This is a genomic window from Moorena sp. SIO4E2, assembly GCF_010671945.1.
GTDB lineage: Bacteria > Cyanobacteriota > Cyanobacteriia > Cyanobacteriales > Coleofasciculaceae > Moorena > Moorena producens.
Map to the genome: position 1 here is coordinate 1 of NZ_JAAHIE010000003.1, position 44,292 is coordinate 44,292.

41 protein-coding genes, 1 tRNA gene and 4 pseudogenes are annotated in these 44,292 nt (G+C 43.2%); 28 read left to right on the top strand and 18 right to left on the bottom strand.

Annotation, left to right across the window (positions count from 1 at the left end; genetic code table 11):
• The first annotated feature begins 199 nt into the window (after window positions 1–199).
• The 3 genes from F6K37_RS00880 (at window position 200) to F6K37_RS00890 (ending at window position 3,648) form a co-directional block, all read left to right on the top strand.
• The gene (locus tag F6K37_RS00880; protein WP_287247561.1) at window positions 200–454 is read left to right on the top strand and encodes a hypothetical protein; all 255 of its coding nucleotides are present in this window, start codon (window positions 200–202) and stop codon (window positions 452–454) included.
• A gap of 1,161 nt (window positions 455–1,615) precedes the next feature.
• Complete coding sequence (locus F6K37_RS00885) at window positions 1,616–2,812, top strand: NAD(P)/FAD-dependent oxidoreductase (protein ID WP_008182007.1); 1,197 nt, start codon at window positions 1,616–1,618, stop codon at window positions 2,810–2,812.
• A 182-nt stretch (window positions 2,813–2,994) separates the two neighbouring features.
• Window positions 2,995–3,648 carry an HAD-IA family hydrolase gene (locus tag F6K37_RS00890; RefSeq protein ID WP_008182009.1) on the top strand — a complete coding sequence of 218 codons (654 nt, stop codon included), beginning with the start codon at window positions 2,995–2,997 and terminating at the stop codon, window positions 3,646–3,648.
• A 120-nt stretch (window positions 3,649–3,768) separates the two neighbouring features.
• On the opposite strand, the gene F6K37_RS00895 is transcribed toward F6K37_RS00890, so the two are convergent.
• Complete coding sequence (locus F6K37_RS00895) at window positions 3,769–4,368, bottom strand: MiaE family protein (protein WP_008182010.1); 600 nt, start codon at window positions 4,366–4,368, stop codon at window positions 3,769–3,771.
• Window positions 4,369–4,957: 589 nt separating this feature from the next.
• On the opposite strand from F6K37_RS00895, the gene F6K37_RS00900 reads away from it, so the two are divergent.
• Complete coding sequence (locus tag F6K37_RS00900) at window positions 4,958–5,704, top strand: metallophosphoesterase family protein (protein ID WP_008182011.1); 747 nt, start codon at window positions 4,958–4,960, stop codon at window positions 5,702–5,704.
• Here F6K37_RS00900 and F6K37_RS00905 read toward each other — a convergent pair.
• On the bottom strand, window positions 5,694–6,674 hold the full coding sequence (locus F6K37_RS00905; protein ID WP_081431826.1) for a M48 family metallopeptidase: 981 nt from the start codon (window positions 6,672–6,674) through the stop codon (window positions 5,694–5,696). The genes F6K37_RS00900 and F6K37_RS00905 overlap by 11 nt on opposite strands.
• A gap of 971 nt (window positions 6,675–7,645) precedes the next feature.
• Here F6K37_RS00905 and F6K37_RS00910 point away from each other — a divergent pair.
• On the top strand, window positions 7,646–8,167 hold the full coding sequence (locus F6K37_RS00910; RefSeq protein ID WP_008182013.1) for a DUF4330 domain-containing protein: 522 nt from the start codon (window positions 7,646–7,648) through the stop codon (window positions 8,165–8,167).
• 11 nt (window positions 8,168–8,178) lie between these two features.
• Here F6K37_RS00910 and F6K37_RS00915 read toward each other — a convergent pair whose 3' ends face one another.
• The 3 genes from F6K37_RS00915 to F6K37_RS00925 form a co-directional block, all read right to left on the bottom strand.
• Window positions 8,179–9,393 carry an RNA-guided endonuclease InsQ/TnpB family protein gene (locus F6K37_RS00915; protein ID WP_287247597.1) on the bottom strand — a complete coding sequence of 405 codons (1,215 nt, stop codon included), beginning with the start codon at window positions 9,391–9,393 and terminating at the stop codon, window positions 8,179–8,181.
• 37 nt (window positions 9,394–9,430) lie between these two features.
• The gene (locus F6K37_RS00920; protein WP_131826851.1) at window positions 9,431–9,616 is read right to left on the bottom strand and encodes a hypothetical protein; all 186 of its coding nucleotides are present in this window, start codon (window positions 9,614–9,616) and stop codon (window positions 9,431–9,433) included.
• Between the two features lie 168 nt (window positions 9,617–9,784).
• The gene (locus F6K37_RS00925; protein WP_287247570.1) at window positions 9,785–10,333 is read right to left on the bottom strand and encodes a hypothetical protein; all 549 of its coding nucleotides are present in this window, start codon (window positions 10,331–10,333) and stop codon (window positions 9,785–9,787) included.
• A gap of 26 nt (window positions 10,334–10,359) precedes the next feature.
• Between F6K37_RS00925 and F6K37_RS00930 the strand changes: the two genes are divergently transcribed.
• A complete protein-coding gene (locus tag F6K37_RS00930; RefSeq protein ID WP_287247572.1) occupies window positions 10,360–11,028 on the top strand; it encodes a polysaccharide deacetylase family protein in 669 nt (222 codons plus the stop codon).
• Between the two features lie 917 nt (window positions 11,029–11,945).
• Window positions 11,946–13,067, top strand: coding sequence for an RNA polymerase sigma factor RpoD (gene rpoD, locus F6K37_RS00935; RefSeq protein WP_008182019.1), 1,122 nt, complete (start codon window positions 11,946–11,948; stop codon window positions 13,065–13,067).
• A gap of 422 nt (window positions 13,068–13,489) precedes the next feature.
• Here rpoD and F6K37_RS00940 read toward each other — a convergent pair whose 3' ends face one another.
• Window positions 13,490–13,642 carry a CAB/ELIP/HLIP family chlorophyll-binding protein gene (locus F6K37_RS00940; RefSeq protein WP_008182021.1) on the bottom strand — a complete coding sequence of 51 codons (153 nt, stop codon included), beginning with the start codon at window positions 13,640–13,642 and terminating at the stop codon, window positions 13,490–13,492.
• A gap of 169 nt (window positions 13,643–13,811) precedes the next feature.
• Here F6K37_RS00940 and F6K37_RS00945 point away from each other — a divergent pair, with 169 nt between their 5' ends.
• Window positions 13,812–14,369 carry a peroxiredoxin gene (locus F6K37_RS00945; protein WP_008182023.1) on the top strand — a complete coding sequence of 186 codons (558 nt, stop codon included), beginning with the start codon at window positions 13,812–13,814 and terminating at the stop codon, window positions 14,367–14,369.
• A gap of 161 nt (window positions 14,370–14,530) precedes the next feature.
• On the opposite strand, the gene F6K37_RS00950 is transcribed toward F6K37_RS00945, so the two are convergent.
• The 3 genes from F6K37_RS00950 to F6K37_RS00960 all read right to left on the bottom strand — a co-directional run bounded on the left by F6K37_RS00950 (window position 14,531) and on the right by F6K37_RS00960 (window position 17,961).
• A complete protein-coding gene (locus F6K37_RS00950; RefSeq protein ID WP_008182024.1) occupies window positions 14,531–15,316 on the bottom strand; it encodes a hypothetical protein in 786 nt (261 codons plus the stop codon).
• A gap of 1,182 nt (window positions 15,317–16,498) precedes the next feature.
• A complete protein-coding gene (lpxD, locus tag F6K37_RS00955; RefSeq protein ID WP_008182027.1) occupies window positions 16,499–17,551 on the bottom strand; it encodes a UDP-3-O-(3-hydroxymyristoyl)glucosamine N-acyltransferase in 1,053 nt (350 codons plus the stop codon).
• Window positions 17,552–17,820: 269 nt separating this feature from the next.
• The gene (locus F6K37_RS00960) at window positions 17,821–17,961 is read right to left on the bottom strand and encodes a QAALIT motif small membrane protein (protein WP_154659741.1); all 141 of its coding nucleotides are present in this window, start codon (window positions 17,959–17,961) and stop codon (window positions 17,821–17,823) included.
• A 556-nt stretch (window positions 17,962–18,517) separates the two neighbouring features.
• Here F6K37_RS00960 and clpP point away from each other — a divergent pair.
• Window positions 18,518–19,120, top strand: coding sequence for an ATP-dependent Clp endopeptidase proteolytic subunit ClpP (gene clpP, locus F6K37_RS00965; protein WP_008182028.1), 603 nt, complete (start codon window positions 18,518–18,520; stop codon window positions 19,118–19,120).
• A 24-nt stretch (window positions 19,121–19,144) separates the two neighbouring features.
• On the top strand, window positions 19,145–19,303 hold the full coding sequence (locus F6K37_RS00970; protein ID WP_008182031.1) for a hypothetical protein: 159 nt from the start codon (window positions 19,145–19,147) through the stop codon (window positions 19,301–19,303).
• Between the two features lie 200 nt (window positions 19,304–19,503).
• On the opposite strand, the gene F6K37_RS00975 is transcribed toward F6K37_RS00970, so the two are convergent.
• The 3 genes from F6K37_RS00975 to F6K37_RS00985 form a co-directional block, all read right to left on the bottom strand.
• The gene (locus tag F6K37_RS00975; protein WP_287247577.1) at window positions 19,504–20,334 is read right to left on the bottom strand and encodes an ABC transporter permease; all 831 of its coding nucleotides are present in this window, start codon (window positions 20,332–20,334) and stop codon (window positions 19,504–19,506) included.
• A 53-nt stretch (window positions 20,335–20,387) separates the two neighbouring features.
• A complete protein-coding gene (locus tag F6K37_RS00980; protein WP_287247579.1) occupies window positions 20,388–21,146 on the bottom strand; it encodes an ABC transporter ATP-binding protein in 759 nt (252 codons plus the stop codon).
• Between the two features lie 314 nt (window positions 21,147–21,460).
• The gene (locus F6K37_RS00985; RefSeq protein WP_287247581.1) at window positions 21,461–22,507 is read right to left on the bottom strand and encodes an ABC transporter substrate-binding protein; all 1,047 of its coding nucleotides are present in this window, start codon (window positions 22,505–22,507) and stop codon (window positions 21,461–21,463) included.
• A 597-nt stretch (window positions 22,508–23,104) separates the two neighbouring features.
• Here F6K37_RS00985 and F6K37_RS45285 point away from each other — a divergent pair.
• The 3 genes from F6K37_RS45285 to F6K37_RS00995 all read left to right on the top strand — a co-directional run bounded on the left by F6K37_RS45285 (window position 23,105) and on the right by F6K37_RS00995 (window position 25,506).
• Entirely contained in the window at window positions 23,105–23,227 is a 123-nt protein-coding gene (locus F6K37_RS45285; protein WP_044492584.1) for a DUF8629 family protein, read from the top strand.
• 475 nt (window positions 23,228–23,702) lie between these two features.
• Complete coding sequence (locus F6K37_RS00990) at window positions 23,703–23,864, top strand: hypothetical protein (RefSeq protein WP_287247583.1); 162 nt, start codon at window positions 23,703–23,705, stop codon at window positions 23,862–23,864.
• A 10-nt stretch (window positions 23,865–23,874) separates the two neighbouring features.
• Window positions 23,875–25,506, top strand: a complete 1,632-nt coding sequence (locus F6K37_RS00995; RefSeq protein ID WP_287247585.1) for an MBL fold metallo-hydrolase — start codon at window positions 23,875–23,877, stop codon at window positions 25,504–25,506.
• Between the two features lie 371 nt (window positions 25,507–25,877).
• Here the strand turns inward: F6K37_RS00995 and F6K37_RS01000 are convergent, their stop codons facing one another.
• On the bottom strand, window positions 25,878–26,189 hold the full coding sequence (locus F6K37_RS01000) for a DUF6679 family protein (protein WP_008182036.1): 312 nt from the start codon (window positions 26,187–26,189) through the stop codon (window positions 25,878–25,880).
• A gap of 1,567 nt (window positions 26,190–27,756) precedes the next feature.
• Between F6K37_RS01000 and F6K37_RS01005 the strand changes: the two genes are divergently transcribed.
• The 3 genes from F6K37_RS01005 (at window position 27,757) to fba (ending at window position 30,386) form a co-directional block, all read left to right on the top strand.
• Window positions 27,757–28,626 (top strand): aldose epimerase family protein, encoded by an 870-nt coding sequence (locus tag F6K37_RS01005; protein ID WP_287247588.1) that lies wholly within the window; start codon window positions 27,757–27,759, stop codon window positions 28,624–28,626.
• A 66-nt stretch (window positions 28,627–28,692) separates the two neighbouring features.
• Window positions 28,693–28,764, top strand: a tRNA-Lys gene (locus F6K37_RS01010).
• Between the two features lie 542 nt (window positions 28,765–29,306).
• On the top strand, window positions 29,307–30,386 hold the full coding sequence (gene fba, locus F6K37_RS01015) for a class II fructose-bisphosphate aldolase (protein WP_008182039.1): 1,080 nt from the start codon (window positions 29,307–29,309) through the stop codon (window positions 30,384–30,386).
• Between the two features lie 136 nt (window positions 30,387–30,522).
• Here fba and F6K37_RS01020 read toward each other — a convergent pair whose 3' ends face one another.
• Together F6K37_RS01020 and F6K37_RS01025 are read right to left on the bottom strand one after the other, a co-directional pair.
• A complete protein-coding gene (locus F6K37_RS01020; RefSeq protein ID WP_008182040.1) occupies window positions 30,523–30,837 on the bottom strand; it encodes a DUF3181 family protein in 315 nt (104 codons plus the stop codon).
• A gap of 238 nt (window positions 30,838–31,075) precedes the next feature.
• A pseudogene (locus F6K37_RS01025) lies at window positions 31,076–31,285 on the bottom strand (2TM domain-containing protein); the annotation flags it as partial.
• A gap of 513 nt (window positions 31,286–31,798) precedes the next feature.
• On the opposite strand from F6K37_RS01025, the gene F6K37_RS01030 reads away from it, so the two are divergent.
• The 5 genes and pseudogenes from F6K37_RS01030 to F6K37_RS45295 form a co-directional block, all read left to right on the top strand.
• Window positions 31,799–31,963: a hypothetical protein gene (locus F6K37_RS01030; RefSeq protein WP_008180834.1), complete on the top strand. Its 165-nt coding sequence runs from the start codon at window positions 31,799–31,801 to the stop codon at window positions 31,961–31,963.
• A gap of 356 nt (window positions 31,964–32,319) precedes the next feature.
• Complete coding sequence (locus tag F6K37_RS01035; RefSeq protein ID WP_008180831.1) at window positions 32,320–34,152, top strand: mechanosensitive ion channel family protein; 1,833 nt, start codon at window positions 32,320–32,322, stop codon at window positions 34,150–34,152.
• Window positions 34,153–34,484: 332 nt separating this feature from the next.
• Window positions 34,485–34,904, top strand: a pseudogene (locus tag F6K37_RS45290) (hypothetical protein); the annotation flags it as partial.
• A 157-nt stretch (window positions 34,905–35,061) separates the two neighbouring features.
• A pseudogene (locus F6K37_RS01040) lies at window positions 35,062–35,361 on the top strand (IS701 family transposase); the annotation flags it as partial.
• A gap of 403 nt (window positions 35,362–35,764) precedes the next feature.
• Window positions 35,765–36,044: pseudogene (locus tag F6K37_RS45295) on the top strand (IS701 family transposase); the annotation flags it as partial.
• A 289-nt stretch (window positions 36,045–36,333) separates the two neighbouring features.
• Here F6K37_RS45295 and F6K37_RS01045 read toward each other — a convergent pair.
• Window positions 36,334–36,588 (bottom strand): hypothetical protein, encoded by a 255-nt coding sequence (locus tag F6K37_RS01045; protein ID WP_008180817.1) that lies wholly within the window; start codon window positions 36,586–36,588, stop codon window positions 36,334–36,336.
• Window positions 36,589–38,182: 1,594 nt separating this feature from the next.
• Between F6K37_RS01045 and F6K37_RS44435 the strand changes: the two genes are divergently transcribed.
• From F6K37_RS44435 to F6K37_RS44440, 5 genes are all read left to right on the top strand, one after another.
• Window positions 38,183–38,365, top strand: coding sequence for a transposase DNA-binding-containing protein (locus F6K37_RS44435; RefSeq protein WP_161603132.1), 183 nt, complete (start codon window positions 38,183–38,185; stop codon window positions 38,363–38,365).
• 138 nt (window positions 38,366–38,503) lie between these two features.
• Window positions 38,504–38,752, top strand: a complete 249-nt coding sequence (locus F6K37_RS01050; RefSeq protein WP_008180813.1) for a hypothetical protein — start codon at window positions 38,504–38,506, stop codon at window positions 38,750–38,752.
• Between the two features lie 134 nt (window positions 38,753–38,886).
• Window positions 38,887–39,210 carry a hypothetical protein gene (locus tag F6K37_RS01055; RefSeq protein ID WP_008180811.1) on the top strand — a complete coding sequence of 108 codons (324 nt, stop codon included), beginning with the start codon at window positions 38,887–38,889 and terminating at the stop codon, window positions 39,208–39,210.
• Entirely contained in the window at window positions 39,210–39,413 is a 204-nt protein-coding gene (locus F6K37_RS01060; RefSeq protein WP_008180808.1) for a hypothetical protein, read from the top strand. The genes F6K37_RS01055 and F6K37_RS01060 overlap by 1 nt, the downstream gene beginning before the upstream one ends.
• Window positions 39,410–39,517, top strand: coding sequence for a hypothetical protein (locus F6K37_RS44440; protein ID WP_353737160.1), 108 nt, complete (start codon window positions 39,410–39,412; stop codon window positions 39,515–39,517). The genes F6K37_RS01060 and F6K37_RS44440 overlap by 4 nt, the downstream gene beginning before the upstream one ends.
• Window positions 39,518–39,909: 392 nt before the next feature.
• Here the strand turns inward: F6K37_RS44440 and F6K37_RS01065 are convergent, their stop codons facing one another.
• Both F6K37_RS01065 and F6K37_RS01070 read right to left on the bottom strand, forming a co-directional pair.
• Window positions 39,910–40,098 (bottom strand): CAB/ELIP/HLIP family chlorophyll-binding protein, encoded by a 189-nt coding sequence (locus F6K37_RS01065; RefSeq protein ID WP_008180807.1) that lies wholly within the window; start codon window positions 40,096–40,098, stop codon window positions 39,910–39,912.
• Window positions 40,095–41,096 (bottom strand): succinate dehydrogenase/fumarate reductase iron-sulfur subunit, encoded by a 1,002-nt coding sequence (locus F6K37_RS01070; RefSeq protein ID WP_044492440.1) that lies wholly within the window; start codon window positions 41,094–41,096, stop codon window positions 40,095–40,097. Before F6K37_RS01070 ends, F6K37_RS01065 begins: the two co-directional genes overlap by 4 nt.
• 408 nt (window positions 41,097–41,504) lie before the next feature.
• Between F6K37_RS01070 and F6K37_RS01075 the strand changes: the two genes are divergently transcribed.
• Window positions 41,505–41,924 (top strand): AbrB family transcriptional regulator, encoded by a 420-nt coding sequence (locus F6K37_RS01075; RefSeq protein WP_008180804.1) that lies wholly within the window; start codon window positions 41,505–41,507, stop codon window positions 41,922–41,924.
• A 1,164-nt stretch (window positions 41,925–43,088) separates the two neighbouring features.
• Window positions 43,089–43,949: a CPBP family intramembrane glutamic endopeptidase gene (locus F6K37_RS01080; protein ID WP_008180802.1), complete on the top strand. Its 861-nt coding sequence runs from the start codon at window positions 43,089–43,091 to the stop codon at window positions 43,947–43,949.
• Window positions 43,950–44,292: the final 343 nt, after the last annotated feature.

Consider the following 44,292-nt stretch of genomic DNA (forward strand, 5'->3'; position numbering starts at 1 on the left):
GGGAACGCTAACTAATATTTACGATTTTCCCTGTTCCCTGTTCCCTGTTGCCTGTTGCCTTTAAAAAAACGCGATCGCATTCCTTAATCCGTACATTTTCTTTCAATTACCCTTCTCAAAAAAAAATCTAAAAACCCTTGACAAGTTAACTTATAATCGTTATGATTATATTTGTAATCCTTAAAACGTTTTTTTTACTATGTCTGACAACTTCCGCCCTAACCCAGAAAACAATCCTGATGAGATTACTCCTAGTAATACTCCTCAGGAACCTTCCCCAAAAAAATACCCCATTAAGCACATTTTGAAAGGCTCCCGCCGGGCAATAACCAACACCATGCATACCCTTTATGCACGGGGTTACGCCCAAATTGACGAGTGGAGCCCCCTTCAGCCGACTGACATTCCTGGCGAATTCATCACGGTAATGACGAAGTATTTAATTCTGGATTAAGGGCTTAAATTTCAGGGGGCTTTGCCCCCTGGCCAAAGCATCAGGTCTGATGTCAGCGGTCAGCGGTCAGTGGTCAGCGGTCAGTGGTCAGTGGTCAGCGTTTGGCCTTTGGCTTATAGCTAATAGCTGAAAACTGTTCGTGTAGCGCATAAACTGATAGCTGATAGCTGATAGCTGATAGCTGATAGCTGATAGCTGATAGCTTACGGTCTAATCACATCGGATCACATCTGGATGGGTTTACAACGTTGAGACATAAGTAAAAATTCCTAGCCGTGGAAATGATTTCTGCGGCTATTTTTTTTTGGGGTTATCAGGTTGAAAGTTATCAGGTTGAAGGTTAGTAAGTTGAAGGTTAGTAAGTTGAAGATTATGAGGTTGAAAGTTGAACGCGATGGACGCGCGTCCCGCTTTCAGCGATCGCGTGGCCTTTTGGCCAAGGTTAGTAAGTTGAAGGTTTAAGGTTAGTAAGTTGAAGGTTAGTAAACAGCTAGAGAAAATGTCGCAGAGTCTACCAAAAACTCTGATTATTTGTTAAACTTAAATTACGGTAACACCGACAGGGATTATTATGTAACTTAAATTAAAGCCGAAAACCAAGGGTTTAGTAGTTGCGCTCTCTATCCCGGTGTTAGACTTTTTTGACATTTTTATGGCGCTCGCGGGATATTCCGTCAGAGAAGCGCGGAGATACCCCCTGGATGCTATTGCATCTGGCATTGGCGAGCCAGAATTTGCCTTTGGTAGGTTTTGGTAGCTAAAAAGTATCGGTTAAACCCAGCTATCCTGTTGTAATAGCCTTGCTATCGTGACATACTCCTACACTGAGTCTTAGAGTTCAGTGTAGGCTTCTTGCCAACTCCACCCAACGGTTAGGATACAAGGCCGTAGGCCACGCGGGGCGCGTTCGGCAAGCTTTATTAACGACACGGGATGCCCCGACCCACCGGAACAATACAACTCGTTCTATTTTTTAGGCACGCAGGTGGCGGTTAGCTCTTAATTTGTTTTCCCTGCTATCTTCATTATAGATGAAAATAAAAAAACAAAGTTCCGCCTCCGCCATTCATCCCACGCCCACCTTTGGTACGGATATGGGGCATAAGCGCGGATCAAGCTAAAAGAAGTTCCCCTAATAGGACATCCCCGATTCAATCAACCATGACTAAACAACCAGCCCGAATCTGCATTCTCGGTGGAGGCTTTGGGGGTCTCTATACAGCCCTACGCTTAAGCCAGCTGCCTTGGGAAAAGCCCCAACAACCAGAAATTGTCTTGGTTGATCAAAATGATCGGTTCTTATTCTCACCGCTGTTGTATGAACTGATCACCAGCGAACTACAAACCTGGGAAATTGCTCCACCCTATGAAGAACTGTTAGCAAACACAGGTGTACGGTTTACTCAGGCAGCGGTAGCAGGCATTGATGTAGAACAGCAGCAGGTACAGTTAGAGACTGGATCGGAATTTCAGTATGATCGCCTGGTGTTAGCCCTAGGTGGAGAAACCCCTCTAGAGCAGTTGCCTGGGGTGGCTGAGTATGCTATCCCGTTCCGAACTATTACTGATGCCTATCACCTGGAAGAACGCTTACGGATTTTGGAAGAATCCGATACAGATAAAATCCGGATCGCTATAGTTGGTGCAGGTTACTCTGGTGTGGAACTAGCTTGCCATCTAGCCGAACGGTTGGGAGAGCGCGGAAGGTTGCGGTTGATTGAACTCGGTGATGTGATTTTAAGAACATCAACGGACTTTAACCGAGAAGCAGCACGCAAAGCTTTGAATGAACAGAAAGTCTGGATTGATTTGGAAACCAGTGTTGAGTCCATTGGACCTGACACCATTTCTCTGTTGTATAAAGGACAGGTGGATACTATTCCCGTAGATTTGGTGCTGTGGACAGTAGGAACAAGAGTGACACCAGTTGTGCGATCGCTTCCGCTCAAACAAAACCACCGTGGTCAGCTGACTACCACCCACAGGTTACAAGCGGTTGACCATCCCGAAATTTTTGCCCTAGGTGATCTAGCCGATTGCCGAGATGCTGATAATCAACCAGTTCCCAATACAGCTCAATCCGCTTTTCAGCAAGCCGATTATGTGGGTTGGAATGTCTGGGCTTCTTTAACTGGGCGTCCCCTGCTGCCCTTCCGTTACCAGCAGTTGGGAGAGATGATGACTTTGGGGAAAGACAATGCAACTCTGAGTGGTTTAGGTCTGAAGCTGGATGGTCCTTTAGCCCACATAGTACGCCGACTTGCCTATCTTTATCGGATGCCAACTATAGAGCACCAACTGAAAGTGGGCATGAACTGGATTACTCGACCATTAACTGATATTCTGTCTGGAACATAAAGGCATATAGCAGTCCTAAATGATTCGTGAAATATATTGGCCAAAGCAATTGCTATAACCCTTTACCAGCAACGATTCCAGATTTTTATCATTTTACAAATGATTTAGGATTGCTATAGATACAGGAAAATGGAAAATTGAAATTAAATGAACAATTAACCATTAACAATTAACCATTAACCATGGAAAAACCGCGAGTAATTTTTCTAGATGCTGTCGGTACCCTATTTGGTGTTCAAGGGAGTGTAGGGGAAGTTTATAGTGCGATCGCTAATCAATTTGGGGTTACAGTACCTGCTTCAGCTTTGGACAAAGCCTTTGTCAAAGCCTTCGCCTCAGCAGAACCAGCGGTTTTTCCAGAAACAGATCCTGAAGAAATTCCCCAGCGAGAATTTGAATGGTGGTGGGTGATTGCCTCCCGCACCTTTGAACAAGTTGGTGTACTTGACCAGTTCACCGATTTCATTGATTTTTTTGACGAACTGTATGGCCACTTTGCCACTGCTCAACCTTGGTTCATTTATCCCGATGTTATCCCAGCGCTGAAAGCATGGCAGCATATTGGTATTGAGTTGGGTGTCGTCTCAAATTTTGATTCCCGTCTCCATCTTGTCTTAAAAGCCCTAAAATTAGAAGAATTTTTCTCCTCCATCACAATTTCTACCCAAACTGGCTTTGCCAAGCCTGATCCACAGATTTTTGCTGCTGCTTTACAAAAACATCACTGTACTGCTCAGGAGGCTTTTCATATTGGTGATAGTTTTCAAGAAGACTATCAGGGCGCTCAGGCAGCTCGGTTGAGAGCATTTTTGATCAAGCGCAAACCAATCACTTAACCATTACGCGATGCTCCTAGGTCGCCGCTACGCGAACGCATCTATTGGTTGCCACACCAGTGTCTGCTTGATAGCCGCTGCTCTGGTATAATTTGACTATTTCTTTGAGGAGACTGGCTGCTAACTGTGAATTCTTGGTTCTGGGTAAAGGCTAACCAGCAACTCACTTTCTTTAACTGCTAACTCATCCAACCGCTGATCTACTAGTACTCGCTCAAAATAGGTATCAGCCAGTACCCAGTAAACACCATAGTGACGAGCCTCAGATGCCATCAAGCTATGATAAAATTTTGCTAAAGATGGATCACAACAGTGAGTTGCTAGTAATCCCAAACGTTCGTGAGAACGAGCCTCGATCAGTCCAGCAACTAGTAAAGAATCCAACAACCGTTCTGGTTCGTTTCGGCGAATCTGAGCTTTCAATCCAGCTCCATAGGGTGGTGAAGAAAGGGGACCTAAGGGAATGCTACGTCTTTCTAGCCACTGGTTAACTTGCTCGAAGTGTTCTAGTTCCTCACGGGCAATGACCGTCAGTTGACGCACCAGTTTACTGTAGGATGGGTAGCGAAACATTAAATTCAGTGCTACTCCAGCCGCTTTACGTTCACAATGGGAATGGTCGAGTAAAATAACATCAAGGTTTGCAAGGGCTTGCTCGATCCAAGCCTGGCTAGTAGGGTGTTTCAGGGTATTAATCAAAGGCAGAGCAGAAGAAGACACGGTTTTTGTTCAAATCAAACAAATCAAAGTAGTTGGCTTGTTCATTGCAAACAGGCTTTGGGATCGGTAGGCGATGCTATTAATTTTAACTGAATCGTGTCAATCCTCGTCTTGTTAAGGCGCAGGTGTAATCCCGTCAAAAACTGGGTTCAATACCCGCTTTTGTAGCAACAAGTTGGGTCGTAAACCCCGACTTAACCGTAGCAAATCCGGGTAGTTCATGATAAATTTACATAGACACTACACATAAATACTTATAAGACAAGTTAAACTAGCTACTTGAGCCTATTCCTCAAAACTATTACACTTAACGACTCTATTCAGGAATAGGAAATATCTTAAAAGGAAGACCACTCTCACAGAATCGGTGCATATATCTACAAATAGGTATGAGGCTAATGGTATTAGGTATTAGCTACAACAAAAGCAGTTGATAGCCTCTGTGCTTGAGGAGGGCTGCTTCATACGCTGGTCAGAACCCGCTTAGCCATTTAACCTAGAAATCTGATGCCTAAAGCCATTAACCTTAAATTTTATATGAAGGGATCTACCTGATATTTAACGAAATTAGATTTGGATAAGTAAAGTAATGACCCACCGTCGTATTGTTATCGGTGACGTTCATGGTCACTATAATCCTCTTATGACCTTATTGGATGCGATCGCACCCACTAGTGACGACACCGTTTATTTTCTCGGAGACTTGATTGATCGAGGACCGATGAGTGCTCAGGTTGTGGAATTTGTCAAGCAAAATGCTCACCCCTGTTTATTAGGTAATCATGAGCTGATGTTACTAGAAATTATCGGTAACAATTCAGTACCTAACTCAACACGACAAGCCTGGCTCTATAGTGGTGGTGAAACTACTATCAACAGCTATGGTGGAAAAGTCTGCCAAGATCACCTAGATTGGATCAAAACACTGCCAACCTACATTGATTTAGGAGATACCTGGCTAGTTCATGCCGGGGTTAATCCTCGCATGACCATTGAGGAGCAAACCGTTGAGCAATTTTGTTGGATTCGGGATGAATTTCACAGTATGCGTGAACCTTACTTTCTCGACAAGCTGATCATCACCGGTCACACCATGACTTTCACCTTACCAGGAGTGGCTCCCGGTACAATAGCCCAAGGTTGTGGTTGGCTAGATATAGACACTGGTGCTTATCATCCCAAAAGTGGTTGGATGACAGGTCTAGACATTACCAATAATCTTGTTTATCAAGTTAACGTCTTTCGGGGTTATGTTCGCCAATTCCCCTTGGAAGAAGCCGTGACCAAGATAGAACCTAGTAAAATATGCCGACGTCAAGTGTTGATTACCTCCTGACGGTTCTAGAGGTTAACAAAAAAACTATTGGGCAAGCTTGCGGCTCTTGAGCTAGCTGTGCTGATCTGAGCACTCGCCCTCTACGACCTGTTGTCCTTTTGAGGGCAGCTTTTTTCTGGTTGCGGACTGCACGAGTTTTGTTTTTGTAAGCCCGATTGTTTAATCCATCACCAACATAGGCACGATTTGAATCGATAGACTGCTCCAAGGAATCAATTCGGTCTGCTGTTGACGGATGAGTACTCAAAAACCCTGGAATAAAGCCTCTTTGCTTGAGTAGTTTTTTCATAAAGTCTACTGATCCTATCGGAGCATAGCCTGCTTGTTTTAAGTTCTTGATACCTAGTTCATCCGCTTGAAATTCATGCTGACGACTGTTGGGACGACGTAGTGCTAATTCCACGCCCAGATTAACCATCGTGTTGCTATCAACTCCAGCCGCTTCTGCTAAACCTCTAGCGATCGCGGCTTGCTTAATTTGCTGGATACTATGACGACCTACGATATGACCAATCTCATGAGCCATTACACTTGCCAGTTGAGCTTCATTGTCTGCTGCTGCGATTAAACCCGTGTTAATATAAACAAATCCTCCCATGGTAGCGAAGGCATTAATATTACCATCATCGACCACCTGGAATGTATAGTTAATGTTTGGACGTTCGCTCCTTTTAGCTAGTCGCTGACCAATTTGATCAACATAGCGATTAATTTCCCGATTGCGATAGAGCTTAAATTGCTTTCCAACAAGTTGCTGATTAATTTGCTGACCAATTTGGACTTCCTGTTGATCAGACATATTAGATAACTGGATAATCTGAATACCACGCAATAGCAGCTCTAACCAAGGAACCCCTTGGGCGATCTGGGCTGTTCCCACCACCAGACTCAGGGATAGAAGCATGCTGATTAACGGATATAACAAATGACGTCGATAACGGGAGTAAATCGATAATATATTGCTGAACATAGCAAAATTATGAATTATTAAATCGAAAAGAGATTATTTTAGCTATTATCCCTTTTTCCACTGGAAAAAGGGTTTGCAGCCATGGCTTGCTGTAGAGGAGCCTTGTCTTTAACATCATAAGTCAACTCTCTACTAGGAGTTGTCTGCCATAATTACTGACCAGTAGCATTCCTCGTTATGGTTGAACCCCAAATAGGGTAATATGTTCCACAGACGAACCTGGTGTTTGTTATTCTCACTCACCAGTTATGGATAACTCTAATTATAGGTATTAGGTAGATCAAAAGCAGTTAACAGCCGATATCCTTTAATAGGAGCCCTTCATAACTAGGTTATAAACCCCTTAGCCATTCAACCTAGAGCCAGGGAACCTTAAGGAGTTATCTTTACACTATACAATTTTCACAAAAACAGAGAAGATAATAAACGAGAGTTAGCCACCTAATTTATTGGGTGGCCAGCGAACGCGCCCCGCGTGGCCAAAGGCCAGCGCCCCGGGATTTATCCCGGCTACCGTGTTAGAATAGAAGGACGAGTAAGAACAAGGTTGGTTACGTTGATTTTTTGCGCTTTTCGGTGAGATTCCGACCAGTAAGAGACGGGGTTAATCCTACTCCTCAAGGAACAGGTAAGTAACGCAGCAAAAAGTAGTGACTTATTGCCCTAATTTGTTTGGTACAACCACTCCGAAAGTTTTTTTAAATCAAAAGTAAATCCACAGGTTAACTTTTTTGTTAATCCGTTCGCGTAGCGTGGCCTACGGCCAGGGAGGTAGGGCATCTTTGAGTGTGCCGCAACGATACAGGTAGGTTCTCCTAGTCGGTATCGTAAGCGTCGTGGAGAGGCGCGACCCAAGGCGAATCAGATTCGCCATTGGAAAGCGCGCCAAGCGCGGTTTTAATCCGCGTAACGACATCAACTTAGAATCCCCGTCTTTTCAAAGCGGGGAGAACTCAAACCTAAGCAAGTTTATGGCTATTGTAGATTCTAAAGGACGTTTGTTTGGCAAGGTGAGCATTATCGACTTCGGTGCTGCCTTGGTGATTTTGTTGGTAGTTGTAGGAATCTTCTTCTTTCCTGGTGAGTCTGGTTCCGTTGCCCAACTCAATAGCACCAAACCAGTAGAAGTAGATGTTATTGTCCGGGGGTTAAGCTTGCTTGAACCAGATGTGTTGGTCAATCAGTTGGAGGAGACCAAGAAGACTAATATTGTGATTCGTAAGCAACCCTATGGTCAGGTTGACGTCAAATCCGTCAAAATTCTGCGTAGAAGTGTCCTGGTGCCACAACCAGATGGCTCTATCAAAGAACTACCAGATCCCAGACCTAGCTTTTATGGAATTAATATGTTACTCACCTTAGGTGGTAAAGCAACAATCACCAAAGATGGAGTAGTCCTAGGCAATAGCAAGATTAAAATTGGTACCCCAGTAGAGTTAGAAGGTAGAGATTATAACTTCAACGCCAGTGTTATTAATGTCAGAGTAAATTGACACTCCTCTGCCTAAAGGCGAGAGGATTCTTGCTTCAATGGGATTCCAACGAATTTACCCTCAGCAAGCATCTTCACCGTATGCCCTACGGCTGTTAATCCTCTAATTGCCACTACCTGAGCTGCTGCTATATCTCTATTCGTTGTATAGCCACAGGCAGAGCAAATGTGAGTACGTTGTGAAAGCTCTTTCTTTCCCGTTTCTGTCAAACAATTAGGACAAATCTGGCTGGTTTTACGTGCATCTACTTTCTGGAAATACACCCCACGCTTAAAACAAGTTTGTGCCAATATCTTGAAAAATTGGCCAAACCCAGCATCTAAGCAGTGTTTCCCTAATATTCCACGGGATAGCCCCACCAGATTCAAATCTTCTACAAATATCATCCCTGCATGATCGCACAGATGATGGCAAAGCTTCCTGTGCCAATCTTTACGGCAATTGGCTACATACTCGTGTAGTTTTGCTACCTTTTTTTGTGCGCGCCTCCAATTCTTCGAGCCTATAGGTTTCCTGGAAACACGCTTTTGCAGCAATTTCAGCTTGCGTTCGGCATCACCCAGGAACCTCGGACGCTTGATTAAAAGACCGCTAGAAGTAGCAACAAAACTAGTTAATCCTACATCAATTCCTACTGCTTCACCATGGGGTATTGGTTGAGGTAAATCAACATTCCATTGAATGGTTAGCATGACGTACCAACCGGAAACCCGTTTAACTATACGAGCTTGCTTGATTTGAGCATCATTAGGAATTTCTCGTGACTGACGGAATTTTACCCAACCAATTACAGGCAATTTCACTAACCCATGTTCTAATCTTTTCCCTTTCATTTGAGGAAAAACAAAAGACCTCATTCTGCCTTTTTTCTTGAATCGGGGGAATCCAGCGTTACGCTCCCACATGTTGGTGAAAGCTGTTTCAACTCTTTTTAAAGTTTGCTGCAACACTTGAGATTGGATCTTTTTGAGTTCAAGGTTCTGTTTTTTGGCAGCCGTCAAAGATTTACACTGACTTGCATAGGTAGGACGCGGTGTGTCAGCGGGAATGATGTAGCAACTACGGAGGCGGCAAGAATTAATCTGACAACTACGAGATTTGTACCAATCCTTCCTTTCCGCTAAAGCGTAGTTGTATACCAAGCGAGTTATCTCAAGCCACTCATCAAAGATTTTTGATTGTTGTTTGGTAGGTTTGAGCTTGAACTCGTAGGTGAGATTAAACATTTGCTTTTCCTCCTTGCCTTCTATAATAGCCATTATATTATCTACCGTCAATACGAAAGATAACAAAACCCCGTTGTTCGCGTTCGCCTTTGGCGTGGCCTACGGCCAAGCGTCGCCTTTGGCGATAGTTACCGTAAGATAGTGGAGCCTTTAGAGTCGGCAGGCTATGCATAAAAGAGGTGCGACCCGTGGCGAATTTAATAATTAGATGCGGAAAGCGCACCTTTGGTTAAAACTTATTGATTAAGGCTCCACTATATAAGGTTTCTATCCAGCGAAGGACGGGGCTTTAAACCCAAAATTTTTGGGAATCACGAGTGATGGGGTGAATTGAACTAATCATTTATCCCATACACCCCACCATCGGGCAGCCGCAAGGGAGAGCTTTAGCTCATTTAGTATCAGCTTTTTCCACCGAAGCATCATTGATTCCCAGGGTAAGCCTTAGAGGTTTCCGGTAAGGATAGGCTCTAGCAACTTGCCGGTAAACGTCATAATTAGTAGGTAGTGTCACTGTCTGTGCCCCCTCTTTATAGGTGATATCGTATTTAACTGTACGCAACAGCTCTGGCTTGCTAGGCTTATGATGAAGTGGCTGACGCTGTTCTACCTCATCAATGGTTGGTTTTGGTGGGACAACTGGCCACCATAACCCCTTGTCATCAGGTCCTGTTACAGCACCTTCTGGTTTCTCACCATTGCGGTTGACTACGGACTTGGAAGCAAACTCCTCAACATCGGGATCTCTATCAGTTGTTGAATTAAGAGAATACTCAACTCGCCAGGTTAAGGTGGTTAGTGCTGTAGCTTCATACTCAGTAATAATCACAGTGTTACAACTGCTAAGCGCTACTGCTACACAAAAGCCGATCAACATCAAAATAATCTGGCGACGCCGCAAAATGCGATCAAGTAGGACATGGAAACTAGTCAAATTCACTCCACCCCATCCAAACTTACGACTAAATGCAATTTGCTCCCCTATACCCTATTCTGTACCAAATTCTCAAACCTGCCTTTCCCAATTGCCTGTGGTCAGGAGCAACGAATTCACCTGCGATCGCACTCACCTTCGATGATGGACCCCATCCACAGTACACTCCCAAGTTACTGCAAGTCTTAGACCGCTACCAAGTCAGAGCCAGTTTTTTCTGGTTGGGCGTTTGCGTACACCAAGCCCCCAGTGTCGCTAGAGAGGTTTACCAACAAGGTCACTGGTTAGGACTTCATGGATATTACCATCAGTCTTTTCCCTTTTTAAAACGGGATGCCCTTCAGCAGAGTTTGCTCCTTACCCAAGACGCGATCGCTCAAGCTTGTCAGATTCACCCAGACAAGGTAAAAGACGTTCGTCCCCCTAACGGATTATTTACACCCCGAACCTTGAATATACTGCACCAGTGGAACTATAGATCAGTAATGTGGAGTGTTGTTCCAGAAGACTGGAAACGTCCTGGTGTCAGTATAATCGTGGAGAGAGTCCTAAAGCAGGTTCAAAACGGTTCCCTGATCGTCCTACATGATGGTTATTATGGAGGACAAGATGTGGTTGAAACTACGGCTGAGTTAATTCCTCAGCTATTGAACCAAGGTTACAAATTTGTTAGCATTGACCAGCTATGGCAGGAAAATTAGTAGTTTTGTTAATTGAGTTAGGCTTTTCTGACTCACCGCACCGTAAACTCCTAGAAAAACTGCTTTGCTAGACGCTTCCGGTTTTCCATCTCATTACTCCTGTAGTGAACTACTTAATCCAATTACCTACTCTATATACTTCATATAGAGTATACTATCCATTTTAACGCTATATGTAGTGCTCAGCTAATCTGATAAATTTTCAAAAAAATGAGCAAACTGTAAAAATTAAAATTAGAAATTAAAATAATGATCAACCGAAAGCTCCATCGGACGAGGAGACTTGCTTCCCCTACGCAATGTTCCCATCGTCTTTCTCTAGATTATTTCCGATGCCCTGATTCACCATTCCCTTACGCAGGAATACCGAATTAGGAGCTGGTTAAATCAACTTACTTGGCAGTACTTTCACTTAGCGTGTTACTACATTGGCTAGGAAAATGTATTACAAAAGTAATACTAAATAATCATTACCTAGACCCATAGCTTGTCAATGGTTATCATACAGGACAAGTTAATTAACCTAGTGAAGTTCAACTGTCGGGTTTTATAGAACATTAGTACTAAACTAGTGACTATATTCTAGGCATAAAGGAAAGTGGGTACTTATTGCTACACTTTCTCAAAGCTTTTGACCAGATAAATAAGCTAAATTTTTCAGATAAACACTAGAGCAAAATTTTGTAAATAAGGCTACAATCAAAAAGTCTTCCCAAAATTCAGTATTAACACTTAAATGGATAGTAGATTCACTGCAAGTTAAGTCCAAGGAAATAGAGTCGATCTAATTCCTACGGCTGAAGCGATTCGACCCACCATAGGGTGCAACAAACAAGGTTCTCACTGACTAAGCCATCTTAAGTAGATCAACGGACATCATCTACTGGTCTGAAACTGAAGGAGCATGAGGAAAAAACATGACCCAGGCAAATGAATTACTCGCAACAATCGCTCAACCTCAGAGCGATTTAGAAGTCTTGATTGAGGATGACGTGAACCGAGATGATTTGGTGGACGCTCAACCTGACGAGGAAAATAGTAAGCCTGGTAAGGGGCGATCTAACCGTCGCCGAACCCAAAGCAAAAAGAAGCACTATACAGAAGATTCAATTCGCCTCTATTTGCAGGAAATTGGCAGGATTCGTCTACTCAGAGCTGATGAAGAAATTGAATTAGCCCGTAAAATTGCTGATTTGTTGGAATTAGAACGAGTGCGGGAGCGCTTGTCTGAGCAGTTAGAGCGGGAACCTGGAGATCGGGAATGGGCAACAGAGGTCGATATGGAGCTGCCAGCTTTCCGTTACCGCTTACACGTCGGTCGGCGGGCTAAGGAAAAAATGGTGCAGTCTAACCTCCGTTTGGTGGTTTCCATCGCCAAGAAATACATGAATCGAGGACTCTCATTCCAAGACTTGATTCAAGAAGGTTCTCTAGGTTTAATCCGGGCTGCGGAAAAATTTGACCACGAAAAAGGCTACAAGTTTTCTACCTATGCTACCTGGTGGATTCGTCAAGCTATTACTCGTGCTATTGCTGACCAGTCCCGGACTATCCGCTTACCCGTTCACCTTTATGAAACCATCTCGCGGATCAAGAAAACCACTAAACTTCTTTCTCAAGAAATGGGTCGCAAGCCCACAGAAGAGGAAATTGCAGATCGGATGGAAATGACCATCGAGAAGTTGCGATTCATTGCCAAATCAGCTCAACTTCCCATCTCCTTAGAAACGCCTATTGGTAAAGAAGAAGACTCCCGCTTGGGAGACTTTATTGAAGCCGATGGTGAAACCCCAGAAGATCAGGTTTCCAAAAATCTACTCCGGGAAGACCTAGAAAGTGTCCTTGATACCCTTAGTCCCCGGGAACGTGACGTACTGCGTCTACGCTATGGATTAGATGATGGACGGATGAAGACTTTGGAAGAAATCGGCCAAATCTTCAACGTCACGCGGGAACGGATTCGACAAATTGAAGCCAAAGCCCTTCGCAAACTACGCCATCCAAATCGCAATAGCATTCTCAAGGAATATATCCGATAGAAAACCCTGCTGCTTGATAGCAATCAGGGTTTTCTGTTATCGTTCAATTTACTTCGTGGGGAATAGGGAGTCAGTATGAAGTCTGGTTAATCACATATAATACGGTTGGTACCATGGATGTTAATTGTCAATTGACTCCTAACAATTGTTAATTTTCAATTTTCCATTGGCTATCAACCAAACATGATAAGTATTCAAACAGACATTATATCACATTCCTTACCCCAATTCCTACCCAGAAATTAGTTCCGGTGCGCTTTCCTATGGCGAATTAAATTACGGGGTCGCACCGTTTTCATATTTTAGCTGACATTCCGTAGAACAAACTATGGAATCAGCTAAAAACACATAAGAAAGCTGGAGTTCAACACTAGAACTCCAGCTATTTATTGAGATTGACAAATTTAACTAACTATTGGGAACTACATTAATCCCAAGAAGTGTAGTACACCTTGACCAGTAATATATTCTGTGACTAAAGCAGCGATGAAGCCGATCATAGCTAGACGACCATTTAAGTTTTCTGCTTTAGGGGTGAAACCGAACTTGGCTTCGTTAGACTCTTGATTGGACATGGTTCTTTGCTCCGCTAATTTACTCTGTGTAGCCCGTTTATATTAATAAATGTAACAAATTATTGGCTAAATGTCAATTATCTGCATAGGCAAGCGGGATGAATTGTGTATAAAGTCTTAGTTGATCAATGATGTAAACTTATGTGAAGTATAATTTGCTGTTTTCATCATGATCTCTCGTCGCGCATTTATCAGCAGTCTGTTGGCTAGCTTGATCGTTTTACTGGCTTGGATAAATTTTGCCAACCCTGCCCATGCTCTCGGTGGCAAACAACCTCCTATTAATGAACCCGCACCCGAGTTCACCCTACCGACCAATACTGGTAAGGGTTCGGTGTCCCTCTCCGATTATCACGGTAAGTGGGTCGTACTCTATTTCTACCCCAAAGACTTTACTAGTGGTTGCACCTTGGAAGCTCAGCGATTTCAGCAAGATTTGGCCAAATATATGGAGATAAATGCGCAGATCCTAGGGGTGAGCGTGGATCATGTCGATTCTCACGCGGAGTTTTGTGAATCAGAAGGTTTACAGTTCCCACTTTTAGCTGACACCGATGGCTCTGTCAGCAAGGCTTATGGTTCTTGGCTAGGTATTATGTCCCTACGCCATACCTATATCATTGATCCAGAAGGCATTCTACGGGAAATATTCCTTGGTGTGATACCAGCAATTCATAGCACCGAAGTACTGGCTCGCCTGGATGAGTTAATGTCTACTTCTTTCTGAGTTGATTTCCCACTAAGGATTAAGCTTTAACAAGATTTATGCCCTGAGGAGGTCTAATCTCTGGTCTAATATATCTGCTCTAATCTCTATAGATAGAGTTTAACCAAATCAACTCATTTCTAGATATAGCTCTACATATAGCTTGAGTGCCTAAGTCCTATTTAAGCATCCTTGAAGGAGGCTACTGAAAGTAGGCTGAGTACTGAAGCCGGATCATCAACAGTAGCGCTGGTTAGCTTAACATTGTCAATGATGAGCCCAGACTGAGTTTGATGACTCAATTCATTCACAACACCAAAGCCTAGGCTGTAAGTTCCAGCAGTAGTGAAGGTATGAGTAAATCCTTGAAATCCGGTTTGGTTGTAAAAGTTTTTCGGTGCTTGACTAAAGACCCCTAGGATTGGGTTAGCTAGTTCATAGACAATTTGGGACTTGGGAGAACTAAGGCAGAAGAAAGCGAAGTCGGCAACAATAGCCTCATCTCCCACGTCTTCATTGGTGAGAAAATTCCAATCAAAGGTTAAGGTATCACCAACACAAGGGGTAATCATTTGTTGGATAGCAGCACCTCTGACTACCTTGCTAGAAGTACCACATATGCCAACGGTGTCTAAAATTTTCTGGGCAATACAATCAAGAGTTCCTGTGGACAGGTATAAAAACTCCTCCAGTTTAGAGGCTGATGGGGCTTTTGGCTGACCTGTTCTGGTGACTTCGGTATTGCTAGTTCTTAGTAAAAGCTGCTTTTCTCCCTCGGTTGGAGTAATGCCAAAACTAGCTCTTTTGATCCCGCCTGGTCCTAGCTTTTGCCAGCCTTTGAGTCCTTCTTCAAAGCCACCATTAACTAATTTAACTGGTTCCTCACCACTAGAAAAACTAGACGAGTCAACCAGATAGTTGATTTCTTTTCTTAAGGTGGACTGTTTTGGAATTTGAGACGTGGACATAAAATTAATTTTTCTAGAACGCTAAAGGTTGAAACGACGACGATGATTCCAGAAAAATCAGAGGCAATCTTAACTTTTGATATGAGCACCAACCGTATTAACACCCTGATTAATCTGATCAGTTTGATGATCGTCTAATGACTAATGGTAAGTATTCAGCTGTCAGCTATCAGCTAATGCGCTACTTGAGGTGCTGTCTTGATGCAAAGCGCGAGTGGGGGAAACCACGGCAAAGCGCGAGTGGGGGGAACCCCCTTTGGCGGCGCTGCCTCCCCTGTTCCGAAGCTGCATCGCTACTTGAGGTGCTAGCAGGCGGTTTAACTGCAGGGGGTTGGATGAGTAAAACAAGCAGGGATTTTCAAGCAGCCATATCAGCACCCTCAGCTTGTTTACTACCTCCCGTTGATTAGCTGACGACTGACGGCTGATAGCTGAATGCTTACGACTAATGAACGTATTGTGTAAATTTTTACAGGTTTTTTTTATTAAAAGTCAATGTATCTAGGTAATCTTTACAAACTATTTATACTTTGAGATTTATTTATTAAGTTTCCGAGAAGAAACGATTAACTATAACCTTAAAAAATTATTAAAATTAGAGTTTTTATTTCTCACTAAGCTTCCAATATGAAGATTTTGTCAAGAAATCTGTTCAAGTCAGCTTAATTCCTTAATGTTCCAAAATCATAGCAAAAGAAACAGCAAAAATTGTTCAGTTGTTGGCTCTCCTAGAGTGGCTAGGATAAATTAGTACAAAATAATCGCCATAGTCCTTGCTTAGTAAGCTCTTGAGTAATTTAAAAATGCAATTTTAATAAAAGCGATGCAGCTTCGGAACAGGGGAGGCAGCGCCGCCAAAGGGGGTTCCCCCCATGAGCGACTGCCGTGGTTTTCCCCGGAGACGAAACCTTAGACAGGGGAGCCTTTATGGTTGGTAGGCTATGCAGATGCATGGTTAAAACTTATTGATTAAGGCGAGCCTGTCTTACGGTAACTATCGCCAAAGGCGACGCTTGGCCGTAGGCCACGCCAAAGGCGAACGCGAACAAACCATGAGCGACTGCATCAAGACAATGTATTTTTAGTTTATTGAATCCCTTGCTCTTTAAGGGTTTAAGCTCATTTAAACTACTAATTTACTATAATCAGTCTAGGAGAGCCCAGTTGTTTAACTTTTTATATTTATTTTTTATCTTTAAAGTTTCGTTCAAGTTGTTTCAAGATTTTATACATTTCTGGAAGCCGATTGTAGATGGCAGATATTTTTAGCCAGAGTTTGTTGGAAATAGCAGGATAGCCAGAAACTATACTTCCGGGTTCTACATCTTTGTGGATTCCCGATTTAGCGGTCACAATTGCTCCATCCCCAACTTTCACTTGATTCGCAATTCCTACCTGACCCGCCAGCAACACTTGATTACCTACTTTGACTCCTCCAGATAATCCAACTTGGGCTGCCAAGGCACAGTTTTGTCCCACCTCGGAGCCATGACCAATATGTACCAAATTATCTAATTTAGTGTTACGTCCAATCCGGGTTTCCCCAACCGCTGGACGGTCAATGGTGCTGTTACAGCCAACTTCGACCCCATCTTCTAAGACCGTGTAGCCAGATTGTTGCATTTTATACCACCCTTGGGGGGTTGGCACAAAGCCAAACCCTTCAGCACCAATGACTGCACCACTATGAATCACACAATCGTTACCAATGCGGCTCCGTTCATGAATAGTGCAGTTGGCATGTAGAACAGTGCGATCGCCTATTTCTACTTCAGGATATAGTACTACATTAGGATGAATACAGACCTGATTGCCAATCTTTACCCCTGCTGAAATTATGACGAAAGGTCCAATATAGACATCTGTTCCTAACTGAGCATCTGGGTCAATCACTGCAGTGGGATGGATGACTGGTGCTGGTTGAAAGGGTTGATAGAAACATGCGATCGCATGAGCAAATAGTAATCTCGGTTCAGATGTCCCTACCCAAGCAATACCTCTTTCTGTCGCTTTTGCCTGTAATGCTTCATCCAGGGACAAAATTAATGCACTCGCCTGGGTTTTTTCTACCATGTGGGCAAACTTGGGTCCTTCAATATAACTGAGAGTGCCTGGGGTGGCTTGATCGATGGGAGCAACTCCGGTAATTTCAGGGTTAAGCTCTGTATCGCTATTCAGGCTATGGCACAAAGACGCTGTACTACCCAGGTGTTCTATTAAAAGACTAAATTTCATGGCTCGGCAATGGGTGGGTGTGGAATTGGACATCTGGAATGATAGGATAAATTGGTGACTAACCGCCATTGCTATTGAGTTAGTTAAATGGGATTCACAATTCCTTAGTTATCTTGGGTGTTCCTAGCCCTTAACTTATTCCATCACTCCGATTGCCCTTGGATGATTGAGTCATTAGTCTACAAGTCTGTTAGTTCCATCCATAGATGGAACCAATTAAGACATCGAAGGTTTAATGACTAACGACTAATCAATCATGTCTGGTGGTGCTACCGTAAACTTAAGAACACTTTTGGGGTTGACCGTGACGGCGGTACAGCATCAGACTGTTGAGGATCTGGTGGACTAATATAGACTAGTAAGTTGAGCAATATTGTAATGGTAAATGCCTGAAAAACTTTCTTAAACACGAGCCACACTCCTCATTCCTAATATATAGTCTTGGTGAAACAATCGAAAGCGATGCTACTTGACTGAGATACGAACTTTATAAAAATTGATACACCCGTGAAGGTAATTAACTCTACCAGTTTATTTAAGCAACCATATAAGTGCCAAGTTATATGTTCCGCCTCAGTGACTGGCACAGTGCAAAGGGTTGCTCCTAAGTCATTCTGTGTAATTTAATAGATTAGGGGTAGCCGAGATTAGAACCAAAGCAAGAGTTTGCTAGTCGCTACAATGTAAAGGAAAACCAATCTACCAGCCACCTTAAGTCAGCACCCCACTCTTGTCTAGACAGGACTCCCTAGCCTAGTCATGCAACATAGCTGACCAACCGATAACAAGCCGCGAGGCAAACATGAGGTTATGCTTCGATAGGGGCTTGAGGCTGTTAACAGGAACGGGTATGAACTGCATCTGTTCTCCCCACATTGATCTAAGACGGTTTTAACCGCCCTTTTCCTTTGTTTTTCCTCCCCAGTCGCCCATACACGGGGTTTGCAAATTTCACGCTTATTTTTTATGATTCCTACAGTTATCGAGCAATCCGGTCGTGGCGAACGTGCCTTTGATATTTACTCTCGTTTGTTGCGAGAGCGCATTGTATTCCTCGGACAACAGGTTGATTCTGACTTAGCTAACTTAGTGGTTGCCCAATTACTCTTTCTAGAAGCCGATGACCAGGAAAAAGATATTTACCTGTACATCAACTCTCCCGGCGGTTCAGTGACTGCGGGCATGGGCATTTTCGATACGATGAATCAAGTTGCTCCGGACGTCTGCACTATCTGTGTTGGACTAGCAGCTAGTATGGGGGCTTTCTTACTCAGTGCTGGTGCTAAGGGTAAACGCATGAGCTTGCCCCACTCCCGGATTATGATTCATCAGCCACTGGGAGGAGCACAGGGACAGGCAAGCGATATAGAAATCCAAGCAAAAGAAATCCTGTACCACAAGCAGCAGCTAAACAATTATTTAGCAGAACATACCGGTCAGCCACTGGAAAAGATTCAGGAGGATACCGAGCGGGATTTCTTTATGTCAGCGACTGAGGCTAAGGACTATGGTTTAATCGACCAGGTCATTGAGCGACGTCCCATAGCAACCCCTTTACCAACAAACTAATGTCTTAGTTGACACTCCCCGTCTATGCGCGAGCAGGGAGTGTCAACTAAGACGTTAGTTTGGGGAGATGCTAAAGCGATCGCTAACCAGGTCCCGACTATTGCTGAAGTGGCTCCGGAAATTAACAATCGGCAGTTAATCACAGGAGTTAAGCAATTACAATACATCAATAACTATATATAGTTATTTATTACAAGTAACAATAAAATCAATCACCAAAAGGTAACTTCAGCTATAGGAAATGAAAACGGATATCGGATTTCCTAGTTAGCGTGAGGTACATCTAGATTTTTTTCCTGATCTTGATTGAGACTTTCGCTTATATCGAAATCGAATCATATAAAAAATTAATCTTAAGAGCTGCTTTACTATTAATTATCAAATCAATTATCTCTGGTGAGAGAACTTTCATGCCATTGCCCCAGAACCAAGTTGGATAAGGTGGTCAAGAGTACAAAAATCAAGATACCTAGACTACTAATCATAAACAAAGCAGCAAACATCCGGGGAATTTCGAGATTGTAGCCAGCAATTAGCATTTGATAAGCAATTCCTGAATTAGCACCGCCTGTACCGGCAACAAACTCAGCTACTATTGCTCCGATTAAGGCTAATCCACCACTAATACGTAATGCAGCTAAAAAATAGGGTAAAGCACTTGGTAATCGCAGATACAGCATTGTCTGCCAGCGAGATGCTTTGTAAAGCCGGAACAGGTCACTTAAGTTGGAATCGATGCTATTTAAACCAAACGTCGTATTAGAAATAATCGGGAAGAATGCTACAATCCAAGCACAAAGTACCAAAGCAGCGAAGGTATTGTTCCTCAGCCAAATAATAATTAAAGGCGCGATCGCAGCAATAGGCATTGTTTGCAAAACTACTGCATAGGGATATAAGCTTTTTTCAATCCACTTACTCTGAGCCATTAACATGGCAATTAGCAATCCTGAAATTGCTGCTGTTATAAAAGCAGCTACAGTGATTTTTATGGTGATCAGCAATGGCTGAAATAAACTGTTCCAGTCCCTAATTAATACCTTGATAATCAGCAAAGGACCTGGTAATATATAGGAGGGCGTACTAGTCACTCGAACAGAGATATCCCACACCATCAACACCAGGATTCCCACTGCCAAAGGGGCTATAATATCGATAGATAGCAAACGTTTCAATTTTAGCTTTGCCAGAACGAAGGCTTTGGTTTTTTCCATAAAATTTTTAGATCGCGTTTAATATAGCTGTAATATTTCTATTCATAATATTTCTATTCATAATTCATCCCTTTTGACAACTGCTCAGCCACCTTGCGACAATATTTTGTATAAACTAATGATGTACGAAACTGTTCCTTACGTGGTAATGGTTCATCAATAGTTATATCCGCCACTACTCGACCTGGACGAGCTGCCATTACTACCACGCGATTGGATAGATATACGGCTTCATAAATATTGTGAGTCACAAAAACGACAGTCCAGTGTTTCTTACTCCACAAATCAAGTAACTCCAGGTTAAGCTTAGTACGAGTGATATCATCCAAGGCTCCAAAGGGCTCATCCATCAGCAATACCTTGGGAGAAGTAACAAGAGCTCTGGCAATAGAGACTCGCATTTTCATGCCACCGGAGAGTTGACGGGGATAGGATCGGGCAAAACTTTCTAGTCCAACTAATTGGAGCGCTTCTTTAATAGCATTATCAGCCACTTTTTTAGATACCCTTGCTAATTTAAGAGGCAAACGAACATTTACCATTACCGTTGCCCAAGGCATTAGTGCTGCTTCTTGGAAGACAAAAGCTATCTCGTTTTGGTGGCCGCGATCGCTCCATTCTATGTTTCCCGAACTCATAGTGCTTAGTCCAGCAATGATGCGTAGCAGGGTACTCTTGCCACATCCCGATGGTCCTACCAGACTGATGAATTCAGACTTATTGATGTTGAGATTTAGGTCTTTTAGCGCTACAGTACCATTGTCAAAAGTTTTGTTGACATGGGTAAGAGAAATAGCTGGTTTTTGGTTCATCTATTGTCAGTTAGTAGCAATAGACTTCTTGCAGAAGTCGGTAACAGGTAGCAGCGGAAAAAAATTTATAAAAACAGTATCATAAAACTACTTTTGCAAGAGCTCTAATCAGTGATTAGCAATCCGTTAATAGTTTAAATTATTATCAATCACTAGATAGAAATTAATGTCTAATAACAATATCTAATAAATTTGATGTTAACATGTCTATAAATAATATATTCGGCATTTTACTTTTTTTTTAATAAGCTGTTATTTCGGTACTTAATTAAAGTAACTAAAAAGTAACTAATAAACTAAAATGTTAACTAACTTTATGTATAAAAATTTACTCCTTTATTGACAAATGCTAAGGTGTAGGCTTGTTTGTAATCAGTCTTGGCATCAAGTACCCCAACGGTAACTAACTCATTGAACAAACTTTCCCAGCGTTCATCGGTCATTGCCCCAATGCCAAGTTTTTCAGCATCGCCAGAAATGATAATACCATACTCTTTAAGCTTATCCAGACCATAGGCGATCAGGTCATCGTTCATCTCTGGATTATCTTTTTTTATCAGCTGATTGCCTGGTTCGGGATTCTCTAGATAGCTATACCATCCTTTGATTGACGCATCAACAAATCGCTGAACCAGGTCGGGGTTAGTTTCAACGAGTTTCTTGGTGGTTTCGATGGTGAAAGCATAGGGATTATAACCAGCATCTGCTAAGGATAATATATTGGGCTTAAAGCCTCCTTGCTTTTCTATAAGGTAAGGTTCAGAAGTCAAAATTCCCTGTTGAGCTGAATTTTTATCTACTAAAAAAGGGCTAACATTAAAGTTGTAGGGGCGTTTCTGGTCATCTGTAAAACCGTATTTTGCCTTGAGTAGGGGCCAATAGGTGGTGATGGCTCCAGGAGAAATAAAAATCGGTTTACCTTTTAATTGTCCCAGAGAGTCATTGCCTACCCCTGGATGAGCCAAGAGAATTCGTATTTCTTTTTGGAAGATACTTGCTAAAGTAATTTTGGGAATACCTTGTTGCACTGCTTTAATAGCATCAACAGCCTGTCCCATAGTTAAATCAACTACTCCTCCCATTAATAATTGGGTGGTATTGCTCTGAGGACCTGTTGGTTGTATGGTAACATCTAGGTCATAGTTTTGATAAATTCCAGTAGCGACAGCCTGATAAAAACCACCGTACTCTGCTTCAGCTTTCCAGCCCAGAGCAAATTTTATTTTATCTAATTTACCTTTTTTTTCTGTCGTTAATGGTGTAGAGCTTTGATTATTACAAGCTGCCAAAACACTACTACCAAGAGTCACGGAGCTAAGTTTAATGAATTGGCGACGCTTAATTTTATAGATTTCTTTCATCTAAAACTTCAACCGGCTATAGCAATCATTTAGATTATTTGGTTGTGGTGGTTTAAAATTCCGCAGTTTTAGGGTAACTAGAACGGTCTGGCAGGGTAAAACCTTAAGTTTGGTTTACGTTCCCGATTAGCAGCTTCTAAAATAGTGCGTAATTTACCTAAGTTACTACCGATAGCGTTCGCACTAAGCTGGTACTCCCTAAGCTGTACTCCCTAAGCTGGTACTTTGTAGTTGCCATTTTTTATAAGCTCACTATCACTTTGGCGTTTAAACCCCAACAAACACACTGATATAAATAATACCATACTCGCTCTAATTAAAAAATTAAGAATATATAATCATAGAGAAATAGAAAAATATTACAGTAGCTATGACTTTGAAGCTAACACGGACAGATCTACATTGAATCTGTTCATCTTATGAAACAAACCGTGAAACCCTATCCCCACCTCCATTTCCCCATCTCCCCATCAGCCTCAACCCAAAAATTAAGTGGGTGACAGCTTAGGCAGGGGATTGAGGCAGGTTCTGGACGAAACAGGGAGTTACAATGAACGTGACGCTTTTTTCTCACAGCCATGAGGAGTTATTAAGAAAATGGAAGTAAAACTGGTTTTAGTGGTACTAACAATTGCATTTACTGCTTTGTGCCTGTTTTTTGGGACTAAGAATGGATTTTATGATTCAGACGATTATCACGGCAACGGCTCTGCACACTAAGCTTCCAGTATTTACTTTAGCTGTCAGCTGCTGAGCTTTCAAAAAGCATTCATGGTTTAGTCTTGGAAAAACCCACGCCTCTGCTATTACAGCAGAGGCTAAAGGCTAGAAGCTGACCGAAGTGTGGGGAGTGTAAGGGGGCTCACGAGGGTTTTCCCAAGCCCCTTCCTTCTAGGTAGGCATGGGTAGTGTCAAAAAATTGAAATCGTCACTTAGAGGTTAGAGGGACTTCACCAGTCCCTCCCTAGTTAACTCCCTACTGTGGTGATGTTGTTGCCAGTCTTTATACCCTCTTGACTCTGACCTCGAAAGGAGGGAAACTAGGTGAGAACTCCCCACACCCACCCTAAGGGGTAGGGTGTGGGGTTCTTGTGGACTCCAGAGTGACCTATAGGGTATATCGAGCATACAAACCCCTCTAAATTGGTATGGAGTGACAAATCTACCACGTTTGTTTTGACTGGGGAAGAATCTGTTGAATTTTCCGTTCAAGGAAGATGCAGCCTTAGTAAAAATAGTTCCACCTTATTTTCCGTTGGCGATCGCCGATTCTGTCTGCCTCTTCCAAGGCTTAATCATTCACCCTTCCCTGATTAGTAAGACGTGGGTTAACGGAGCCGGATTAGCTAAAATTTAAGTTGAAGCTCATGAGCAATCAACGCCCAGTAGCATCCTCTGATCAGGATGACCGATTAACCTGCTTTCCTTACGGTGTTGGTCATGGTGCAGAAGGGGTTTGTTTGTTGGTGCAGATGGGGCCACACCGCATTCTGCTGGATTGTGGATTAGAAGACATTTCCCCCCTACAGACCGATGGGATACCACCAGCAGATTTAGTCCTGTGTAGCCACGCTCACTCAGACCATAGTCAGGGATTGCTGGCTCTTCACCAAACTTTTCCACAATTACCAATCTACGCTAGTGAGGTAACGACTCAACTATTACTACTCAACTGGCCGGAACTGCCTCCTGAGGATATTCTCCCATTTTGTCAAGCTCTCCCGTGGGCTACCCCTGTAGAATTCTGTGAGGGACTCACTGCTCAATTGTTCCCAGCTGGACACTTGCCAGGAGCAGCAGCATTTTTACTCACTTACACCACTCGCCATCGAACTTACCGACTGCTTTACACCGGTGACTTTTTCCTGTCGAACTCACGGCTGGTGGAGGGATTATCCCTTGAATCACTCAGGGGTACACAGCCGGATGTGGTAATTGTAGAAGGTAGTTATGGCACTGCTCGACATCCCCATCGGCGGCAACAAGAAAATCAACTAGTAGAGCGTATTGAGCAGGCAATTGCTACCAATAACTCAGTTCTGTTACCAGTGCCTACCTTAGGTCTAGGTCAAGAAATCCTCATGCTCCTGCGCTCTCATCACCACTTTACAGGGCGCGACCTAGATATTTGGGTCAATGGAACGGTGGCTGCTGGTTGTAATGCTTACTTAGAACTACTGTCTCACTTTCCCACCTCAGTACAAAATTTTGCCCGACATCAAGCCTTGTTTTGGGATGAGCGGGTACGTCCTCGGGTGCGGCGGTTAGATCCCCAGCACCGAGATGCTATCGGTAAATCTCCCTGTATTATCCTCACTGACTTAAACATGGATTGGAGGGAGTACTGGCAGCAAGAGAACCGTTCTTGGGTTGTCCTGCAACCGGAACATCTTAAATCTTTGGTACCAATGGATGACTACGGATCTCTTAAGGTTGAAACTTATCTGCTGGCTCAACATGGAGATTGTCTGGGAACCACCCAGTTGATTCATAATCTTCGACCTCAACATGTGATTTTTGTTCACGGCTCTCCTACCTACCTAGCTGATCTTGCTGGTTTGGAAGAATTACAAAATCGATATCATCTCCATACGCCAGCAGCAGGAACACTCGTAGAACTTCCCATCGGTGATACCTTTATCAGACCTGCTCTACCAACGGAAACGAACTATGAAGGAGAGTTGAATGAATTAGATACACTTGTCTATATAACTCTTTCAAGGGCGATCGCAACGGATCCTCGTTGGCAAAATTTCGCTGATACTGGTTTAGTAGAAGCCCGCTGGCAAGGAGAAGAACTGGTCTTGCGGGGATTGTCACAACGAGAACTACTCAAACAAGGGGGCAGAGCCAAGATACCAATTAATATCGAGTGTTGTGGTAATTGTTTGTACCAAAGAGGGCAGCGCTGCTGGAATCCAGCCTCAGCTCTCTATGGTTTTAAAGTAACACTGGAGGGGTACTGTCCAGTTTTTGAACGGATAGAACCCCTTGAGTAACGAATAGTTAAGGGAAAATTGCTAGCTAATTGTGAGTTATCAATTTTCCGATACTTTTTAGCTACCAAAGTCTACCAAGATAGACCAAAGTCCGCCAATGCAAGATGCTTTCGCATCCAGGGGGTATCTCCCAAAGCTCTCAGGAATATCCCGCGAGCGCCATAAAAATGTCAAAAAAGTTATAACACCGGGATCTAAGCGCAACTATTAAACCCTTGGTTTTCGGCTTTAATTTAAGTTACATAATAATCGCTTTCGGTGTTACCTAATTTAAGTCTAACAAATAATAAGAGTTTTTGGTAGACTCTGCGACATTTTCGATTAGTTTTTACTCACCCTTAACGGTTGGTTGTCCATTAACAATGAATAATCTAGTCCTGATTTAAGTCTTGGGAGCGGGGGTGAATTTGTTCAGCCTCCGGACAATCATCAGAGACTATCGGATCAACATTACCTCGGAAAACAGAAGCTAGCTTGTGACTGACAGAGCCTATGCTTTCCAAGCGGACCATTTCTTCCCAGGAACTGATCTCATCCTCTTCGTCTGTTTCATAACGAATTGTGACTAAATCTCCCTCGATATCAACAATGCGGGCGTGTTCAATCCAACGTTGCTGATCCCGCAAGAAAACGCAGACCTCACGACCATCGCAGCAGAGTTGATAAATCTTGCGGTGTAGCATATTGGGCTTCTCCTGTTGCAGATAACTCTTGGTTTTACTGGTGAAGTAAGCGGTTGCGTTTCTCTAGAAACAACTTTATTTTGACATACTTCCCACGAATATAATTGGCGGGATTCTCTCCATCATTGGGATGATGAGAGAAAATCGAAGGCTAAAATAAACCTGAGCCACCAGAGTAGGAATACTCCAGATCCTTTTTTTGTTGGCTCTGGCGACTAAAATACCATTTACTTGAGTAGTCGAGCCGCCATGATCAGCAAAAATAGATTCCAAGAATTAAAAGGATTAGCCATGATTGTAGCTCACTCCTCGTATCCCCAGCCCTAAAGGGTAGGGGTTGGCTTGAAATCATTTTTGGTTAACTTAACATGGAATTAAGCGGGTTTGTCTATTCCTTGTTAAAGATTAAAATAGCTTAATAGTCTTTTATGTTCATTGCTTGAGAGTGTAGCTTGCATTAGATGCGAGCTTGAGTTTGAGTTGATCAATGCTGCTCGTGTCATTGATTACTTTTTTTATGCATTGTTTTTATGCATTGTCTTGATGCAGAGCGCGAGTTGGGGAAACCCCCTCAGGTCGGCGCTACATCCCTTAATTCAGCAAACTATACCGCCCTAACCCATTTCTCCTGTTTGCCAGCAATGGTGCTGTAGTCTTTCAGAGATGGTGTTTGGGGGTATGGTTACTCTATAGTTATTTGGAAACTTAGATTCCACTAGCATTCCTATCCAGACAATGGAGTAAGAATTTGAAAACTCCCCCAAGTTGAAACATAGGGGATTATGAGCGGATGTTGCTCAAGCGGTTAAAAACCGGCTAATAGTAACGTTCACAGTAGGATTTGACTCATACTGCTGTGGTGGTTTAAACACACTATAAACGACCTCAGCTCAAAAAGAGCTGTGCCGTTACCTTTAGTCTTGTTACCTGTTAGGTTTGTCACCGACTTGGCTATTTATAGGATACAACAGGATAAATCCTACTGCTTATTAACATCGGCCTGGATAAAGCCTTCTGGTCTAAGAAGCCAACATTTTGCTAGGTGTATAGAGGTTTCAAATACCAATCATTGTGACATAGTGACAGCTCCTAGAATGATTCTTGAGAATTAGTGTAGGATTCGCAACCAATCCGGCTATTGCTTAGGAGGCGTTGCGCTTTAAGAACGGACTGCCCTGCCGCTCTGTTTTTGTTTGTCTTTATTTGAAAATTGTTCTACTAACAAACCAGCATTCTCGGCTTTGCTTGCTATTAAATACAATATAACATTTTTAAAAAGACCCTGTGCAAAATTCATCCCACGAGAAAGCGCGAACCCGCACCCGTGGCCATTACCGTAGCGTGGGCATTCCCATCGCGTGACCAAGGGTCGCCGATTTGGGGCTTCTTTTGCCGGAAGCTAATCCCTGTCATTGATTGGCACTAAGCATCAATTTTGTGCCAATCTGCCTACCTGCCATCGGTCGCAGTCAGAGTCACTCAAAAATAGGCTTTTGCTGTGACCAAAAGCGGTTAGGCACTCAATAGACTGATCAATCTGATTTTAAATCGTAAGGGAGAAAAGCCAGTGTTTGAGATCCTACGCACTCAAGACCAATACGAAACTTACATTCTCACTGACCACAATGCCCAGTCTCGATTAGAAGTGGTTCCTGAACGGGGTGGCATTGTCACTCGGTGGAATATCCAAGGTCAGGAGATTTTTTATCTTGATGCGGAACGCTTTAAAGATCCCAATCTGAGTGTACGGGGTGGCATTCCCATCCTCTTCCCCATCTGTGGAAACTTAGTTAATGATACTTATACATACCTTGGCAAAGACTATACTCTCAAACAACACGGCTTTGCCCGTAATTTGCCTTGGGAGGTGACTGATAGTGCAACGAATGACATGGCAGTGTTGACTCTCACCCTCAAGAGTAATGACCAAACTCGCTCTGTCTATCCCTTTGACTTCGAAGTTACCTTTACCTATCGATTACAGGGCAACACGTTAGACATTGACCAGCGCTATACTAATCATTCCGCTGAACCGATGCCCTTTTCCACAGGTTTCCATCCCTACTTCTTGACGTCTGACAAAACTAAACTGGAGTTTGATATTCCTGCATCGGAGTATCAGGAGAAGCAAACTCAAGCAGTACATCCTTTCACTGGCAGTTTTGATTTTAGCTGTGATGAAATTGATGTAGCGTTTGGGCAACTGAGTAATAATACGGCCAGTGTTACTGATGCGGAAAGGGGATTAGCGATCGCATTGACCTACACTGATGCTTACTCGACCTTGGTATTTTGGACAGTTCAAGGCAAGGACTTTTATTGCCTTGAACCTTGGAGTGCTCCCCGTAACGCTCTTAACACTGGGGAAAATTTAACTAACTTAGCTCCCGGAGAGAGTAGTGAGACATCGGTGAGGCTAACGGCAAAATTTTTCTAAATTTCCCTAGACATTTCCTTATCAATGTGATATTCTTAGTAAAGGTATGTTTGATAAAAGCTTACCGGGTCGCTAACTCAATGGTAGAGTACTCGGCTTTTAACCGATTAGTTCCGGGTTCGAGTCCCGGGCGACCCATTTTGACCTAACTTTTAGATAGCCGTATATCTCTATCGATACAAATTCTAGGTACTAGGTACAAGATAAACAGTTGACCACCTCTGTGGTTTAAGAGGGATACTTCCTGGGCTTGTCAGAACCCGCACTCGCCAACGAAGCTTAAATTATTGTTCCAATCAGAAAGGTTAGGAGCTATTATCAAAAATAATAGCAAAACTACCTATACTTTACTGTTTATCCAGATTTTACCCAGGGGTGGTTGGGGATTATTTTCTATATTTGGGGATTTTTGTCAAGTTTTATAGATTCAGCTTTCTCTAGATGATCTAATTAAGAAATTTGAATAAAAGCTGCAAAATATCTTAAGATTATCTAAAGAATTAACCTGTCTTGATGCAGTCGCTCATGGGGGTTTCCCCCAAGACCTCGCTGCATCGCTGTCTAGAAGCAACTAGATTTACATGTCTGGACTGGCGATTCTGTTCACGAGTCACTAGGGAGTGTCAGACGTGAGGCTTCTCGCCGGAATAGCTAACAAACAAAGTTAGGAGGAATATAATATGGCACTTGTACCCATGCGGCTACTGTTGGATCACGCAGCTGAGAACGGCTACGGGATTCCAGCATACAACGTTAACAACATGGAACAAATCCTGTCTATCATGCAGGCTGCTGAAGAAGCGGATAGTCCGGTAATCTTACAAGCTTCTCGTGGTGCCCGCAAATATGCAGGTGAGAACTTCCTCCGCCATCTGGTCACAGCAGCGGTGGAATCCTACCCTCATATTCCCATTGCCATGCACCAAGACCATGGCAATAGCCCAGCCACCTGCTATTCGGCAATTCGTAATGGCTTCACCAGTGTGATGATGGATGGCTCCTTGGAAGCTGATGCTAAGACTCCAGCCAGCTTCGATTACAACGTCAGTGTTACTGCCGAAGTAGTAAAAGTTGCCCATGCTATCGGTGTTAGTGTTGAAGGGGAACTGGGTTGCCTAGGTTCACTGGAAACCGGTAAAGGTGACAAAGAAGATGGTCACGGATTTGAAGGAACTCTGACTCGCGACCAACTATTGACCGACCCCGACGAAGCAGTTGAATTTGTTGAGCGCACCCAAGTTGATGCTCTAGCTGTAGCTATTGGTACTAGCCACGGTGCTTACAAGTTCACCCGCAAGCCGACTGGAGAAATTCTTGCCATTAGTCGCATTGAAGAAATTCATAACCGTCTGCCTAACACTCACTTGGTGATGCACGGTTCCTCATCTGTGCCTCAAGAGTGGCTTGACATGATCAACCAGTACGGTGGTTCTATTCCTGAAACCTATGGTGTACCCCTTGAAGAAATTCAAAAGGGTATTAAGAGCGGTGTCCGTAAGGTTAACATCGACACCGACAACCGCTTGGCTATTACTGCTGCTATCCGGGAAGCTGCTGCCAAAGATCCTTCTAACTTTGACCCCCGTCACTTCCTCAAGCCTTCTATCAAGTATATGAAGCAGGTTTGCTTGAAGCGTTACGAAGCCTTTGGTACTGCTGGTAATGCTAGCAAGATCAAGCAAGCGACTATCGATGTTTTTGCAACTAAGTATGCCAACGGTGAGTTAAGTGCTGTGGCGAAAAAAGCTGTAACTGCCTAGTTTTTCACGCTTCACAGGAAAACCTTTGCTGTTTTGGTGAACCAAGAACAAGCAGAATTATTTGGGTAGCTGTTCAAGTTACCCAATTTTTTGTTATTAGTGATTAGTTATTTTAAAATTGCCTATTTTCAGACACTTACAGCTGTCTTTGATACTCTTCGAGAATATCGATTAGATCCATCTGACACTGCATGGGTAGCAAATCTGCTAGGGGAACTTGCCGTTTACCACCACCTAGCTTCACCTGAATGCTTTGCAGGATTGGCATCATCTGGTCTTCTGTGATTGTATTAGTGTTACCGATTAATAGGGGATAAAATTGTTCAGCCAAAGTGGTATGTAGATGGGCATCCCTGAGGTAAAGATGCCACTTGGCTACATCAATATATACCTTGTCGCCAATTTCAGCAGCGAGAGTTTCGATTGCTTCTGTAGAAGTTGGATTAGCCATGGTAATTAGCTGTTTCTAATTAATTGCATGTTGGGATATCTAAGGAAGGTTTAAAGTTGAAGGTTTAAAGTTAAAGGTTTAAAGTTTAAATTTTCCCTCAAAACAGTTGGCTCATCACCTTGAATTAAAAGAGCCGAGTTTATTTGCTGGCTTTCAGTTAACCGTCAACAGTTAACCGTCAACCGTTAACCGTCAACAGTCAACCGAAAATCAATTACTACAATTATCTTGGGTGATTTCATCCTTGAGGGGATTCGGTTGGAGGTTCTTGAGTAGGCAGGGGGGTATAGTTTGCGATCGCAAATATATAAACCCCATGCCCTACTAAAATCAATCCCCACAGACCAGTAAACCAGTATGCCCAAGTCCATTGAGCATACTGTATAGTTTTGAAGAACCACACTCCGGAATTACAAGCAGCAAAAATTGCCACATGTACAGCAAAGTTAAACTCGCTGTAATCCTTGTAGGATAAGGCTTGCGCTCAAATAGAACAATTGAACTATTTAATACCCAAAAGACAATCATAGCAAGGCTTTCAGACTTCTTAAGATTTACTTTACAAATCAGCTCTAATAAGCGATTTGGCTATCACTACTTATTTAGACAGCTTACACCCTGTTAAATCCTCAATACATAATCTTGGTCATTTGTCAAAAAAAATTAGATGCGTTTGCCCTGGCCATCACTACATGTTTATCACTACCTCCGGATAATTGCCCACACTTACGATATCCAGACAAAATCTTTCTCCCCCTGCTCTCCTGCTGCCCTGCTCCCCCTGCTCTCCTGACCAGGAAGTAGGTTATTCAACCGGATTTGATAGTATTCTGTTTCTCTAGGAGCATTCAACGAATTGTTAAGAATACAGCCCAGTAAAAATAAATGGTTTTACCGAGTTTTACAGAAGCAGATTATACCAAATACGGCTGGTAAATCTACCATTACCGATAAATAAGCTATGGATGATGGCAGCCATGAAAAATTAATGATCAGCCAGGGAAATAAAGATGTGATAAAAGCGGAGTCGGTATTCAGCAAAGATTTTGCAAAATTTTTGTTCAAGATGTTTATTGATGGAAAATATTGGGCAACAATAAGGACATGGCTCGATTTGAACCAATAAAAGGCTATCTATACCTTGTTGACTGTTGAGTGTTTACTGTTAAACGTTAACTATTGACTGCCCTCGAGATCGTCATTTCTTCGTTAAATACAGAGAATTAGAATCTGTCAAAACCGAATATTTGCGGAAAATTCGGTTCCCCTGCTCTGCTGCTCTGCCCCCCTCAGTCTAAATCAAGAATCAAACAGCTCTGCCGATCTTCGGGGGTAATGGGGGGAGCAACTGTTGACAGTCAACGGTTAAAACTCAACAGTGAACCAAACTATACAGGTTACATCTTCATTGGTTAACACTCAACAGTCAAGCAAACTATACAGGTTACATCTTCATTAACGTCTTATTAACACGAAAAACCAATGATTCGTTACCGACATAAGAAAATTAGCATTTTATTTGGCAGTCTCTTAATGGTTGGGGCATGGTGGTTACCTGCTCAAGCTAAACAGACCACTAATTCAGTCTTAGAGAAAGCAATTACAACTGAGGATCCAACTATTCCGATTGAGGAGCTAGAGCTAATGCTCAAGCCCTTGACATTAGATGAGCTGGAGGGTGAAGCTAAAGCGTGGATGTTCTTGCTTAAAACTAAAGTTAAAGAACTTAGCGATGCTGAAATTGCTGTCAAGCGCAAAAATCGAGAGCTTCAACAAACTAAAGAAGCTGTTGATGCCCTAGAAGATGCCAAAGAGGCTCTTGAGGAAGCGACAGACACTAAGGAAAAAATAGAGACTGAGGGATCGGCTGAGGATCGCCTTAAAGCTTTAAAAGCTGCTGAAGAGGCACAGGAAGCTCTCGAAAAAGCTCAAGAGTCAGTAGAAGAAGCAGTTAAAGAAGAGGAAAAGACCCAGCATGATAAAACCTTGCAAGGGGCAATTGATAAAGCAGTTGAAAGTACTGAAAAGGAAAAAGATAAAGCAAAAACTTCAAACGAGGATGTTGCTAAGGTTCAAGAAAAGATTGGGACAATTAGCAACAAAATCGTTACTGATGAACAAGAGCAGAAAAAGACTGAACAGGGACTTGACAAAGCCAAACAAGACCTAGAAGAAGCGGTGGAAGCGAAGACCGAAGTTAAAAAGCAAGTTCTGGTCAACATGACCACACTGCGAGAGGAACGCACTGCTTTAAGCGATCGCTTTGAGGTGGTACTTGAAGAGCTGGAAACTAAAGGCGGTGATGTCGAGTTGTACAACAAATACATCGATGCAATCAGTGGGATTAAGGTTGACGTAACCGACACTCAAGGAACCTGGATTACCATCGTCGGCTGGCTCCAGTCTAAAGAAGGAGGTCTGCGCTGGGCGAATAACATTGGCAAATTTTTAGGAATTGTCGCTGGCTTTAGCATCCTCTCCCTGATTGTAGGGACAGTCCTCGAGAAATCTTTGTGGATGTTCCCGAATATGTCAGCTATGCTCCGTCAGTTCGTGGTTAGGATAACCCGTCAAGGATTATTTGTGGTGGGTATTATTTTAGGTATCACTGCCCTAGAGGTCAGTATTGGTCCACTGATGGCTATGATTGGAGCTGCTGGTTTTGTGGTAGCGTTTGCGTTCCAAAATACCCTCGGTAACTTTGCCAATGGGTTAATGATCTTGCTCTATAAACCTTTCGACGTGGGCGATATGATTGAAGTAGCTGGGGTAAAAGGTACGGTTAAGGATGTCAACTTAGTTTGCACCACAATCAAGACTTATGAAAATAAAATCATTATTATCCCGAACAACTCAATCTGGGGTAACGTTATTGAGAACGAAACCAGTAGCCCCGTCCGCGCTATGTTCCTCACGGTAAGGATCAGCTACAGCAATAGTATTACTCAAGCGATCCAAGTTCTTAAGGATATTGCCAACTCTCATCCTTTAGTATTGGAAGACCCTGCACCTTGGATCGACACTGGGGAATTGGCTGAATATGCTGTTAACATTTGGTTTATGGCCTATACTAAGAAACAGGATTACTGGACAGCCTATTGTGAGATCAGCCGAATTATAAAAGAAAGATTTGAACAAGAGGGGATTGTGATCCCACTGCCGAAGCAGGAAATATACATCAACGAAGCTATCGCTAAGCAAGAGGGGAGTGGGGCAAAAACCTTTAAAGGCAATGACCTTACCCTAGACGGAAGTCATGGCCAGATAGCAACTTCAAAGCCCCATAGCTCTTTCCCCAACGGTAAGACAGCTTGAATCTGTAGACTAATCTGTAGAGGGTGATAGAATGCTTGCGCTCTCAATCAGGCGTCCAACATCCTAATTGGCGTTGCGTCAGTCTTCGAATGAATAGGAGTAGAGTGGGCATCCTGCCCGCCCGAAAAGATCCGGTGCGCTTTCCGCATCTAATTATTACAGGACTTACGCAACTGGCACAGTGGGTAGCTTAAATATAGTACTAATGTACTATATTTAAGCTACCTCTGTCATCAGCCCTTTTTCAGATTAGTAATAATAATTAATGGTCGTTCGTTTTTTCAATTTTCTGATCAAATCAGAGGATGGTGCCTTAAAAAATTCAGTTATTGATGAAATTTACTAAACTTAACTATTGTCAATACTTATTAAGTAGCCACCTCAATTATACTCTCACCAATTTAGCCTAACATTTAGGGCAGATTAGCCATGATCAAATCAACGGTTATCTAAAAAATGATAAGTTGACCCCACGCTTACTGTGGGATAATGTCAAATACTTAATTGAAATAAATGAGCAAGCCGATCTAGTTTTTGATGACACAGTAATTGAGAAACTATACTCTATAAAAATCGATATAATTAAACGACAATATAGTGGTAATTTCCAGGGTATAATCGAGGCGCGACCCAAGGGCAGTTTACCTGCCCATTGGAATGCGCGCCTCCAAGTAATTTGATTAATAAATTGCCTATAGGTCAATCACGAAACCCAAAAGTTTTGGGTAGTATACTATCGGATTTATGACCCATAACGCTGAAGTTACCGTAAGAATAGGGTCGCCTTAATCAATGGAGGCGCGCTTTCCTATGGCGAATTAAATTACGGGGTCGCGCCTCAAGTTTTAACCCTTCTATGCATAGCTTGTCAACCATAAAGGCGACCCTATTCTAAGGTTTCGTCTCTAGGATGGTAAGACAAAAATAGAACAGGTTTTGGATAGGCTCCAAAACCTTGTCTATTCTAAGGAGTTGCCATTTAGAACTGTATTGATGGACAGTTGGTATGCCAAAAATAAATTAATGTTATATATCGATGGTTTGGGAAAATATTATTATTGTCCTCTCAAACGGAATCGACTTGTGGATGAGACTGGCAATCAAAAAGATTATCAAAGAATTGAATCATTAGTTTGGGATGAAAAAGAGTTAAAATCCGGTAAATTAGTAAAAATTAACAAATTTACCTGCTCCAAAAAAGTGAAACTTTGACCGGTAAGTGTCTCCACCGACAAAACGGATTTTATCGCTGTCTTGATGCAGTCGCTCATGGTTTGAATTTACCGTAAGATAGGGTTGCCTTGTCTTGATGCAATAGCGAGTGGGGGAAACCACGGCAGTCGCTCATGGGGGAGACCCCCAAGACCGCGCTGCCTCCCCAAGACCGCGCTGCATCGCTATTAAAAAATATTTAACCCTTTTCTGCATAACCTGCTAACTATAAAGGCGACCCTATCTAAGGTTTTGTCTCCGGGGGAAACCACGGCAGTCGCTCATGGGGGAGACCCCCAAGACCGCGCTGCCTCCCCAAGACCGCGCTGCATCGCTACAAACGATTTATCTCAGAATTATGAGGCGCGACCCAAGGGCAGTTTACCTGCCCATTGGAATGCGCGCCTCCAGGGACGTTGTACAAAAAGAGTGTAAGGTTCGATGTCAGGTTGAGGAGTTTCATCTTAAATTAAAACAATTGACTGGTATTGAATCATGTCAAGGTCGCAAGGGTCGTATTCAAAGAAACCATATTGCTTGTGCTATTTTAGTTTGGCTCTTTCCTTAAAAATTTGGCTTATAAAAGTGGTCAAACAATTTATCAAATTAAGCATGGGCTCAAATCCAATTACTTAATTAACCAACTAAAACGTCCCGACATTACTATGTCTATAGTTTAGTTATTAGACTCTCGCCGTGGTCTAGCCCCCTGGTTGACTGACAAAACTCAACAAGCATAGTCAAAAGACCTTACTGTAAACTAAGCGCCGATACCTCTTCTGCTCGTCCTGTTTTCGGGAAGCCATCGCTGGTGATGGGTCGGGTTTCCCACTTAAAATTAGGGTTTCAAACAACTCCCAACCAAGAGTAGCGTGCAGTCAATACCCATGCCCAACCAATGCATGAGATAACTGTTACCGCGCGCACCAGTGAGGGTCTACAAAACGGCGTAATCCTCGGGCTACGACCTTAGTTCCTTGGGCAGTGAGATAAAGAGTAGCGTACCCCAAGACGAAACACAATCGCGATCAGGCGCTTTGCATTCCGAATCTCACAGCTTTCCAACTCAAAACCATTGGACTTGTCATCAAGAAAGCTCTCTTCAATATCAAAGCGTAAGCCATATTCCCGAAATGTCAGCAAGGGTGGTCGGTTCGTCGCTGACGATGTACCAAAGTTCTCCGCTAATTCCATCATTTGCCAGACCCAGATTAACTGCACCATGCATATTCGGTTTTGTGAATCCAGACATTTTGGAGTAAAAGAGCTTCACCCCGTAGAACATGAAAATCTCGTACTTGAGACCAACCTAACCCATGTCGCCAGAGCCAGAAATCACAGACCAATGCGGATGCGATAATGCGTTCCCCAGTTCAGCCAAGGCATACAACATTCACCTGAGTATTGATGAATCCTCTGTCTGCTAGCAGTACAACTTGAACTCTATCTGGGATTAATCGCGACACTGTCAAGAGCTTTGTCATTATAGCTGCCTATCAAGACGCTGCATTAAGAATGCTCCAGTACTCGCGCTCGCCACTGGCACTGCTCTTCCTCGATATACCACAGCTACCCTAATCAGACAATATTGATTCCACAGCATGGAAGTATCCAAGCGAAGGATACAATAGTTCATTTTCCCATCTATTCTTCGCTTCCTGAATCAGTGGGCTATATAACCGTTGTGGATTAATCCGGGGACCGAAGCAACCATCGACTGAATCGACGTTGCGTGACTGTCGCAAACACAGCACTTGAGTGGATGTACATAGTCCATTTTGTCAGATTTACGCTACCTGAGTGAATTAGTCCAACTACCATCCAGACGCCTTGTATGTAGATGCCTGATATCAGCCCATTGTTTGGATTGACCCAATAACGTAACTTCGGCATTATAGAGACGGGAGGTGTTTTCGCTTGTCATCCTGTCTGAGTTTAGTCACCCAGTCAGAATATGGCATTTGTAGCCAATTTGAGAAGGTAACACCTTCCATCACTGGGAAAGGATGAGTCTTCCGTTGGGTAGCGCGCCGCTACACCGATTGCTGCACCGATCGCGCTATGTGAACTTTTGTCAGTCAACCAGGTCTAGCCCCACCATTAGTTGTGCCAGTTGCGTAAGTCCTATATTAAATTCGCTCAAGGTGCGCGCCTCCTAGGGCGAGTAAATCGCCCTTGGGTCGCACCTTCGGGTCGCACCGCCAGGAACGGGCAAGATGCCCATTCCACCTCACTCTTAAAATCATTCCATTATTAAGCAATGCCATCTAATTGGCACAACTGATCCCCAATCCGGGTGCAATACTCCGGTTTAATTCAGTCCCCAGAGGCTTGTAAAGACCTAGCATGCTAGGTCTTTACATTTGTGTAGCCGCAACAATCACCTCGTCAGGGCAAAGAGGAAATACCAGGCAGAGGTAGTATATAGCGCTACGGGCAAGGCCAGAGGAATCCCCCCTACCTTAATACTATCCATTAGGCAAAAGTAGTCGAAACAGTGATAGAGACGTTTGATGTAGGCAAGGATGGGGAGAGGAGTGGTGAGCGTAATTATTAACTGGAGTATAGACTAACAGGGGTTTCCCAAGACTGTGATCGCTAATCTTGAAGTGCGATCGCTAATCTTGAAGTGCGATCGCTAATCTTGAAGTGCGATCGCGCTTAATTCGGTGCAGCAAAGCTGGAGTGGACAGTGAGGCGGAGGTTGTGAGAGTATGAAAGGAAAAAGCCAATCAGGGGATGAAGAGGAACAAATGAAGGATTGGATAAGCCAGGAGATAAATCCGAAATTTTTCAGGACATACGCCACGCAAAAAGATTGAGAAAGACACTTCTGGTCTTAAGTGAGCATCCAGGAGAAACAGTACCAAAAGCGAGTGGAAATGCCAGCGAGAGTCAAAGTATCTACAGATTTTGGTCAAATAAGACAGTGAAAGGGACCGACTTATTGGCTTCACACAGGGAAGGCGTAGTGAGGAGGTGTGTCGGTCGCCGTGAGTAGTGCTGGCAATACAGGACACGACCGACTTGGAGTATAGGACACATCAAGCCACGAAGGGTTTGGGATATATCAATCAGACCAAGCAACTTCGAATCAAAGTTCATAGCTGTATAGCGGTGAGTGCGCGCTTGAGAGCCATTGGGACTGCTACATCAGCAGAGTTGGACAAGAAAGCACAGGAGTGGAAAGAAAAAAGAACGCAAGAAAAAAGCGATTCAAGAAAAAGAAAGCTATCGATGGTTAGAGACTCTTACAGGAGCCGAGGAAGGACTAGCCGAAAAAGCGAAGCTCATACATGTTGCTGATCGCGAGGCCGATATCTTTGAGTTGTTCGCCCAAAAGCGCTCTGCCAAAGCGCGAATTACTGATTCTTCGAGAGCAGTATAACCCCAGGGTGAAAGAGGAGATGGGATATCTTTTGCCGACGATTGAACAAAGGCCAATCTTAGGTAAAATGACCATCAACTTAGAGCGTAATCCCAAACGTCCAGCTCGCCCGCGCACTATTACAAATCCGAGGGATGAGAGTCACTCTGGAAGTGCCTCAACATCACCCCAAACCCCACAATCTCCAGCCAGTGGAAATCAATGTACTACTCGTAGAAGAAACTGAGAAACCTGCTGATGGTAGTCCACCCATTCGTTGGTTATTGCTCACCACTCTACCCATTGACAACTTTACTCAAGCTTGGCAATGGGTGCAGTGGTATAGCTATCGGTTGCTGATCGAACCCTTTCACAAAACCGCTCAAAAGTGGCTGACGCGCGCGAAAAACTTCAACTTCAAACCCGAGAGCGTTTACTCAAAGCACTGGCTACTTATAATATTGTTGCTTGGCGATTAATGTGGTTAACTTATCAAGCTCGACTTAATCCCGATGCTTCTTGCCAAGTTGTTTTCTCTCCACCGGAATGGAAGCTCAAGCGACTTCAATTTCAACCCAAAAACCCCTCGAAAAAACCTCCTACTCTTGCGTTTTGCTCTGACGCGGGATTGCACGCTTGGGTGGATTTTTGGCTCGTACTGGAGATGGCGAACCTGGCTTGAAAACTCTCTGGCGAGGGCTTTCTACCTTCTACCATTTGCTTGAAGGTTCACAACTTGCTTCTACATCAAACGTCTCTATCACTGTTTCGACTACTTTTGCCTAATGGATAGACCTTAATAAGGGGGGCGGACAATAGGCAAAGGTGCGCTTTCCGGAGACGAAACCTTGAAGAGGGTCCCCTTATTACAAAAGTTTTAACCCTTTTACGTATAGCCAGTAACCCATAAAGGCGACCCTCTGAATACGGTAACTTCATTCCTGCATCTAATTATTAAATTAGCCACGAGTCGCACCTAAAAGTTGACTACAACAGCGTAGGTGCGCTTGACCTTGGCGAATTAAATTAGCCACGGGTCGCACCTTTTGCTGCTTGTATCAATGTCAAACACCTTAATGGGTAGTGCTATAACCGTCAACCCTCAACCCTCAACAACCGTGATGGTAAGAGCAAAGAAATCTCAAGCTCCCGATCATTATATAGTGGTTGGAAATTCCTTAGAGTAGACCCAGCCAAGTCAACAAACCTTGACCAGTGAGCAATTCCAGTAACAGGATACAAACTAAGGCAACCATCGCAAACCTGCCGTTGATTTGCTCAGCATAGGGAGTCCAACCAAAAGCTGGTTCAGGTTGGTTAAAAGACTCCTCAGATGATTCACTAGAATTGGGTGTTTCAGAACTCATGGCTGCTCAGATCCTTCAGACTCCAAATTTTTTACCGATTCAATTAGCGATCGCACTTGTGATGTCCCTGCTGATGGAGAAAAGCTCAAGGGAAACTTACCTCGAACTAGCATTCGTAATCCCAGTGGTCCTAGGCTCGCCAAACCTTGGATATCTCGAAATGAGTTACCAACCACCTGCAAGCCAAACTTACGCTCATCAATCCAACCTCCCTCTTTCACTAAATCAATTAGGACTTTGCGGTGGCGGATTGGACGACTATCTTGGTCATCAATACCTTCAAGAATATCCTGTTTAATCTTACCGATTTGATCCATAGGAGCCACACCCATCGGGCAAACGGCATTACACATCATACAGCGGGTACAACCCCAGACTCCTTTTGTTCCTTCGTTATATTTCTCCAAACGATTTTCCGTGGTATTATCACGGGAATCTACCACCAGACGCTGTGCTTTAGCCAAGGCATGAGGACCGACAAAATCTCGATTAACTTCTTTGGCATTACACTCAGAATAACAGGCACCACACATGATACAATTACCTGCCTGAGCCAAATGCGATCGCTCTTCAGGACTCTGTAAAAATTCCCGTTCGGGAATCTTCCTAGCAGCAGTGCTGACGTAGGGATCAACAGCTTCTAAGTTATCCCAGAAGCTGCTCATCTCAACGACTAAATCCTTGATTACTGGCATATTCCCCAGAGGTGCTATAGTAATCTCCGGAATTTTAGATTCATCTGGCAGCTGTTGGTTCCCCAATTCATTGCCCACATTTTCCTTACAGGCCAAAGCCGACCGACCATTAATTCGTATGCCACAGCTACCACAAATCGTGTTGCGACAATTTTTGCGAAAAGCTAAAGTACCATCTTGTTCCCACTTAATACGATTCAAGCATTCGAGAATCGTGTTTCCTTTCTCGACATCCAGCTTATAAGTCTGGAGTAGTGGGGCAGTGTTTTGAGTCTGTCGAATGATTTTGAAATCAACTTGCATAAAACTAAGCTCTTGAATATTCCAACATATACAAGGATAATCGGTAAGGTTAAGGGCTAGGGTCAACAGGACTCCTATTCCGGTGAGTAGTTCCTCTTGATAATTAGGCCATACTTGTTTGAGTAGTCCCTCCCGAAGCAATACCGCTCGCTAGTTGACTTCTGGTGTAAGAGTGCTTTCCTTTTGGTATGTTTCCTGGATTATTTCCATAGTTATCATGTTACTGCCCCTAAAGGCTTAGGCAGGGATTGTCTGATCTGTTATTATTGAAATACGTAAAGATTTAAACAAATGATCCAAAATATCTTGTCAACTGAGATAGATTTAACGATATATTTTTAATAGAGCCAAAGTTTGGCGATTAATGATCTTGACCACTCTGAAGTTTAAAGGATATCTCGTGAGATTATGCCAGAGATTTCAAGTACTCCCCTAACTGGTAAAGCATTACTTCAAAAAGTAAAAGAGCTATCACACTTGCCTCGCCGAGAGACAGCCAAGCGTTGCGGCTATTACACTATAACTAAAACAGACCAGACCCGCGTTAATTTAACAGATTTTTATGATGCGGTTTTAGGAGCCAAGGGTGTTCCCCTGGATCCAGAAGGCACAAAAGATGGTCGGGGGCGTGAACCGACTTATCGTGTGAGTGTCCATAAGAATGGTCAAATTGTTATTGGTTCAACCTACACTCATGCCATGGGATTAGAGCCTGGTGATGAATTTGAAATTAAACTAGGCTACAAACATATCCATCTCAAGCAGGTGGATAACGATTTTGAATCTGAAGAGGTATCTACTCAAAAAGCAAAGAAAGCCACCTCTTAGTGCGTGTTCCCTAGCGCTCTCTTGGTGCGCGTTACCTAGCGCTTTGAAAAAGTGCGGGGTGGCACCGCTTTGAAAAAGCTCGGGGTGGCACCGCTTTGAAGTAATCCTTCTTACAGAAAATCCTGCGAGTTTGAAACCCCCGTCTCTCAGCGAGCGGGGATGAAAAACGACCATGTGGGGCTAGCGTTGCCTCGCCGTGAATATTTTTTGGGCACGTGAGCTTTTAAGAATCTGTTACCGACGTGATGGGTAAAGCCCCCGTGATTTATCCGGGGGATAAAACAGAAATTGACGAATAAATTCGTCAATGGATATTTTTTTATTCTGTTGTCGGTAATCCCTAAACTAGCGCTGTCCTATATAATAGGAAGTGAGACAACCAACTTGCCTGAATATAAATAGACAACGTAAAAACCTGTTCAAAGTAATGATACGTGCACCTCGGTTTCGTCTAAGGATCTGGAAGTCTATGAAACGAATAAGGTAGATATTGTATTAAAGTTGATTGTCTCCCATTCTAAAAAGGTAGGGTGGGGCACACCACAACCTGGATCTTAAATCCAAACCCTGGGTTTGAAGTTACCGTTAGAGAGGGTCGCCTTATTAAAAAAGATTTAACCCTTTTCTGCATAACCTGCCGACGATAAAGGCGACCCTCTCTAAGGTTTCGTCTCCGGGGAGATTTGGCCTCTACTGTGCTTGGTTAAAACCAATCATAGCAAGCCGAATCGTTGAGCCAAGAATCCCCATCTATTAGCGAGCGGGGAGTCTCAAAATAATTGAATCGGTACCATAAGGCACAAGCAAACCGCAGGTAAAAAACCTGAAAAAGCTTGGGCTAAGCTCACTATGAGGGAAAAAGGACAGACCCACATCTACTTGGAAAATGTCAATTTTTTAAGCAAGTGGACTGGTTGATCTGCTGAAAAGCTGATCACCTTGAAGAATCATATGTCTACCCTTCGATAGTGGAGGATGCCCCATAAGAAGACAGTAGAAACAAAAATCTTCTTTCTACTACCTGAGGAGTCGGTAAAGCAGGCTATTACTAACCAGCCCGATGTGCTCTGTCCTTAGGGAACTTGGCATAGGAAAAAAGCAGCCGCTTATGATAGTGTAGTTGAGACCTTATAGTAATTTGATAGTAATTTGCCAATCTCGCCAATGGCTATTCTTGATCAGGCAACTAATGGGTCGTTTGTGTCATTAATGACGTCAACTACTCTTTTGAAGGTAGGAACTTTTTTCCTAGCTTGGGCAGTTTTTTGGCTTCCCCTAGCTTTCCCTATAGCTATGGTTTTAAAGTGGCGTCCAAATCAGCCTTTAGCACCAGACCAAAAGTTACCACTACTGGCAGCACTTTACCTGATTGCTCCCCTAATTTTATGGGGAGCTTCTCAACTAGAGGGGGTGCCTTTCTCCGATTACGGATTGGATTGGAAATTAAGCGTTTTAGGGTCTCTAGGATTGGGACTAGGAGTAGGTATTCTCAGCTTAATCATAGTATTTACTGGGCAATTATTACTAGGCTGGGTGAGGTGGAATTATGAAAATTGGCAGCGTTTGGGACCGATATTACTGCCAGTGATGTTATTAGGGCTGTGGATTGGGCTTACAGAAGAGTTAGTCTTTCGTGGCTTCTTAGTGAATCAACTACAGCAGGATTATTCTATCTGGGTAGGAGCAGCCATCTCTAGTGGGATTTTTGCCCTGTTACACCTAGTTTGGGAACAAAAAGATACTATCCCTCAGTTACCAGGATTATGGCTAATGGGAATGGTATTAGTCCTAGCCCGTTGGGTGGATGGAGGCAGTCTGGGTTTAGCATGGGGACTACATGCTGGTTGGATTTGGGGTTTAACTTGTTTGGACTCAGCTGAGTTAATTGCTTACACAGGCATTGGACCAATTTGGATAACGGGTTTGGGAGGAAAACCGTTAGCTGGGATAGTGGGTCTTCTTTGTTTATTGGAAGTTGGGGCTTTATTATTACTGATGTTGCCAGATCAGCTGGTCAACATTTGATCAACATAATAGACTTCGCGGCAGTTGTCGGGAGGGAACAGCGGATCACCGAAACAGTGGACAATAATTGAGGCAAACACTATCAGAAAACTACTTTTGAGGTCTAATCAATATTTAACCTGTTTTAAATTGGCTTTAAGCCTGTCAACAGACTCCTATATATAGCACTACCCATTCAGATTAGGACATTCCTAAACTCCGAAACGTAAGTAATCGCTTACTTTTGACTTCTGACTTCTAACTTCTCACGCTAAGCGTAGCGCTATAACACTACCCATTAAGGTTAGGACATTGATAAAAGCTGAAAAAGGTGCGACCCGTGGCGAATTAAATTCGCCACGGA

Bases quoted from the DNA above. Each gene is read 5' to 3' on its own strand.
- F6K37_RS00885 (WP_008182007.1), top strand. From the start codon at position 1,616: ATGACTAAACAACCAGCCCGAATCTGCATTCTCGGTGGAGGCTTTGGG.
- fba (WP_008182039.1), top strand. From the start codon at position 29,307: ATGGCACTTGTACCCATGCGGCTACTGTTGGATCACGCAGCTGAGAAC.
- F6K37_RS01070 (WP_044492440.1), bottom strand. From the start codon at position 41,096: ATGCAAGTTGATTTCAAAATCATTCGACAGACTCAAAACACTGCCCCA.
- F6K37_RS01045 (WP_008180817.1), bottom strand. From the start codon at position 36,588: ATGGTGCAGTTAATCTGGGTCTGGCAAATGATGGAATTAGCGGAGAAC.
- rpoD (WP_008182019.1), top strand. From the start codon at position 11,946: ATGACCCAGGCAAATGAATTACTCGCAACAATCGCTCAACCTCAGAGC.
- F6K37_RS00880 (WP_287247561.1), top strand. From the start codon at position 200: ATGTCTGACAACTTCCGCCCTAACCCAGAAAACAATCCTGATGAGATT.
- clpP (WP_008182028.1), top strand. From the start codon at position 18,518: ATGATTCCTACAGTTATCGAGCAATCCGGTCGTGGCGAACGTGCCTTT.
- F6K37_RS00940 (WP_008182021.1), bottom strand. From the start codon at position 13,642: ATGTCCAATCAAGAGTCTAACGAAGCCAAGTTCGGTTTCACCCCTAAA.
- F6K37_RS01065 (WP_008180807.1), bottom strand. From the start codon at position 40,098: ATGAGTTCTGAAACACCCAATTCTAGTGAATCATCTGAGGAGTCTTTT.
- F6K37_RS01055 (WP_008180811.1), top strand. From the start codon at position 38,887: ATGAGAGTCACTCTGGAAGTGCCTCAACATCACCCCAAACCCCACAAT.
- F6K37_RS00915 (WP_287247597.1), bottom strand. From the start codon at position 9,393: ATGTTTAATCTCACCTACGAGTTCAAGCTCAAACCTACCAAACAACAA.
- F6K37_RS00910 (WP_008182013.1), top strand. From the start codon at position 7,646: ATGGCTATTGTAGATTCTAAAGGACGTTTGTTTGGCAAGGTGAGCATT.
- F6K37_RS00905 (WP_081431826.1), bottom strand. From the start codon at position 6,674: ATGTTCAGCAATATATTATCGATTTACTCCCGTTATCGACGTCATTTG.
- F6K37_RS00945 (WP_008182023.1), top strand. From the start codon at position 13,812: ATGATCTCTCGTCGCGCATTTATCAGCAGTCTGTTGGCTAGCTTGATC.
- F6K37_RS00985 (WP_287247581.1), bottom strand. From the start codon at position 22,507: ATGAAAGAAATCTATAAAATTAAGCGTCGCCAATTCATTAAACTTAGC.
- F6K37_RS00900 (WP_008182011.1), top strand. From the start codon at position 4,958: ATGACCCACCGTCGTATTGTTATCGGTGACGTTCATGGTCACTATAAT.
- F6K37_RS01080 (WP_008180802.1), top strand. From the start codon at position 43,089: ATGGCTATTCTTGATCAGGCAACTAATGGGTCGTTTGTGTCATTAATG.
- F6K37_RS00975 (WP_287247577.1), bottom strand. From the start codon at position 20,334: ATGGAAAAAACCAAAGCCTTCGTTCTGGCAAAGCTAAAATTGAAACGT.
- F6K37_RS01060 (WP_008180808.1), top strand. From the start codon at position 39,210: ATGTGGTTAACTTATCAAGCTCGACTTAATCCCGATGCTTCTTGCCAA.
- F6K37_RS00950 (WP_008182024.1), bottom strand. From the start codon at position 15,316: ATGTCCACGTCTCAAATTCCAAAACAGTCCACCTTAAGAAAAGAAATC.
- F6K37_RS00890 (WP_008182009.1), top strand. From the start codon at position 2,995: ATGGAAAAACCGCGAGTAATTTTTCTAGATGCTGTCGGTACCCTATTT.
- F6K37_RS45285 (WP_044492584.1), top strand. From the start codon at position 23,105: ATGGAAGTAAAACTGGTTTTAGTGGTACTAACAATTGCATTTACTGCT.
- F6K37_RS01000 (WP_008182036.1), bottom strand. From the start codon at position 26,189: ATGCTACACCGCAAGATTTATCAACTCTGCTGCGATGGTCGTGAGGTC.
- F6K37_RS01020 (WP_008182040.1), bottom strand. From the start codon at position 30,837: ATGGCTAATCCAACTTCTACAGAAGCAATCGAAACTCTCGCTGCTGAA.
- F6K37_RS01075 (WP_008180804.1), top strand. From the start codon at position 41,505: ATGCCAGAGATTTCAAGTACTCCCCTAACTGGTAAAGCATTACTTCAA.
- F6K37_RS00995 (WP_287247585.1), top strand. From the start codon at position 23,875: ATGAGCAATCAACGCCCAGTAGCATCCTCTGATCAGGATGACCGATTA.
- F6K37_RS01030 (WP_008180834.1), top strand. From the start codon at position 31,799: ATGGATGATGGCAGCCATGAAAAATTAATGATCAGCCAGGGAAATAAA.
- lpxD (WP_008182027.1), bottom strand. From the start codon at position 17,551: ATGAAATTTAGTCTTTTAATAGAACACCTGGGTAGTACAGCGTCTTTG.
- F6K37_RS00970 (WP_008182031.1), top strand. From the start codon at position 19,145: ATGCGCGAGCAGGGAGTGTCAACTAAGACGTTAGTTTGGGGAGATGCT.
- F6K37_RS00930 (WP_287247572.1), top strand. From the start codon at position 10,360: ATGCAATTTGCTCCCCTATACCCTATTCTGTACCAAATTCTCAAACCT.
- F6K37_RS00980 (WP_287247579.1), bottom strand. From the start codon at position 21,146: ATGAACCAAAAACCAGCTATTTCTCTTACCCATGTCAACAAAACTTTT.
- F6K37_RS01035 (WP_008180831.1), top strand. From the start codon at position 32,320: ATGATTCGTTACCGACATAAGAAAATTAGCATTTTATTTGGCAGTCTC.